Annotated in this window: 51 protein-coding genes, 1 pseudogene and 2 CRISPR repeat arrays (1 of these 54 cut by a window edge); of the genes and pseudogenes, 13 read left to right on the top strand and 39 right to left on the bottom strand. The window is 65.7% G+C overall.

Features of this window, described 5'->3' with window-relative positions:
* Positions 1-120: 120 nt before the first annotated feature.
* Entirely contained in the window at positions 121-768 is a 648-nt protein-coding gene (locus tag ACZ6SA_RS23660; protein WP_465830378.1) for a hypothetical protein, read from the top strand.
* A 2-nt stretch (positions 769-770) separates the two neighbouring features.
* Positions 771-1,619 carry a hypothetical protein gene (locus ACZ6SA_RS23665; protein WP_465830380.1) on the top strand — a complete coding sequence of 283 codons (849 nt, stop codon included), beginning with the start codon at positions 771-773 and terminating at the stop codon, positions 1,617-1,619.
* Here ACZ6SA_RS23665 and ACZ6SA_RS23670 read toward each other — a convergent pair.
* Positions 1,600-2,172 (bottom strand): Pycsar system effector family protein, encoded by a 573-nt coding sequence (locus tag ACZ6SA_RS23670; protein ID WP_465830382.1) that lies wholly within the window; start codon positions 2,170-2,172, stop codon positions 1,600-1,602. The two genes, ACZ6SA_RS23665 and ACZ6SA_RS23670, sit on opposite strands and share 20 nt — an antisense overlap.
* A gap of 273 nt (positions 2,173-2,445) precedes the next feature.
* Positions 2,446-2,778: a CRISPR direct-repeat array (repeat unit 28 nt; unit sequence GTGCTCCCCGCGCACGCGGGGATGGTCC).
* Between the two features lie 367 nt (positions 2,779-3,145).
* On the opposite strand from ACZ6SA_RS23670, the gene ACZ6SA_RS23675 reads away from it, so the two are divergent.
* The 3 genes from ACZ6SA_RS23675 to ACZ6SA_RS23685 are packed head-to-tail and all read left to right on the top strand — an operon-like array spanning position 3,146 to position 6,097.
* Positions 3,146-5,197, top strand: coding sequence for a DUF6571 family protein (locus ACZ6SA_RS23675; RefSeq protein ID WP_465830384.1), 2,052 nt, complete (start codon positions 3,146-3,148; stop codon positions 5,195-5,197).
* Positions 5,198-5,223: 26 nt separating this feature from the next.
* Positions 5,224-5,790 (top strand): hypothetical protein, encoded by a 567-nt coding sequence (locus ACZ6SA_RS23680; RefSeq protein WP_465830386.1) that lies wholly within the window; start codon positions 5,224-5,226, stop codon positions 5,788-5,790.
* 4 nt (positions 5,791-5,794) lie between these two features.
* Entirely contained in the window at positions 5,795-6,097 is a 303-nt protein-coding gene (locus tag ACZ6SA_RS23685) for a hypothetical protein (RefSeq protein WP_465830389.1), read from the top strand.
* 266 nt (positions 6,098-6,363) lie between these two features.
* Positions 6,364-6,757: a CRISPR direct-repeat array (repeat unit 28 nt; unit sequence GTGCTCCCCGCGCACGCGGGGATGGTCC).
* Positions 6,758-6,878: 121 nt separating this feature from the next.
* Here the strand turns inward: ACZ6SA_RS23685 and ACZ6SA_RS23690 are convergent.
* The 12 genes from ACZ6SA_RS23690 to ACZ6SA_RS23745 form a co-directional block, all read right to left on the bottom strand.
* Complete coding sequence (locus ACZ6SA_RS23690; RefSeq protein ID WP_465830391.1) at positions 6,879-8,273, bottom strand: tyrosine-type recombinase/integrase; 1,395 nt, start codon at positions 8,271-8,273, stop codon at positions 6,879-6,881.
* Positions 8,270-8,467, bottom strand: coding sequence for a helix-turn-helix transcriptional regulator (locus ACZ6SA_RS23695; RefSeq protein ID WP_342774809.1), 198 nt, complete (start codon positions 8,465-8,467; stop codon positions 8,270-8,272). The genes ACZ6SA_RS23690 and ACZ6SA_RS23695 overlap by 4 nt, the downstream gene beginning before the upstream one ends.
* Before the next feature lie 201 nt (positions 8,468-8,668).
* The gene (locus tag ACZ6SA_RS23700) at positions 8,669-10,006 is read right to left on the bottom strand and encodes a YfjI family protein (protein WP_465830394.1); all 1,338 of its coding nucleotides are present in this window, start codon (positions 10,004-10,006) and stop codon (positions 8,669-8,671) included.
* The gene (locus tag ACZ6SA_RS23705) at positions 10,003-10,914 is read right to left on the bottom strand and encodes a bifunctional DNA primase/polymerase (protein WP_465830396.1); all 912 of its coding nucleotides are present in this window, start codon (positions 10,912-10,914) and stop codon (positions 10,003-10,005) included. Before ACZ6SA_RS23705 ends, ACZ6SA_RS23700 begins: the two co-directional genes overlap by 4 nt.
* A 103-nt stretch (positions 10,915-11,017) precedes the next feature.
* Entirely contained in the window at positions 11,018-11,245 is a 228-nt protein-coding gene (locus tag ACZ6SA_RS23710) for a hypothetical protein (RefSeq protein ID WP_465830398.1), read from the bottom strand.
* Positions 11,246-11,387: 142 nt separating this feature from the next.
* The gene (locus ACZ6SA_RS23715; protein WP_465830400.1) at positions 11,388-13,580 is read right to left on the bottom strand and encodes a cell division protein FtsK; all 2,193 of its coding nucleotides are present in this window, start codon (positions 13,578-13,580) and stop codon (positions 11,388-11,390) included.
* Positions 13,577-14,635: a DUF2637 domain-containing protein gene (locus ACZ6SA_RS23720; RefSeq protein WP_465830402.1), complete on the bottom strand. Its 1,059-nt coding sequence runs from the start codon at positions 14,633-14,635 to the stop codon at positions 13,577-13,579. Before ACZ6SA_RS23720 ends, ACZ6SA_RS23715 begins: the two co-directional genes overlap by 4 nt.
* Positions 14,632-14,853, bottom strand: a complete 222-nt coding sequence (locus ACZ6SA_RS23725) for a hypothetical protein (protein WP_165959588.1) — start codon at positions 14,851-14,853, stop codon at positions 14,632-14,634. Before ACZ6SA_RS23725 ends, ACZ6SA_RS23720 begins: the two co-directional genes overlap by 4 nt.
* Entirely contained in the window at positions 14,850-15,005 is a 156-nt protein-coding gene (locus tag ACZ6SA_RS23730; RefSeq protein ID WP_465830404.1) for a hypothetical protein, read from the bottom strand. Before ACZ6SA_RS23730 ends, ACZ6SA_RS23725 begins: the two co-directional genes overlap by 4 nt.
* 178 nt (positions 15,006-15,183) lie before the next feature.
* A complete protein-coding gene (locus ACZ6SA_RS23735; protein ID WP_165959586.1) occupies positions 15,184-15,459 on the bottom strand; it encodes a WhiB family transcriptional regulator in 276 nt (91 codons plus the stop codon).
* Positions 15,456-15,671: a hypothetical protein gene (locus tag ACZ6SA_RS23740; RefSeq protein ID WP_465830407.1), complete on the bottom strand. Its 216-nt coding sequence runs from the start codon at positions 15,669-15,671 to the stop codon at positions 15,456-15,458. Before ACZ6SA_RS23740 ends, ACZ6SA_RS23735 begins: the two co-directional genes overlap by 4 nt.
* Before the next feature lie 84 nt (positions 15,672-15,755).
* A complete protein-coding gene (locus tag ACZ6SA_RS23745; RefSeq protein WP_465830409.1) occupies positions 15,756-15,923 on the bottom strand; it encodes a hypothetical protein in 168 nt (55 codons plus the stop codon).
* 514 nt (positions 15,924-16,437) lie between these two features.
* On the opposite strand from ACZ6SA_RS23745, the gene ACZ6SA_RS23750 reads away from it, so the two are divergent.
* A complete protein-coding gene (locus ACZ6SA_RS23750; protein WP_465830411.1) occupies positions 16,438-17,598 on the top strand; it encodes a hypothetical protein in 1,161 nt (386 codons plus the stop codon).
* Between the two features lie 4 nt (positions 17,599-17,602).
* On the opposite strand, the gene ACZ6SA_RS23755 is transcribed toward ACZ6SA_RS23750, so the two are convergent.
* Entirely contained in the window at positions 17,603-18,517 is a 915-nt protein-coding gene (locus ACZ6SA_RS23755) for a phosphotransferase enzyme family protein (protein ID WP_465830413.1), read from the bottom strand.
* Positions 18,518-18,520: 3 nt separating this feature from the next.
* Positions 18,521-19,006, bottom strand: coding sequence for a GntR family transcriptional regulator (locus ACZ6SA_RS23760; protein ID WP_465830415.1), 486 nt, complete (start codon positions 19,004-19,006; stop codon positions 18,521-18,523).
* A 620-nt stretch (positions 19,007-19,626) separates the two neighbouring features.
* On the opposite strand from ACZ6SA_RS23760, the gene ACZ6SA_RS23765 reads away from it, so the two are divergent.
* A complete protein-coding gene (locus ACZ6SA_RS23765) occupies positions 19,627-20,058 on the top strand; it encodes a GntR family transcriptional regulator (protein ID WP_465830417.1) in 432 nt (143 codons plus the stop codon).
* Between the two features lie 1,187 nt (positions 20,059-21,245).
* Here the strand turns inward: ACZ6SA_RS23765 and cas6e are convergent.
* From cas6e to ACZ6SA_RS23815, 10 genes are all read right to left on the bottom strand, one after another.
* The gene (gene cas6e, locus ACZ6SA_RS23770) at positions 21,246-21,929 is read right to left on the bottom strand and encodes a type I-E CRISPR-associated protein Cas6/Cse3/CasE (protein WP_465830419.1); all 684 of its coding nucleotides are present in this window, start codon (positions 21,927-21,929) and stop codon (positions 21,246-21,248) included.
* Complete coding sequence (cas5e, locus tag ACZ6SA_RS23775) at positions 21,920-22,651, bottom strand: type I-E CRISPR-associated protein Cas5/CasD (protein WP_465830421.1); 732 nt, start codon at positions 22,649-22,651, stop codon at positions 21,920-21,922. The genes cas6e and cas5e overlap by 10 nt, the downstream gene beginning before the upstream one ends.
* Entirely contained in the window at positions 22,648-23,778 is a 1,131-nt protein-coding gene (cas7e, locus tag ACZ6SA_RS23780) for a type I-E CRISPR-associated protein Cas7/Cse4/CasC (protein WP_465830423.1), read from the bottom strand. The genes cas5e and cas7e overlap by 4 nt, the downstream gene beginning before the upstream one ends.
* Positions 23,775-24,380, bottom strand: coding sequence for a type I-E CRISPR-associated protein Cse2/CasB (gene casB / locus ACZ6SA_RS23785; protein ID WP_465830425.1), 606 nt, complete (start codon positions 24,378-24,380; stop codon positions 23,775-23,777). The genes cas7e and casB overlap by 4 nt, the downstream gene beginning before the upstream one ends.
* Positions 24,373-26,346 carry a type I-E CRISPR-associated protein Cse1/CasA gene (gene casA, locus ACZ6SA_RS23790; RefSeq protein WP_465830427.1) on the bottom strand — a complete coding sequence of 658 codons (1,974 nt, stop codon included), beginning with the start codon at positions 26,344-26,346 and terminating at the stop codon, positions 24,373-24,375. The genes casB and casA overlap by 8 nt, the downstream gene beginning before the upstream one ends.
* 8 nt (positions 26,347-26,354) lie before the next feature.
* The gene (cas3, locus tag ACZ6SA_RS23795) at positions 26,355-28,718 is read right to left on the bottom strand and encodes a CRISPR-associated helicase Cas3' (RefSeq protein WP_465830429.1); all 2,364 of its coding nucleotides are present in this window, start codon (positions 28,716-28,718) and stop codon (positions 26,355-26,357) included.
* Positions 28,715-28,954, bottom strand: a complete 240-nt coding sequence (locus ACZ6SA_RS23800) for a hypothetical protein (protein ID WP_465830431.1) — start codon at positions 28,952-28,954, stop codon at positions 28,715-28,717. Before ACZ6SA_RS23800 ends, cas3 begins: the two co-directional genes overlap by 4 nt.
* Before the next feature lie 1,112 nt (positions 28,955-30,066).
* Positions 30,067-30,216: a hypothetical protein gene (locus ACZ6SA_RS23805; protein WP_397230316.1), complete on the bottom strand. Its 150-nt coding sequence runs from the start codon at positions 30,214-30,216 to the stop codon at positions 30,067-30,069.
* A complete protein-coding gene (locus ACZ6SA_RS23810; protein WP_465830433.1) occupies positions 30,209-30,496 on the bottom strand; it encodes a hypothetical protein in 288 nt (95 codons plus the stop codon). The genes ACZ6SA_RS23805 and ACZ6SA_RS23810 overlap by 8 nt, the downstream gene beginning before the upstream one ends.
* Before the next feature lie 531 nt (positions 30,497-31,027).
* A complete protein-coding gene (locus ACZ6SA_RS23815) occupies positions 31,028-31,498 on the bottom strand; it encodes a hypothetical protein (RefSeq protein ID WP_465830435.1) in 471 nt (156 codons plus the stop codon).
* Positions 31,499-31,938: 440 nt separating this feature from the next.
* Here ACZ6SA_RS23815 and ACZ6SA_RS23820 point away from each other — a divergent pair, with 440 nt between their 5' ends.
* Positions 31,939-35,127, top strand: a complete 3,189-nt coding sequence (locus ACZ6SA_RS23820) for a DEAD/DEAH box helicase (protein WP_465830437.1) — start codon at positions 31,939-31,941, stop codon at positions 35,125-35,127.
* A gap of 377 nt (positions 35,128-35,504) precedes the next feature.
* Here the strand turns inward: ACZ6SA_RS23820 and ACZ6SA_RS23825 are convergent, their stop codons facing one another.
* On the bottom strand, positions 35,505-35,816 hold the full coding sequence (locus ACZ6SA_RS23825) for a hypothetical protein (RefSeq protein ID WP_465830439.1): 312 nt from the start codon (positions 35,814-35,816) through the stop codon (positions 35,505-35,507).
* A 184-nt stretch (positions 35,817-36,000) separates the two neighbouring features.
* On the opposite strand from ACZ6SA_RS23825, the gene ACZ6SA_RS23830 reads away from it, so the two are divergent.
* On the top strand, positions 36,001-37,425 hold the full coding sequence (locus ACZ6SA_RS23830; RefSeq protein WP_347650949.1) for an IS1380 family transposase: 1,425 nt from the start codon (positions 36,001-36,003) through the stop codon (positions 37,423-37,425).
* Positions 37,426-37,554: 129 nt separating this feature from the next.
* Here the strand turns inward: ACZ6SA_RS23830 and ACZ6SA_RS23835 are convergent, their stop codons facing one another.
* The 4 genes from ACZ6SA_RS23835 to ACZ6SA_RS23850 all read right to left on the bottom strand — a co-directional run bounded on the left by ACZ6SA_RS23835 (position 37,555) and on the right by ACZ6SA_RS23850 (position 40,812).
* Positions 37,555-38,679: a RusA family crossover junction endodeoxyribonuclease gene (locus tag ACZ6SA_RS23835; protein ID WP_465830442.1), complete on the bottom strand. Its 1,125-nt coding sequence runs from the start codon at positions 38,677-38,679 to the stop codon at positions 37,555-37,557.
* A 203-nt stretch (positions 38,680-38,882) separates the two neighbouring features.
* Entirely contained in the window at positions 38,883-39,386 is a 504-nt protein-coding gene (locus ACZ6SA_RS23840; protein ID WP_465830444.1) for a hypothetical protein, read from the bottom strand.
* Entirely contained in the window at positions 39,367-39,906 is a 540-nt protein-coding gene (locus tag ACZ6SA_RS23845) for a hypothetical protein (RefSeq protein WP_465830446.1), read from the bottom strand. The genes ACZ6SA_RS23840 and ACZ6SA_RS23845 overlap by 20 nt, the downstream gene beginning before the upstream one ends.
* Before the next feature lie 378 nt (positions 39,907-40,284).
* The gene (locus ACZ6SA_RS23850) at positions 40,285-40,812 is read right to left on the bottom strand and encodes an anthrone oxygenase family protein (protein ID WP_465830448.1); all 528 of its coding nucleotides are present in this window, start codon (positions 40,810-40,812) and stop codon (positions 40,285-40,287) included.
* A gap of 96 nt (positions 40,813-40,908) precedes the next feature.
* Between ACZ6SA_RS23850 and ACZ6SA_RS23855 the strand changes: the two genes are divergently transcribed.
* Positions 40,909-41,583 carry a TetR/AcrR family transcriptional regulator gene (locus tag ACZ6SA_RS23855; protein WP_465830450.1) on the top strand — a complete coding sequence of 225 codons (675 nt, stop codon included), beginning with the start codon at positions 40,909-40,911 and terminating at the stop codon, positions 41,581-41,583.
* A gap of 200 nt (positions 41,584-41,783) precedes the next feature.
* Here the strand turns inward: ACZ6SA_RS23855 and ACZ6SA_RS23860 are convergent.
* The 6 genes and pseudogenes from ACZ6SA_RS23860 to ACZ6SA_RS23885 all read right to left on the bottom strand — a co-directional run.
* Positions 41,784-42,128: pseudogene (locus ACZ6SA_RS23860) on the bottom strand (transposase); the annotation flags it as partial.
* Positions 42,129-42,254: 126 nt separating this feature from the next.
* Complete coding sequence (locus tag ACZ6SA_RS23865) at positions 42,255-44,012, bottom strand: ABC transporter ATP-binding protein (protein ID WP_465830452.1); 1,758 nt, start codon at positions 44,010-44,012, stop codon at positions 42,255-42,257.
* An 81-nt stretch (positions 44,013-44,093) separates the two neighbouring features.
* On the bottom strand, positions 44,094-45,314 hold the full coding sequence (locus ACZ6SA_RS23870) for a M16 family metallopeptidase (protein WP_465830454.1): 1,221 nt from the start codon (positions 45,312-45,314) through the stop codon (positions 44,094-44,096).
* Positions 45,311-46,579, bottom strand: coding sequence for a M16 family metallopeptidase (locus ACZ6SA_RS23875; protein ID WP_465830456.1), 1,269 nt, complete (start codon positions 46,577-46,579; stop codon positions 45,311-45,313). The genes ACZ6SA_RS23870 and ACZ6SA_RS23875 overlap by 4 nt, the downstream gene beginning before the upstream one ends.
* Before the next feature lies 1 nt (position 46,580).
* A complete protein-coding gene (gene lanKC / locus ACZ6SA_RS23880; protein ID WP_465830458.1) occupies positions 46,581-49,166 on the bottom strand; it encodes a class III lanthionine synthetase LanKC in 2,586 nt (861 codons plus the stop codon).
* Positions 49,167-49,858: 692 nt separating this feature from the next.
* Entirely contained in the window at positions 49,859-50,452 is a 594-nt protein-coding gene (locus tag ACZ6SA_RS23885) for a TetR/AcrR family transcriptional regulator (protein ID WP_347645819.1), read from the bottom strand.
* Between the two features lie 65 nt (positions 50,453-50,517).
* Here ACZ6SA_RS23885 and ACZ6SA_RS23890 point away from each other — a divergent pair, with 65 nt between their 5' ends.
* A complete protein-coding gene (locus ACZ6SA_RS23890) occupies positions 50,518-51,015 on the top strand; it encodes an FBP domain-containing protein (protein ID WP_347645818.1) in 498 nt (165 codons plus the stop codon).
* Positions 51,016-51,224: 209 nt separating this feature from the next.
* The gene (locus ACZ6SA_RS23895; protein WP_465830461.1) at positions 51,225-54,095 is read left to right on the top strand and encodes an AfsR/SARP family transcriptional regulator; all 2,871 of its coding nucleotides are present in this window, start codon (positions 51,225-51,227) and stop codon (positions 54,093-54,095) included.
* Positions 54,096-54,280: 185 nt separating this feature from the next.
* On the opposite strand, the gene ACZ6SA_RS23900 is transcribed toward ACZ6SA_RS23895, so the two are convergent.
* The 3 genes from ACZ6SA_RS23900 to ACZ6SA_RS23910 all read right to left on the bottom strand — a co-directional run bounded on the left by ACZ6SA_RS23900 (position 54,281) and on the right by ACZ6SA_RS23910 (position 57,075).
* The gene (locus tag ACZ6SA_RS23900) at positions 54,281-55,378 is read right to left on the bottom strand and encodes a DUF4352 domain-containing protein (RefSeq protein ID WP_465830463.1); all 1,098 of its coding nucleotides are present in this window, start codon (positions 55,376-55,378) and stop codon (positions 54,281-54,283) included.
* Between the two features lie 310 nt (positions 55,379-55,688).
* Complete coding sequence (locus tag ACZ6SA_RS23905) at positions 55,689-56,471, bottom strand: transposase (RefSeq protein ID WP_465830465.1); 783 nt, start codon at positions 56,469-56,471, stop codon at positions 55,689-55,691.
* Between the two features lie 169 nt (positions 56,472-56,640).
* Complete coding sequence (locus tag ACZ6SA_RS23910) at positions 56,641-57,075, bottom strand: Rrf2 family transcriptional regulator (RefSeq protein WP_347645815.1); 435 nt, start codon at positions 57,073-57,075, stop codon at positions 56,641-56,643.
* A gap of 126 nt (positions 57,076-57,201) precedes the next feature.
* Between ACZ6SA_RS23910 and ACZ6SA_RS23915 the strand changes: the two genes are divergently transcribed.
* Positions 57,202-57,478 carry the beginning of an SDR family NAD(P)-dependent oxidoreductase gene (locus ACZ6SA_RS23915; protein ID WP_465830467.1) on the top strand. It continues 473 nt past the right edge of the window, so 277 of the gene's 750 nt are visible here — the first part of the coding sequence; the start codon lies at positions 57,202-57,204; the stop codon falls past the right edge of the window.

Below are 57,478 nucleotides of genomic sequence, written 5' to 3' on the forward strand. Positions count from 1 at the left end.
TACCGCCCCGACCTCCTGGACGCCTTTCTGGCACACACCGGCCTGATCACGAACCCGAGATCGACATGACACCCCGAACTTTCAATCTCTGTAGAGTCCGCTGCACTCGCAGATGCGGATGTGGCGGCGCTGGTGCGCCGCCGGCTGAAGGACTGGGCCGCCGGCACCTACCTGCAGAGGCTTTCCGCAGCGCTGGCCTACGGATCGGCCATTGGTATCCGGCATGTCAACGAGGCGCTCGCCGCCCTGCACACGGTTGCGGCGGCTGCAGTGCGCCCGGAAATGTGTGACGCTGTCGCCTATTCGGTGGCCGAGGTATACGCCCCGACCACGGCCTCGATCGTGCTGCGACACCTGGCCCGCTGGGCGACCGGGGAACACGTCGGGGAGCGGCTGACCGCTGCTCTGGCATTCGTTCGCCTGGTCACCGCCGAACATGAAGAGGAGACGTCCCCTCCTCTGTGGCGCCATGACCAGAGCGACGATCTCGCGCAGCTCTGGATCAACGCGCTCGGCTGGGGTTCATGCACCACCCGCGCGAACACACGCATTTCCTTCCACACCCCGTCAGCCTGGCGTCTTCTGGCCACGTGGGCAGAGCGGGCGGCTGCCGTGCCCGCGGTCGACGCCGTCGTCAACGAAGTGCTCGTCAGGACCCGGACGAGACTCCGACCCATGTGGACATTCCATCTGCACTTGTGGCGCAGGCAGCGCTCTATAACCAGCGCCCAGTTCGCTCGGTACAACCGGTTCCTCACGGAGGGGTGACGATGACATCCACCAAGCTCATCAAGCTACCCGTGCTCGTACAGCGCTTCACGAAAAGGCCCACAGCCGAGATCAGCCCGTCACAGACATCGACATCCGGTGAGGAAACGGCCGCCACTCCCGAGGATCATCCCTCTTACGTCTTCACCGCGCCGTCCCTGGGCGATGGCTTCAAATTCGTGGTGAACGTCTGGCTTTGGCGGCGATCGGCCACCGGCTCCCTCATCTTTCGCCCCTGGAAAGAACTTAAGGAGGACCAGGATCATTCGATCAAGGACTATGTCCGAGAAACCGTCCGGGACACCCTGCGCCGATACGGCATCTTCGACGCAGCCCGAGCGGAGCAGGCCGCAAGAGACGCCCTGCAGCGCTGGCTCAAGGAACGTCCATCCGACTCCGTAGCCGGCACCTGGCGAGCGACCATCGAAGTCGACGTTCCCGACGAAGTCCGACAGTTGCGCTGCGCGCACGAGAGTGAGCTCTACAGGATCGCGGCTAAAGCGGAGCAGGTCGAACAGCAGGTGACGAGGCTCCGCACCTCGCGAACGCTCTGCGAGCAGTTCCTCGCCGAGACCATGGACCGTGCGACAGCGCGACATGCGGTACGACTCGCCCAGGCGGTCGAAAGTGTGGCGGACATCACCGACAGCATGCACGACGAGCGCGAGGAAAAAGCCAAGAAACTCGTCCAACTCCTCGCCCAAATCGTCGATGCCCAGCGGCACGCGAACGCCTTCGAGCTGGTTATCTCCAGCGAGTCCGCTTTGCGGGCAGCGTTCGAGCGGCTGGGCATAGCTCTCCCACCGCCAGACCCCGACTCTCCGTTCGCGCTCATGGAAGAGCCGCGATGAGCAAAGTGTCGATCAGAACCGCGCTCACCACGGCGGCCATCCCGACCAGGAGGAGCCAGAACCCCCATCGAATGAGGCGATACTTCTGGCCGACAATCTGACTGACCCTGTAGAGCTGATCAGCGATCCGCTCTAGATCCAGCGTGGATGACCTCACCAAAGCGCTGGAGAGCGCCGCGGCGGAATCAAAGCGAAGCACATCCGCGTAATACATGACAGCATCGCTTCGCTCTCTGCGATCCAGGCGCGGGTAGACGGCGCGCGCAAGCACCACGACCGATGCCACAGCAGCGGCTGCTCCCGTCCACCACATCCACTCGATGGCGTTGGACAGCCTGAACGGTGACCAACTGCCTGCCAGCAGGCCACCTGCAACAGCGCCGAGCCCAATACCCACGATGCCCAGCAGAACCTGAGCCTTGGCGTCGGCCCGATTGAGCTCCTCGCGGGTCTCCGCGAGGAGCTGGATGCCGTAAGCGCAAGCGTCATCGACAGCCGCTTTTCGCTGGTCTTGAGTCGTTGGAGAGAGGGCCCGTGCGATCCTGCGGAACATGAGTAACCTCTTGGCTCGGGGAGAAGCATTTCATGGCCGGGAGCACCGCGTAGCGTGTCATACAGGCGATCAAGTACTCACGCTGCGGATAGCACGCATGGGTCTGCTTTCGATCGATACGCTCGCTCCCGAGTTGATGGCCGCCAGCGAAATCCAAGTCTCAGGCCCTGTGCTCCCGCGCCCAAAGCTCTCCAGGAAGGTGGCTAAATGTCCGATTCTGCGGAAGTGCTCGGAAATGGCCTCGGCCCCCGGTGAAACCGCAGGTCGTGGAGAGTGCTCCCCGCGCACGCGGGGATGGTCCCACCCGGTGGAACAACTTCGCCCGGTTGCGGCTGTGCTCCCCGCGCACGCGGGGATGGTCCCCCGTACGCCAGCGACTGCAACGCGAGCCGCAGGTGCTCCCCGCGCACGCGGGGATGGTTCCTGGCGCTGGTGGATGCCCGCCGAGAACGGTGGGTGCTCCCCGCGCACGCGGGGATGGTCCCGGCACCGCACCGTCCGCCAAGCGCGCTGCCGCGTGCTCCCCGCGCACGCGGGGATGGTCCTCCGTTCAGGCGGCCGCTCACGCGGTTCGCGGTGTGCTCCCCGCGCACGCGGGGATGGTCCGTCTCGCCAGTCCTGGCCGTAGGTGAGGGCGCGGTGCTCCCCCCGCGCACATGGGGATGGGCCCGAGCTGGACCGTGTCCTGCGCAAGGTCGTGAAGTGCTCCCCTCGCACGCGGGGGTGGCCCCACACCCTGGTGGGGACGTGTTCGATGGGTGGCGTGATCCCCGCGCACGTGATCCCCGCGCACGTGGGCCTGGTGTAACCCTCTACCTATAGGAGCGAACCCACGGGACGCGCGCTGCGTACATCCTGGCGTCTCAGCAACTCACAGCCGAGAAATGACCATGCTGATGCGTTATGCGCCTCTCGCGAGAAAAATGCAGCCGGGGGACAATGCGATGGTCCTCGTAGGTGCTGGAGACCCGTCATGACGACCCCGCCATCGCCGCTTCCCCAGCCGTCGCCTGAACGCCCGCAACCCGAACAGCCCGCCCATACCGACACGGAACCGGAGCCTCCTTCCTTGACCCCGCCGGCGGTGGCACAGCCACCCGACTGGGGGTATTCGGGGATCGACCCGACGCTGATGCACGACTTCGAGCGTGACCTCGGCCAGGCGGAGAACACGCTCGGCCGCAACGAGCCGCAAATCCGTCGGATGCTGCAGAACCTCGACCTGGACACCTCGCGGTTGAACGCCATGCGGGAGCTGGGCAACTGGATCGGGGCCAAGCGGCCAGAGTTACGGCGCCGCAATGAGACCATCCAGGCCGTGACCACAGAATGGGGCACGGATACGACTGGTGGGCTGCGCCCTTTCGACGAGGCGCTGTACAGCGGGGCTTCCGGCGACCCCGACGTGTACGCCGCCGCGCTCAAGCTGCGCGAGGTCGACCGGAACGGCAAGGTGGACGAGAAGACCATCGCCAATCTGGAGAAGCGGTCCGAGGACGAAGGTTTTGCCACGTCGCTGATGTACGCGTTGGGGCCGGAGCGGTTCCGGCATCTCATGGCGGCGCTGGTGTACCAGAAGGATGCGGGCAAGAAGCGATTACAGGCGGCGCTGGGCAAGGCGCTCGGCGCGGCCAGTTCGCGGCTGAACGCGTCATGGCAGAAGGAAATGCTGTCGAATCTGAGGGTACCGGTGGATCAGCACGGGCTATCGGCGCTGCTTCCTCATGGCACTTTCGAGCGGGACTTCCTGGTGGCCATCGCCAAGACGTTGGACGGTCTGGACCGCAAGTCGTGGAACGATGCCGCTTCAGCCGGCATACCGCAGGATCCGATGGTCGGTGTGATGAAGGCATTGGCCAGGCATCCGAAGGCCGCCCAGGACTTCTTCTCCGGCGATCCCAGCATCATGAAGCGGTACGTTACCGAGCGACCGATGTACGACGGGGGGAACGCTTTCGGCAAGGCGCTGGAGGCCGCGACCATGACGTACCGAGACCGCGACGGCACCGCGCAGAAGCCGTCGCTGGGATTTATTTCGGCGAAGATAGCTTCGGACTTCATTCGCTGGGAAGCTCAGCGCGTCCTTGCGGGCACCGAGGGCCCTTCCTTCGCGACGACCGGCACCACCGCGCGCATCCTTGCCGCGTACATCAACGACGTCAACCGCGTCGCCAAAGGCACCAGCGATGACGATTCCGCTGTGTTCGAGGTTGAGCGCACGCACATGCCCCATGAGGATCGAGTCTGGGGTGCCCAGTTTCAGAAGGAGGATCTGCGCCTCGTCATGAGAGACGCCTTCAAACACGATCCCAAGGCGTTGGCGGCTGTCGCGGCGGCGCAGACCGCTTGGGGAAAGAAGTTGCTCGACCATGGCGCTGCCCGAACTGCCGAGACCGGAGACGCCAGGCGCCTTCTGATCAATGCGGCAGAAGCCGGCGCCGGTTTCGGACTGATCACCGAAGCCAGCGGACTCGCGAAGATCAAGCAGGGCCAGGAATTGGACGCGGCCCAGGAACGGAACATGAAAGTTTTCATGGCTGTCGTCAACACTGGCCTCGGGATTCCGCAAGCAGCGGCTGCGGCTATAACGGCGGCAACGCTGGGCTCATGGACCAGCATGATCGAAGATGCCGCCAAAACCGACAAGAACACAGAAAAGGCCAAGTACGATGCCAACGTGGCGGAGAACAAGGCTCAGTTCTTGCTAGACCAGATCGCCGCGGACGCCATGCTCAGGCACGGGTTGTTCGGCAAGTCCGATCCTCCCGACAAGACGCATCCATGGGCTTCGCTACCAGGCCGAGAGAAGGGTGAGGATCCCCGAGATTCCCGCTTCAACTTCCTGAAAGACGATGGGAACTCTCTCATGACGCGCAAGGAGATGGCACCGCACGACGGCAACAGCCATCCGCGACTCCAGGCATACGAGACATGGCTGGAAGATGCCCTTGCCGGGAAACGATGGGAAAAGATCGATGAAGCATTGACGTCGGGCTTCAACAAAGGACATTCGAGGCACAATTAGCCATGAGGCAACATCTCGCATTACCCGTGACAGCTCTCACCGCTTTACTTCTGGTGACCGCATGCCAGCAGCAGGAGGAACGTCCCGTCAACACGATCCCCGTTCCCTCGGTCGCAGCCTCTCCGTTCATCTGCGACTACATACCGCTGGATGCCGTACGACTGATGACGGGTGTGCAGGATCCCCTCGTGGACGGGAAGTTCGACATGACCGCCGGTGAGGACCTGGGAAGCGAAAAGTGGGGTAGCGGCGGGTGCTTCGTCTACGAGCCGACAGGTGAAAAACCTAAGGTCCTGGATGTCAGCCTGTCCCCCGACGGGACCGAAGAAGAAGTCGCCTACCGGATCCGCAAAGGTGCCGCCCGCCTACCCGAGATCGTTCCCGGCTCGGTCGGGTTCACCTTCCAAGACGGCAGCGCCGGCAACACTCAGGCAGCGGCAGTGCTGGTACACGGCCATGACCGCGTCATTGTGGAACTCGTACGCGGTGTCAGAGGGCGCGACAACGCCGCCGACGTCGTGGCCTTGATGAAACTGATCGCACCGAAGCTGATCCTCGACGCTACCCCCATCCCCGAGAAGGTCGAGAACTGAACCGATGCCCGCGATGGTGAACAACCCGCTGCATGAGGTGCTCCAGCACGCCATTCGCACCATCGGCCCTATGATCGAGCAGATCGACACCGACGTCGACAGGCCCTGCCGAATGTTCCGTACCAGCAAGGTCTGGACCGGCCCCACCGCCAAGCAGTTCGACGCCCAACTCTCTGGGTTCGGCACCCGGGCCCGAACCGCCGGGCAAGCGATCATGGACGAGTTGCGGCAGGCGCTAAGCCGCACGCCGAGCGAGGTCACCGAGGAGGAAGCCGCTTCCATCAAACGAAAGTACGGCCTCGGCTGACGCCAACGTGACCACCCTTCCGTTCGGGAACAACGGCAACGTTAGGTATGCCATGCAGTGTCCAGCCATGGACAACCGAGGTGCTCGACTCAGGTGATCGCCCGGGGTCTGTGCGCGCAGCCGTCGTCGTGCGACACTTCTGCCGCGTCTTCCGTAACTTGACGTGATCTCTTGCTCGCCAAGCTAGCCGAGAGTCCATAATGTCCAATTCAGTGAAAGTGCTCAGAAACAGCTTCGGCGCTCGATAAACCCGCAGGTCGTGGAGAGTGCTCCCCGCGCACGCGGGGATGGTCCCGTCCTCAGTTCAACCATCAGCACCCCGCCCCAGTGCTCCCCGCGCACGCGGGGATGGTCCCGTCCCGGCCCACACGTACCGCTTGCCCTCACCGTGCTCCCCGCGCACGCGGGGATGGTCCCGTCGAGACGATCCTGAACGCCACGCACGACGTGTGCTCCCCGCGCACGCGGGGATGGTCCATCTCCGTCCACACGGCCCGCGCGTTCGTCCCGGTGCTCCCCGCGCACGCGGGGATGGTCCCTCGCGATCGTGCCCGACGGTCAGACCCCGGACGTGCTCCCCGCGCACGCGGGGATGGTCCCAGGTGATGTGCCGCGCGGTATGCCGTCGCGCTGTGCTCCCCGCGCACGCGGGGATGGTCCCCTGTCTCCCACGGAGTCGTTGTATCCGTGCTCCCCGCACACGCTGGGAGTTGTCGAGCGACGCTCCACTGGCCCCTAGCGCTGGAGGCGCCCCCGCCGGTGTCTCCAGCGCTCGGTTGGCCTACCGCAGGGCCTCGGAGATGCGGCGCTTGGCAATCTCGTCTTGGCCGACGATGCACTTGGCGTAGATCCGCAGGAGCACGTCCACGCTGTGCCCCGCCCACTCGGCCACCTGGGGAGCCGGAACGCCTGCGTTGAGCCAGGTGGAGACGCAAGCGTGGCGGAGGTCGTACGGCCGGCCCGCCAGCGGAGATGAGAACTCCTTCGCGGTCAGCGCCGTCTTCCGTGCGGCCTTCCAAGCCCGTCTATAGGTGATGAACGGCAGTTCTCCGCCCCGCACGCCGTTGAAGAGGCGACCGTCTGCATCATTGGCGAACTCGGCGAGATGGACGCGGAGGATGTGACCCAATGGTGGCGGGATCGGCGCGGTCCTCCCATGACCTTGAGCACGGTGTTTGAGTGCACGCTCCTCGCGAGCCACGCCGCTGTCGGTCCATTCGCGCCCTGAGTATGGAGCAGCCTTGAGCAGGTGGAGCTCCCCCCAGGCGTTCTGTTCTCCCGAGTCGTCGCCCTCTGCCAGCGGCGGGAGAGCCACGTTATCGCGGTGCAAGCTGATGGCCTCCTCGGGACGTAGCGCGGCGAAGTACATGAGCGCGAAGAACGCGACGAGACGCGGTCCACTCGGCTGCTGTGACTGCACGGCGGCCAGCAGGGCTTTGGCCTGGGCATGGTTGACGACGCTGCGCCGGTCCACCTCGTACGTGCTGGCCGGCGGTTTCCACTTCAGCGTCTTGAGCGGGTTCTCCGGCAGCACCTTGAGTTCGACGGCGTAGTCCAGCGCGTTGGACAGGAGCATCCGGTGTTTGCGTACGGTGTTCAATGCCGCGCGCTGACCGTTCAGGAGGGATGTGGCCGCGTCCAGCAAGTCACGGGCGAGGCCGGGGTCGTCGGTGAACGCGGAGACGGGTCTGGTGTTGGCCGCGAGCCAGCTAAGCACGACGGCGATCTCCTCGGGTGCGTGCTCTCGTTGCTTGGTGTTGCAGGCCCAGCGGTGCATGGCGGAACGCAGCGCACGATCTTCCGGCTTGCCGCGTGTCGTGCTGTACATGGCCGGAGTGGCGGCGGTGAGGGCGCGGGCGATGTCCTGTCGGTACTTCGGCGCGGCTGCCTTCCACTTCATGTCCACGTACTTGCAGACGAACTCGTACCAGCTCATGTCAGCGCCGTTCCTACGCCCCCAGGAAACCGGCTCCCCGGTGGCGCGGCTGAACGCCTCTCCCCTGCGTGCCGCGGACTGGATCTCCCCCCGGTAGGTGTCGGCCTGCGCGGCGTTGCGGAAGGACTTGCGCCACCCCTTTCCGCCCACCTTCCAGCGCACGTAGTACGTCGTGGTCGTCGTGCCCTTGTAGACCTCGGTCTTGTAGACGCGTACGTCGTAAGTGATGTCGTTGTTCAAGCGGCGTCCTCCAATCCAGCGAGCCAGCGGTCGAGATCCGCGCGGCGGATGCGGAGATCGCCGTTGGGCAGCTTCAGGCAGCGCGGGGCGCGGCCTTTGGCTCGCCAGTCGTAGAAGGTGGAGCGAGAGATCTGGAGTTCGGCGCAGAGATCGGCGAGGGTGAGCATTCCTCGCTGAGTGGTGGCGGTGGCCAAGAGCGGCTCCTTGCGGATCACGGATGGTTGGGTGCGGTACGGGCCCCGTGCTTGGTAGCTGTGGGCCGGATGGTGATCAGGACGAAGAAAGAAGAAAGAACGGGCGTTACGTGCTGCGGCCGGGTGGTGGTGATCGGCTTTGTTCGTGGCCGACGGAAGAAGGGCCGTCCTCCGGTGAGCAGAGCTCTGCTGTTGCGCGGGTCATGAGGGGTTGTTTCTTCTTTCTTCGTCAGCGGTGGTACGGCGGTAGCGGACCGATGGGCGGCCCCCGGTGGGCGTGGTGAAGGTCTCGTACTGGCCGGTGGCCGTTAGGCTGGCCAGCAACTCGTCCAAGGTCTGCTTGGGCACGTTGCGAGAGAACAGGGCGCTGATCTCCGAGCGAGTCAGGCCGGTGTCGGCGGCCTGGTCCAGGGCGCGGCGGATGCGGTCGATCTTCGGGTCACGCATCTGCTTGTCCAGGACGAACACCGCTGAGGCGATGGAGTAGCGGACCAGGGCGGCGGCTGCTCCGAGGTCGGCTGTGGTGATGTGGGCGCGGGCGTCGAGGGCGGCGTACAGGGCGGAGAGGCGCAGGCAGTACGGGGCCGAACGGCGGGTGAACTCGGTCCAGGCGTGGTCTTCGTCGTCGGCGGCGGTGAACTCCTCGTACAGCTCGGCCGACCACAGAGCGCGAGCGGCCTCGTCGAGGGCGATGCGCTTGATCTGGCGGGCAGCCTTGACGGCGTCGTGCAGCCTGCCGCTGAGAGCGGCCAAGAGGTCGGGCGCGACGCCTTCCGGGATCGGCAGGCGCTTGCTGCGCTCGACGTAGATGGGCAGGAAGCGGTTGTAGGAGCCGCCCGCCATGTCCGCCTCGGCCAGGCGCATGCGGAACTCTTTGGGCGTGATGTGGCCGATGATCGCGATGTGCGGGTTCGAGGCCCGGTAGGCGTTGCGGGTCAGCACCGCGAGGGTGCGGCCGTCCCACGCCTGGCGGAGCATCGTGCCGAGGGTGGAGCCCTCGCGCTTGGCGCGGGCCATGACGGTGGAGAACTCCGGCTCGGTCACCGACAGGCGCTTGTCCATCGTGCCGCCGGGATCGTCCGGGCTGTCAGGGTCGCGGATGCGCTCGATCAGCCCTTCGCCGGACGACAGGCCGGTGACGCAGAGGTCGACGTAGCCGATGCCGGCGTGGTGCAGGAAGATTTCGGCGGTGTCGGTGGCCTGGCCTTTGCGGCCAGAGCCGGTGCGGCCGAACAGCAAGGGCCAGATCAGGAGCGGGTGGCGGGTGTTGCCGATCTGGACGTACGGGCCGGGGCCGATGACCGCGCCGCAGGCGGACAGGGCGGAGACCAGGACGCCTACCGGGTCGGCTTCGGTGGACGGGTCGGCGGCCTTCACCAGCTCGCCGGGCAGGCCGTAGAACATGGCCGGGTCGGCGGCCGGTGGCGGGACTGGCAGGCCGATGCTCAGGTCGCCGGACTGATCGCGGTGCAGGCGGTTGATCGTGGCATGGGCGTCGAGGTTCTCCAGGATGGTGTGGGCGTTGAGGGGGTTGGTCATGCGATCCCCCGGCGTGGCTGGCGTGCTCCGGCGGTCAGGCCGGAACGGATGGTGGCGGCGGCCTCTCGGGGGGACAGGCCGGTGGCCTGGGCAGCGGTGTGCAGGGCGTCCTCGGTCAGGCGGTGCGGCAGCAGGCCCGTGGCGATGAGCTGACCGAGGGCGAAGGCGGCGGCGTTCAGAGTGTGGTTGCGAGTGCCCGGCCTGGCGTCGAGGACGTGCTGCAGTTCTTTCTGCAGTGCGGTCAGCGCGTAGCCGGTGGACTGGTTGCCGAGGGCGGCCAGGACGTCGGAGACGTGGACCTGATGAGGGGTGTGCTCGGGTCGGGTAAGGCGTTCTACCAGCCAGGACGGCAGGGGCGCGGGTGCAGTGGTGTGGATGGCGTCGTAGGTGCCCATGCCGTCCGGAAGCTCGACGTAGCTGCCTGGCGCGACAACGTAGCCGCCGTCAGCGCGGGTGTCGATCAACCAGCCGAGGCCTTGTCCCTTGGCGCCGGACGTGTTGCCGAGCGTCACCCCCTCGGGTGCGGTGAAGTACAGGTGGGTGCCGCCACGACGGGTGCGGACCTGGAAGGTCTCCAGCGGTAGCGGCTGGCCAGCCTCCTCGCACAGCAGGGCCAGGACGTCTGCCCCGTCGTTGACGCCAGGCCGGTCGTAGGGCGGCTGCTCCCCCGACTTCGGGACGTCCAGGTCGATGACGACCAGGCGGGACGGGCCGGTGGCGATGCCGATGTTGTACGGGGTGCCGGACCAGAAGCGGCGGATAGTGTTGGCGTCGGTCGTGTGGTGCTCCTTCCACTTCCAGCCCTTGAGCGGCACCTTGTCCCCCGGCGTGAGCGGGAAGACGTGCCAGCCTCGGGCGGCGGCGGCCAGCGCGTACGGCAGCGTCTGGCGGGACGGGCGAGGTGTCATGCTGATGGGTGCTCCTTGAGTCGGCCCTGCGGGGCCGGTGATCGGTTGGCGCATGGGCCCCGGCGTCGTGCTTGGTGGCTGTGCGCCGGGGCCGTTCTCGGGTTCAGCGGTCGTGGTACAGGCGGCGGACGTAGTTCCAGACGTGGCGGCCGAGGCGTAGGCGCAGGCCAGTGGCGTCGCAGCGGCGGCAGTAGCGGGTGCCCCGGCGGTGCGAGATGCGGCCTTTGCCGTCGCACTTCCGGCAGCGACCGAACGGGCTCACGTAGCACTGCGAGGCGTAACAGAGCGTGCCGGTGATCGCGGTGATAGCGGCGAGCAGGGCAGGGTGCACGATGGCCTCCTGAGCCGGTTTCAGGGCGTGGTCGAGGAGGGCCGCTAGCGTGCTAACGGCCTGGCCGGTAAGGGTTTTCGCTGCTAGCGGGGGTGCTAGCGCTAGCAAGGTCAGGTGCTATCGCTAGCAGCCCCCTCACGGGTCAGCCGGAACGCTTCTGGCGGTTACGCTCGGCGATGGCCTCGGTGAGGTCGTCCAGGCGGATGCCGCGCCGGGTGACGGGCTTGCCGTCGATACGGCGGCCGATGTCGCCGACCCGTATGCCGTGTGGCTTGAGTGCGCTGGTGAGCTGTTCGGACTTCCAGCCGGAGTAGACGTCGGGGCGGAGTTCGGCCAGGCGGGTGCACAGGGCCTCGTTCCAGGCCGCGTGCTCCCCGGCGGGCCAGACGTCGGCGAGGTCGGCCAAGAGGTCGAAGACGTCCTCCCGGGCCTGGGTGCCGGGTTCGGGCAGCGTGCCGGCCAGGCCGCGGGACTGCCTGGCACGGACGACGACCTTCTCGGCGTCGCGAGTGTCGAGGTAGTAGGAACGGCGGGCGGCGGGCTTGCCGAGGCCGGCCAGGATGCCCCAACCGGCCTCCACGACCGGCTGGAAAACCGTGGCGCGGTAGCCCTGCTTGTACATGGACGTGCCGAGAATCATGTCGTTCGCGGTCTGGTCGGCGACGCTCATGCAGTAGCGAGTGTTGACGTTTCGGGTGATGCCGGTCGGCAGGCTGTCCTTGTCCGGGATCTGCGTGCCCAGGAGCAGCATCACGCCCAGCGCGCGGCCGAGCTTGATGACCTTCTCGCAGATCTCCCCGGCTTCCTTGCCGTACTGCGGGTGCAGGAACAGCTCCTGGATCTCGTCCACCGCCACGATCAGCGGGTGCAGGCCCGAGCCCTTGAGCGAGGCCAGCTCCGGGGTGACCTTGTTCTCCGGGGCCTTGCCGAGGGCGTTGTAGTGGGCGATGCGCTTGGAGCGGCGTTCGCACTCCTTGTACAGCCAGCCGAACATCGCGGCGCACCGGGCGATCGTCTCGTCGTCGAAGCCGTTGCCGTACTCCGTACAGACCGGCTCCAGAACCTTGAAGTCCCCCACTCCCTTCAGCTCGTAGATGCGCAGCTCGGCGCGCGGGTCGAGGGCGGCAGCCAGGACCGCGAGCCTCAGCCCGAACGTCTTGCCCGAGCCAGGCTGCCCGCCGACCAACCAGTTGCGGAACATCAGCTCGGCGTTCACGGTCTCCATCCGTGGTGTCGTGGCGAACGGGAACGGCTTGAACACGTCCACCTGGCCGTCCCGCAGCAGCGGCCAGGGCGGCTGCTTCATCTGGGACGACGGCTCGTAGCCGACCCAGAGCGCGAGCCGTCCGGGGTGGCCGGCGGCCGGTTCCGGCCAGACCTGATCCAGCGGGAGCCGCATGGCCGAGGCGAGGCGGCCACGGCGGGCCACCACCTCGGCGGCCTCCACGCCGAAGGGCAGATCGACGATGGCCAGGTGGCCAGGGCCGTCCCGGTGGATCTCCTGCGGGAATGTGATCGCGTTCGGGTCCTTGCTCACCGCCTGGGTGATGCCGGAGATGCCGCAGGACAGCAGCGCGCGGCGGACCAGTTCGGCCGTGAGCTTGCGGTAGCGCGGGGCCTCGCTCACGCGGTCGGTGATCGGCTTGTCGGTAGGGCGTCCGGCTCTGGCCAGCAGCGGTACGGCGACGACCAGCGTGCCGAGCCGGACCCAGCCGGGCAGGTCGGCGACCAGGAAGGCCACCAGGCCGACCAGGGTGGCGACGCCCAGAGCCAGCAGGACGGACCAGCGCCAGCGGGACTGGCGTTGGCGCTGCTTGTCGAGCTTGAGCCAGGTCTCGGCGTCGTTGCGATCGGCGGCGTACTGGCGCAGCGCCCAGTTGCCTTCCTCGGCGGTGGCCCAGTGCAGCAGCCGGCCGATGGACTTGAAGACGCCGGGAATCGCGTACCAGAGCGCCTTGGCCAGGTACTTCGGTGCGCGGACGGAGTGATAGCCGAGGACGTACGCGGTGTCGCGGGCCTGCCAGGCGACCATCGCGCGGATGGACTGCCAGGTACGCAGCCAGGCCGGGATGATGGGCGCGCGGCGGCGCGTGGCCACGGTGGTGACCGGTACGGCGTCCTCGTCGGGCGGGTCGACCGGCGGACCGGTGACGTTGCCGTCGACGGCGATGCTCTCGCGGTCGAAGTAATCGTCATCGGGCTCTTCGGCCTGGCGGGCGCGGCGGCGGGAGTCGAGCGGTACGACCTCCGCGTCACCTGGTTTGGCCCACTCGAAGCCTTCGAGTTCGCGGCCGGGCACCGGACGGCGGTCCGGCTCGTGCGGGTCGTGAGTCATGATGAATATGCCTCGTTTGCCGTGACGGTTGCGGGGTGGCGGGGCGCGGCCACTGTTCTTGGCGGAGTGGGGGCCGCGCCCTCTGACGTAGCTGCGGTCGGACCGTGCGGACGGTCCGCGGTCGGCCCGGCGGTCGTGGTCCGGTCGGGCGGTGCCTCCGTCCGCAGGCGGGCCAGGAGTGCCCCGGCGCGGTCGGTGGAGACTGACCGGCCGGTCTGCCGGATGGCGTCGCGGAGCCGGTCACGGGTGAGCGGGACATCGCGTGCCTCGTGGTCGGCGACGATCCGCCAGCCGAGCGGCATCAGGTCCGTCACGTCGGCGCGGGGCCGTCGTGCGGCCTTCTTCGGCGCTCGGTGCTTGGGCTTCGGCGGCAGTGCCGGGCGCTCGGGTGCCAGTTGGATGTGCTGTGGTGCCAGCTCGCCGAGGCGGTAAAGCGCGCGTTCTCGGCGGGTGGCCTTGTAGCGCCACAGCCTGCCGTACCGGTCTTGCAGGTCCGTACGGGCGAGGATGCGGTCACGCTCGCGGCCGAGGGCGTTCGGGTACGAGCGAATCTCCCACAGCACCATCCGGCGCCACAGCGCGAACGTGGACGGGAAGGCCAGGAGCCACCGGGAGAGCCGGATGGACTCCATGCGGTCTGGCCGGGCCAGGTCGGCGCGCTTGCGGATGGCGTACGCGCCCACCTCCACCGCCACCACCCACAGGCCGGGCAGCATCGCGTGAGCGATGATCCCGAACAGGGTGTCCTCACCGGCCACGTTCAGGTAGACCGTGGCGGCTGTCAGCGACCAGGGCACCACCCGCAGCAGGCGAAGGCGCATGCCGAGCCGGGCAAGGACGATGTCCAGCGCCGAGAAGACGGCGATGCCGAGGTCTATGCCGAGTGGAACGATCCAGGCGAACCACCCGAAGGACGGCTCGGCGGCCTCGGCCACCGTGGCGAAGCTGATGACGAAGCCGAGCAGGCCGAGCACGGCCACGGCGGCGGCGGTGACCGAGACGGCGGTCTGCTCGCCTTCGGTCAGCGGGCGGGGCCCGTAGACGGCTGCGGTCATCGGCCCCACCGTCCCCAGCAGCGCGGGCAGTTGGGCCTGTCGCACCAGTTCGCCGGGTGGCGGGACCAGATGCGCAGCACCTTGTCTGGCGAGCCCGCGGCGATGACGGCGTAGCGCGTCACCTGACGGAGGCGGTAGCGCTCCTGGGCGATGCGTACCAGGTCGCAGGCGAGGAATCCGGCGGCGAACACCACCAGGTAGAGCAGTACGTTGATCATGCGGTTCTCCTGGGCGGGATGCGAACTTCGTGGTCGAGGTCGGCGGCGAACACGGTGCGGCGGCACTGTGCGCAGTAGAACTGGACGGGGCCGCCGTCGAGCCGCGTCGTACAGCGCGGGCAGCGGGCGGCCGACGGAGTGGCGTTCTTCATGTGACCTCCCTTCAGGTTCCGGACTGGGAGCGGACGAGGATGCGGCACATGCGGCAGTTGGACAGGCAGCGAGTGCCGTGATCAGGGCAGATCTCGACCTGGTGGCGAACGCCGCAGCCACGGCACCGGTACGCGCTACGCGAACGCCTGCCGCAGTCGGCGCACTGGAAGCGAGCCATCACGCGGCCACCTCCCGCAGCGCGCGTAGCTCGTCGCTGGTCAGGCCCGCCCAGATGCCGGCCTCAGGCGACACGGCCAGGGCGTAGACCAGGCACGCGGAGCGGGCCGGGCAGGCACCGCACACCGCCTTGGCCTTCGCCTCGCGTGCCTCTCGCTCGTCGTCCGGCTCGGGCTCGAAGGCGTCGGGGCCGGTGAAGAGCTGGGCGTTGTCGCTCTCGCAGGCCGGGCCCGCGTTGAGCACGTCATCGCGGAGGTCGTACAGGAACTCGTTCATCGGCGCACCGCCGACAGGGTGACGAGCGCCTCGGCGACGGCGAGCTGGTGGCAGCTCGGGCAGATGGGCGGGGTGGGAGCCTCCTCCTCTGGGGCGATCTCCTCGGCTCCACCGCAGACGAGGCAGAGCCACTGGACGGACGTCCAGGTCACCGGGCGCGTGGGCAGGTCGAGGTCGTAGCTGGGCTGTGTGTTGCCGGACCCGTGGGTCATGATGGAAGAACCCTTCTAGGGATGCCGGGGCGCGGATCAGGTTTGGCGACATGGGCCGCGCCCCGGCTTGTTCTGTCTGGTGGGTCAGCCGAGACCGTTGCTGAACGTGGTCAGGGCTTGGGCGATCGTCTGGATGCCGTCCACGGCGGCGTTCACCGCCACCGCGGCCTTGTGCGGCTGAGTGACCACGAAGAAGGCCGCGAGGATCATCAGCACCGTGGGCAGGAAGCGTCGGGGTCGGAGAGCAGGCATTGGTGGTGATCCCTTCTGGTCGTCATCGGGCCTGTCTCTCCTGGTGGGCCGGGCTCTCTCGCGAGAACCTGTCCTGTACAGGTATAGAACAGGCTTGGCTGCTCCGTCAAGCTCCTTTCGGGAGCCGCCGTGTTCGTGGCACTAGAAAACCGCGCAGGTCAGGGGGTATGGCAGCGTTCAAAAGACGGTGCAATTGAGCGGTTGGGGGTGCACGACGGCCAGGAGGGGGTGCAAACTGTGGGCGACATCTTGATCACTGAGGGTTGCCGACCCCTTGCGCGCCGGGAGTGCCATGAAGCTCCGAGAGCCGAATCACCAGCTCGCAGCGGTCATGACGCGAGCCGCGTGTTCCAACAAGGCCCTCGCCCGGCGAGTGCAGGATGTGGCGAGCAGCCATGGCGCGGACGTTCGCTGTGATCACGTATCGGTGAAACGTTGGCTCGACGGAATGCACCCCCGCGGAATGACTCCGCACTTCATCGCCGAGGCCCTAAGCCGCAAGCTGGGTGAACGGGTGAGCGTGCGGGACATCGGCATGTTGTACGCCGAGGCGACGCCGTTCGGGCCCAGCTCCCGCAAGCAGCAGCAGGCCGACTGCCTGGCCGGCGGCGTGACGGCCCTCGTGTCAGGCGACCTTTCGGCGAACCCTCAGGTGGTCGAGAGCGACGTCTCCACGGACTCCTGGAACGACTCCATGGTCACGTGGCTGGTGAACCCCGTACCGATCCCGAGACTCGCGACCCAGGGACGGCCGGTCACCGCCTCCAACGTCGACGCCATCCGCGAGACGACGGCCATGTTCGCGAAGCTCGACTACCGGTTCGGTGGCGGCCACGCCCGATCCACCGTCGTGCAGTACATCGCCATGGAGGTCGAACCGCTCCTCAAGCACGTTCGCCCGGACACGGCACTCGGCAAGCGGTTTCTCTCCGAGACGGCGGCCATGCTGCGGCTCGCGGCCTGGATGGCGTACGACACCGGCCTGCACGGTCTCGCCCAGCGGTACATGACGAAGGCGCTGCGCCTGGCGCGCGAGGCCGACAACCGGATGCTCGGCGGACGCATCCTGGCCGGCATGAGCCACCAGGCCAACTACCTGGGGCACTACGGCATGGCGGTCAACCTCGCCCGAGCCGCGACGATGGGAGCCCAGGGCGCGGCCACGCCTACGGCGATGGCTCTGTTCAACGCCATGGAGGCGCGGGCGTTGGCCTCCCAAGGCGACGAGGCCGCGTGCAGCCGGGCGCTGGGCGAGGCCGAGCGCTGGTTCGAGCGGCGGACTCCCGAGGACGATCCGGTGTGGCTGCGGTACTTCGACGAAGCCGAGCTGGCGGCCGAGTTCGCGCACTGCTTCCGCGACCTCGGTCATCATCACCGGGCTGCGAGCAGGGTTCTGGAGAGCGTGGAGCTCTCCGAGAGCCTGTATGTCCGGAGCCTGTCCTTCGTTAGGACCATCCTCGCCACGAGCCACGTGGCCGGCGGCGAGCTGGAGCACGGGCTCGCCGTGGCGCGCGAGGTCGTGACGACCGTGGCCGACTTGCGATCAGCCAGGACGCGGCGTTACGTACGGGACTTCGTCAAGCAGCTCGCGCGCTTCGGGAACGATCCAAGGGTGCGCGAGTTTCAGACGTTCACGGAGACGCGGCTCGCCCGCGCACGGTCGGAGGCTCGGTAACCGATCAGAACGGCTGCCAGGCGCGCGGCAGGACATCGTGCCGCAGCGATGCCACGCGCCGGTCGAACTCGGCGCGGACCTCGCGGCCGTGGTCGACGTTCTGCATGAGCCAGGTGGTCATGGTGACCTCCCGGATGCGGCGGATGGTGTGGAAGCCGGGCCACGCTGCGATGTCGAAGCCGTAGGCGTCCACCGCCTGTGCGTACTCCTCCGGCACCATCCACCCGAAGCCGCGGAACGGGAGGCCGAAGCCTGTGCAGAGATCCCACTCGCGTGGTCCCCAGGCGAACGCCTCGAAGTCCAGCATGATCACCTGGCCGTCCGGGCGGCGGAGGAGGTTGTTCTTGTGTCCGTCGCCGTGGATGTGGCCGGAGGGCAGGGCGAAGTCGAGCGTGCTGTACTCGGCGTACAGATCCTTGACCCGCTGCCGCAGGAACGCGATGTCCTCCTCCGCGATGGTCGTGGCACTGTCGAGACGATCCTCCACGCGGGCCAGCGGGTCGAACAGCGGCAGCAGCAGATCCATCGGCTTGACCACGTCGTGCAGTTTCCTGAGCATCGCCGCCGCGTCGATGAAGCCCGGCGCCGACCCCTCGCTGGCCTCGTACCGCCAGAACGTCACCACCCGCCCGTCGTACACCGTCGCCTGCGGACAGTCGGGGAACAGCCGCACGCTCGGGAAGCCGGCCTCCTCCAGCCACCTGGCGACCCCCACCTCCTTCTGCACATCGGGCAGGAGATCCGCGCTCCGGGCGATCCTCACCACCACCGGAGCCGAGGCGAGCCGGTACAGGGCGTTCTCCCCGATCCTGATCGGCAGCGCCCCGCGGCTGTCCAACCCGGCGTGCTCGCAGGCCGCGACGAACGCTCTTTGCGCGTCCTGCTGGGAGAAGCTCTGCGCGGTGGGGGACTTGGACATGGGTCAGCCTTTCCTGCTCGTGTTGCTCGGTGGCGAACTGGTGGCCACGAAACGGCCCTTGCTGGGGATGACGACGATCAGGCCCTCCTGCTGAAGCACTTCCAGGGCCTTGCGTACCGTGATGCGCGCCGTACCGAACCTTTCGGCGAGGACAGGTTCACCAGGCAGCCGCACATCCGGGGGGAACTCGCCGGCCTTGATGGCGGCGCGGAGCTGGCCGGCCACCTCCTCGTAGCGGGTGGCCGGCTTCGCGTCTTCTGCGGCCTGCCCCTGCACTCTGCGGCCACGGCCCACCTGGCTGACGACCAGGCCCTCGCGTTCCAGCTCTGCGAGCGCCTGCCGTACGGTGCCGCGAGCGACGCCGTACGTCTGCATGAGGGCAGTCTCGGACGGGATCATCCCGCCTGGTGGGTACTCGCCGGCGGCAATGCGCTGGCGGAGGTCGTCCGCCAGGGTGGCGTAGGCGGGCTGATCTTTGCCGTGAGTCATGAGGCTCCCTTGCCGAGCAACAACGAACTCAAGGCTAGAGAGATGAGCGCTCGTGAGCGGTAATGCGCGCTCATTCGGCGGACGGCGGACTCTGGCCCTCGGTCCACCGCCGGTTCGGACTCGGTGGCGGTGAGGCCGCCGCTCATGCGCGTCGCGGAACTGCCCGCTCCGCCCGCGACGCGATGCCATCAGCGTGCCTGGCCATTGATCAACAGAAGCCAGAGCTTCTCGGCCCTGCCTCGCTGCCAAGGGCCGGCGTAGGCGACGGCCTTGGGAGCGCTGCGTCGTATGCGCCGGAACCCGTACATGCCGCCGACGCCAAGGAACTCGTACGAGGTTTCGAGGCAGGCGCAGGTGTGGAAAATGACCCGGCGGCGCTCCGCCGTGCACGTCGAGCGGGTCTCGTCCTGCCAGGAGAGGACCACCTCTGGAGGGCCGGTCGTGTTCTGAGGGTGCGTGGTGAACCCCGGACATGGCCACTCCTCACCTTCCGGACTTGTCGGTTGTGCCATTAACCTGACCTCCCGCCTCGCGGTGTGGCAACGTTCCTGCACGTAAATGCTTATGAGCATATGCCTACCAGAGCACATGGGGAAGTGAGGTTGTGATGATGATCTGTTGTGATCGACTTCGGTTCCGATCGTCCGGTGCACCGCCAGCTCGCCGACATCATCCGCGCGGACATCGCCGCGGGCCGGCTGAAGCCCGGTCAGCCCCTCCCCTCAGAGACCCGGCTGATGCAGGAGTACGAACTGGGGCGGGTCGCTGTGCGGCAGGCGCTCGGAGTGCTGCGGAGCGAGGGACTGATCGTCACCGTGAAGCGTGAAGGCTCCTACGTCCGGCCGCAAGTGCCCGTCGAGCGGGTGGCCGTCGAACGGTCAGCGGAAGTTGCCGCTCGGATGCCCTCGCCGGAGGAGCGGAAGGAACTGGACATCCCCGAGGGGGTTCCGGTGTTCGTTATCAAGCAGTCGCGCAAGCGAAACCGTGTCCTGCCAGCTGACCGGACGATTCTCGTATGGGCAGGCGACGAGCAGCTTTCTCCGCCGAACTGACAACGGGTGCCCCGCGGCGCACTCCGGCGACATCGCTTCCTGTTGGAGGACTCGGAGACCATCCCCGCATGCACGGGGAGCACTCTCACCGACCTGCACAGCTAAGCGCCTTCGTTGCCAACCACGACCCGCCTGTCCGCGAACGAACGGCCTGACCAGTTGAAACCCGCCGCTCACGCGCCGCTGCCGACCCACAAGGTCACCCGTGCCAGCGCGCACACCCGATTCCCCGGACAAGCCGCGACCCGAGCACGGCGGTTCTCCCATATCCGAAACAGCCCCTCCCACCTGCGGGATACTTCTTCGTGGAGGAGTTGAGCTCAAACGATCATCGGAGACAGGCCGTGGATGCAGGCTGAGGCGGGCCTGGATCTTCCCCGCCTACCGCGTCCCAGGCCTTGGCGCTGCCTGCCATGCGGACGATGCAGATGCGAGAAACCCGGCCGGAATGACGGCACGCCACCACTGCAATTTGGGACGGCCTATAACTTAATATCTGGAACGTTCTCCCGGCCTATCATCGGTGTGACCTTTATCACACTCGGCCGAGACTCGCCGCTAAGTACCTGCTACATTCCCCGAGGCCAGAGACTGTCCGATAGATAGGTCTCGTTGCTGATTATCGCCCGGCGGGGGCGCTGTCATTCGCTAAGTAGCTATCAATAAAACTGTGTAGCCACATAGAATGGAGAGTTTTCCGTAACACGCGCTCTGCGCCCATCGAACACGTGCTCAAGCTAGGCTCCCTCTCATAGCGATGCCCTGGCCCTGGATCACGACAAGATTGCGGCCTCGACGAGATCCAGGGCCATCGAACATCCCCGAAGAAGGAGACGATCATCCATGAGCCTACCTCCTGCGTCGAGCCCTGTGTGGTCGACCCTAACCCTGGCTTCGCTCGCCGTCGCGCTCGCTTGGAGCGGTATGCATGCCATTGAAATCACGCAGATCATGACACCGATTGCTGCAGGTGCGTTCTGCGCAGATGTGCGTACTGCAACGCGGAGAATCGATACCTCCAAGAAGTTTAGGTCCGTGAAGAAGCGGCGAAACTAAACCGAGGCGTTCTAGCTCCTCGTTACGGTTTCGCGGCTCAGCAAGTACCGACGATGGAGATTGACTTCCACTAGCCAGAGTGAGGCTCATCAGAATGTTCAGCTCTGGTGGGCCTCGCCTTGAGGTCACTGCTAATGATCCTGACACTTTGCGCGAGGCGGAGCAAGGCTGAGCAAGCCGCAGCCATAAGCCTTGCCACGCCCGATCCCGTTGATCACCGCGGTGTTGAAGGCGTCCGGGTCAGTGACGACCAAATGCCCGTCGTAACAGACGGGATCAATGGTGATGCGTCGTGCCTCTCGCTTCTTCCCTACCAGCCTCGGAGCCAGGTTTGGGGTCACGTCAGGGGCCCCTTGACGGCTGGCAGGAATGACGAAACCATGCTGTTCGCCCTTGCCGACAAGCCATTCGATCTGCTGGACAGGCTGCCTGAGCGGAACACGTTTCCGCTGCTCGACGCCATTCTCAACACGCACGCAACGGGTCGGGTTGGCCATCAACCTGAACGAGAACTTCCGACCTGGCGCGATCGCGTCGAGCACGGGCCGCAGCGAGCGGACCTCCGCCGGCCTCAGAAGCAACCCTTCGGGGAGACGGCTCCAGTCGGGGGCCGTCTGACTCTGAACGTACTGCACGAGTCCACCACCCGCGACTGTGTCGATCCGCCAGAGAACACCATGCTCTCTGCGATAGGCAGCGGTCGGCGGCAGTTCAGGGTAGGCGGACATGACCGTTCGATGCATGTCATGAACGTCAGCGACGTCGCGCAGGAAGACACGAGATCGCTGATTGACGGTGAGCTTGGTCAGAAACACAACTTCTCTCCCGTGGTGATCATGTTGTCCGTCAGCGGAACCTCTCCGGTCCGTACGGTGCGGGGTACGAAACGCCGGTTACCATCGGCGAAGCTGAGCGGCTGGTCGTGACGTACCTCCGCCCCGAGCTCACTGGGCGGGCATTCCACGACGGTGCGCAGGCCGGACCGGCTCGTTCGGCCTTTCATCCGGGTGCGTGTCTGGGCCGAACTCTCCAACCATCCGTACGCGGCCAGCACCTCCTCAGCCTTCTGAGCTGTAGGCCCTTCTCCCCAGGCAAGAAGCGGCCGGGCCGGGACGTACGCTTTGCGGCCGAAGGACAGCCGCCAGCGCGGCCGCACCACTGCTGTGGCCACTCTGGTCAGCAGGCGCACGTCACCCTCCAACACCACCAGGAAGAGCGCATCGGCCAGGTAGTAACGCTCGCTGACGACGGTGCGGTGTCCCGAGCCCTGGGTGGTCGGGACGTTCTGCGTGACGTGGTAATCACGTTCTATGACGCCCTCACGGTCCACGCGCACAGCCAGGCGGAGCCGGGCCAGCTCAGCGAGGGCGGCGTCATCGCTGCGATCGATTCCCAACGCCGCCCCTAGTAGACCAAGGACTCCTGACTTCGTCGGCTCGGTCATGGTGTCGCGGATGATCCCGCGCGATCTGATGCCCCATGACTGCATCGGCGCGTCGAAGCACAGGGGCAGCGACACAGGGCCGTCGGACATCATCCGCCGTACTCCCCGGCGCCGGCGAGCACACCCTTGGTGAAGGCATCCAGACTGCCGACGACCTGCACGCCCTCGACGGCCGGGATCTCTCCGGACACGGATGCTGCTACGGCAGTGCGGATATGTTCACCACCGTAGAAGCCCTGGAGCTTGCCGAGGTGTTCGACGAGGCGCCTGGTCGAACCTTCCATGATGTCGTCCTCGACGACTGGCTTGAGGAAGGCGTTGGCGAGGTTCCACGCTCCACGCTCACGCACCACGCCCAGCAGCGTGTCCGGCATGGTGCGGGCTGCCATGGAGTTCTGCTTGCCGCTGGGCACCGCACTGACGAACGACAAGAGCCAGGCTCGGACGGTGCGTTGAACGAGGTCGATGTCGCCATGAAGGTTGTCCGCCAGTTGGGTCAGATCGACATTGGCGTAGCGGTAGTAGCAGGCGGAGTTGAAGTCGACCGTGCCGAGCATGTCCGCCCCGGACTCGGCATCCGGCTTAAGGTCGTCCACGGAGGTGTAGAAGTCGAACTCGGTGGCGACGACATGCGTCGAGATAGCGTGGGCTACCTGTGAAGCAGCGTCAACGTTCAGGTCCTTATTGTCCGCGATCATCCGGCCGAACAGGGCGATGTCAGCGGCTCGACCAGCGTCGAGAATTCGGCGAGCCTCAGCCAGAGCGGCCCTGTCCGGCTTGATCTTCGCCTGTTGGGCTTCCGTCTTTGCGGCGGCGAACGTCTGCAACGAGTCCCAGCGATCCTGGCAGTACCTCGTCAGGTGATCGATCGATTCGCGGCCGACGTACAGCAGGTACTGCGTTAGCCCACGTCCTGGGTCGAGCCCGAAACCGAGTTGCTGCAAGGCGGCCATCGCGACGACTCGCGCCTGGTCACGGTCGCGCTGCTCTTCGACGAGGCTGTCCACCACGCTGTCGAGCAGCCTCTTGGTGCGAACACCTACCTCGGACCTGTCCAACCCGTGCTCGACGAACAGTTGCCGGGCGGCGCGCTTGAGACTCTGGCTGGAGATCCGTCCTCGGACATGACCACCGAACGTAGCCGTCTTGGGTTGACCGACGTCGTCACGGTTGAGGTTGCTGACGGGGAAGGACTGGAGCAGGTGCAGCTCAATGATCATTGCATTGTCTCCGGGGAGTCGGTGGAGGGCTCGTCCTGTCCCTCGGTCGTCGTTGCCGAAGCCGGCATGTGAAACTCCTGGGCCCACTTGAGGCGCACTCTGCTCGCCTTGTCGCCGCGGTGATCCCGGCCGAGCAGGATGGTCAGATCGTCAAGCAGCCGCCCATAGTGGACGGGTACATCGTGCGCGGACAGCAACCGGACCGTCTGACGCAGGTGGTGGGGCATGGACCGCTGGTCCTTGGCCAGCAGGAGGGACAGACGCCGACCGACTGCAGGACTTTCCACCTTTCGGTGGAGCTTGCCGAGCGATGCGCCCAGCGAGCGCGGTCCGTCACCACCTCGCCAGTTCAACGGGTGCAGAGCAAACAGACCACCTACGAGCAGCCAGGTGTCGACTTCCTTGCTGTCCTGGGGTGGATCCTGCTGGAAGACGATCTCGTAAGCCTGATACTGCCTGCCCGCAACGAAACTGTTGCGCAGCCTTGCGAGCACCCGACGTGCATCGGATGCCCTCCGCGGATCATTCGAGCGCAGTGCGCCTTCCAGACCGTGGAGGTACTTGATGTACGTATCCCGCCGTATTGCCAAGGGATCAGGCATCTGGGTCCTCCGGTCCAACGACGTAGGCCGCGATCTGGGCGTGAAATAGGCGTTCCGCCTTGCGCAGGCGAGCAACGAAGAGGGCGTAGTGTTTCCCGAGCGTGATCATCGCGCGTCCCTCCGCCGGTGACCCGGCGACCCATCGATCCGCCGCGGCAGTGGCGAGTTCGATGACGCGCCGACTCCATGCTCGCGTAGCGGGTGCCTCCGAACGACCGGCCTTACGAGCCCTGCCCACATCGATCAGAAAGGCTCCAAACGGCCGGGACAGGCGTGGCCAGTAACCGTGGCCGATGTCCGACACCGGATCGGCCCGGAACTCGCGGTGATACTCGGCCTGGAACGAACGCAATGCGGAGCCTGCCTCGTCCGCGAGGGTGATCGCGCAGCCGACCAACGCGCCTAGACTCTCGTCACGTGCTCGGAGGAGCGGTACGGGTGCTGGAACCTCCTCCTCCAGCCACGTCTCGACGACCGTCGCCTTGGAGTCGAGGTGCTGCCCGAAGACACGTAGGGTGTAGACGGCGTCATCGGAGATGTAGCCGCTTCCGACCAGTTCCGCTATCTGGTCGAGAGCGGCAGGCCGCTGCCGGTTCTTGCCCTCTTCCCAGAGATCGGTCAGGAGAAGCTCGACGCTGTGGCGCCAGATGCCGCGCAAGGGATGCAGTCTCACGGGCAGCATGGGAGCGTCGCGTTTGAACCGGCCCTTGGCGTCAGTGGGCCGCCGATAGGCCGCCATCAGTTCCTCGTCCGGCAGGTGCGCGTCGAGCCGTGTTCCTGGCGTGATGACCACGCCATCCACCATCGTGCTTGTGTCCTGCTTGGCTGCGGACAGCAAGACCCGCCTCGACGGCCATGTCAGCAGGTCGGTCCAGCCTCGCACGGTGCGCTTGTCCGGTCTCGGCGAAGGCCCAGTCTGTTCTTCCCAAACCGGCTGGTCGTCCGGAGTGGTCATGCTCGGCTTCTCGTAATCTGGCAGGTAGACCAGGGCGTTGAGCAGGAGGGTCTCCTTGAGGTTCGCGCCCTCCACCAGAACGACTCCGAACCAGTTGCAGGGAGCACGCTCCGACGACTTGTCCTTCTCGTAGGGGGTTTTCATCCCGCCCGGATCGAAGGCATGGAGAGTCACCAGCCACCGGGCCGCCTCCTGTGGCGTCAGCACGATCTTGTCGCCGGACGTTGTGTGGTCGAAAAGCGTCACGTTATTGCCGACCGCGCGGTAGGGAACGAGCTTGGCCGCGGTTGCCGGCGTCAGGGACCTCAGCTCTGCGCACTGCATGAACGGCACCTGCGGGTGAAACAGATCGAACCGATCCCGATGGCGTTCCAGGTACTTCCGAAGCGGATCCGCGGGGATTCGCTCCGTCGCCCACAGGTCTCGCCAGGCCGTCTCATTAGACGGTCCGTATGCACGATGAAAGACGGCGAGAAGGAGCCTGTAAAGTGCTGCCGTCATCGTGGGAGCCTCGGCCGCAATGCGACGAACCGTGTGCGCTGCCACAATGACGTCTTCAAGCCCCATGACTGTGGCCTTGCCGTCGAGGTCTACCACCGGAATCCAAGGTTGGGTGAGCAGATCGAACGATGGCGCCTTATCCGGTGGAGACTCCTCCGCGACGTCTTCCACGTATATGCCAAGACGATCGTGATAACACAGCACGTGCCCACCGGCTACGCATCTGCCGTCGACTAGCAGCATCGCCCTGTGCTCGTACAGCCACGTGGAAACCTGGAAGAGCGCCGGTACGGGGGTCGCGGCAATGGCCCGTACGACCTCTGTGGGCATCTCAGCCGACGCAGTCAGCGAGACGGAAGCGTCGAGCAGCGTTCGGACCACGTCCTCGTCGGGCGAGTCGGGCGCGGTCAAGTCGACCGGCTCGCCGCCGACGACCGGAACGGCCCGACCATCTTCAGAGACTTGGAACAGCACGACGTCGATGGAAGCAACGTCATCGGAGTTCTCCACTGCGTGCATCACCTGCTTCGCGTTCGGCCTGCATGCTTGCTGTGCCTGGTCAGCTCTCCGAGATGAGTGACCGCGTTCGGATGCGGCAGATACATCAGCCGAGCATTGCGCTCAGCCACCTTCTGCGCCCGAGCAAGCTTCTCCGCCGCGATCTGCCAGGACTCCTCCCAGCCGTCTGGGCAGGCGATCGCCTCGGCTGGACCGTAAACCGCATCGACGAGTGTTGAAAGCTCATCCGGCACGTTTAGGGAGGTCCTGTCCCTCAGGAGCGCCCAAGTCCGCATGAGCGTCATCGGCGCGTAGACCCTTTCGACGTACGGCGGAAAACGAGGCCCTGTCTCCGTGTCGGTCACCCCTGTGATGGCCAGAACAAGCTCGCCACGGGCAGCCGTCCTGTCGTGGCGGTGCAGTCGGCCAGCTCGTTGGATGACCCAGTCGATGGGGGCCAGGTCGGTGAGCATCGCGTCGAAGGAAAGGTCTAGCCCTTGCTCCAGGACCTGTGTACTGACGGCGATCGCTCGAGGCGGCCGTACTCCACCCTTGCCGAAGGCGGATTTCAGTTCCTCTTCGACAGCACGACGCGGGCCGGCGGCCAACTGGCCATTGATCATGTAGAGCCTGGGTCGCACCTCCGCTGGCAGGTCGGCAACTCTTTCTTCGAGAGCCGTGTAGGTGGCCACGGCCCTGCGGACAAGGTTGTGCATGACGACAGCACAGCCACCATCCGCCACCTGGCCCAATGCCCAATCAACAACGCCTTCGTCGTGAACCCGGGTCAAGTGAAGCGGACGGTTGGCGTTGAGGTCGGACACTCCGGCCGGCTCGACCACCGGCTTGCCGACACCAGCGACTGTGACCCGTGGGTAGCCGGTGAACGGCGCCAGCTTCGGCGCCTCTCGCGGCAGGCATCGCAACAGGCCGGACTGCCAGGCCGCAACCAATTCCTCCCGCCGAGCGGAAGGCAACGTGGCGGACAGCATCACCACTGAGGTTCCCAAACGCCCGAGCCAAGCGAGCAGCCGGTCGAGCAGCGTCGACATGTAGGTGTCGTACGCGTGGACTTCGTCGATGACGACAACCTTGTTGGTCAACGCAGCTAGTCGTACGAAGACGTGGCCGGAGCGAATGACCGCCTTCAAGGCTTGATCGATCGTTCCAACGCCCACCGGGGTGAGCAGGCTCTTCTTCCGCGTGAACCACTCCTGCGCCTGGATATCGGAGTCGTCTCCGTCGTCCCGTCCCACATCGGTGGGCTCGGCACTGCGCTCATTGAGGTGGTCTACTGCGGCGGAGTGAACCAGCCGAACGCTCACCTCTTGGCCCTGGCCGAGTCGGTGTAGCAGGTCCTCCAGCTCAGTCAGCATCTGATTGCTGGTCGCCTGGGTCGGCATGCCAACGTACGTGCCTAGGAGGCCAAGGCCACGCATCAGAGCCGCAGCGGCTTGAACTCCAGCCTTGGACTTACCTTCTCCTGTAGGAGCCTCCACGATCACTAAAGTCGCTTGATCACGGCCCGCCACTACACGCTCGACGACAGCCTGCACTGGCCGTGGCCGCTCGTGGGGAAACAGCTCGATGAACGAGGTAGGCGGTTCCCAAGGGCGTAGCTCCAACCGTTCCACGGCCGCAGATGCGAGCTCGGCCGCTCTCTTGCTGTAATGCAGAAGATTCGGTAGCTCGGCGTGAGGGAAGTTCCTGATGTCAGACGCGATCCAGTCACTGACCGTGGTCAGAGCGGCAAGTCCCACAGCGGCGGCGCTGCTCAAGTGCACGTCCTGCCAAGCGTCCTCTCCGAGAACTTCAAGACCGCGCACCGTGATGATCTCGCTCACGAGCTCATCACGCCAACGTTCCCAGGTCGGGCCACCATGGTTGTTCACCTCTCGCTGTGCCTGTCCCAGCGCAGTGCCGTCGGGGAAGTACCCGTGGTGCCCACCTAGCGCGACAGCGATCCCCTCGGCTGTGGCGAAGGGCGCTCCCCAACGGAGGAGAAGATCCTTCATGTGCATGGCCGTCACCAAGCCATGAGGGGTGTCGATGCGTCGGCCGAGTCCTGCCCTCTTCTGAACCCGTCTCAGGTCCGCAGCCGCCAGTTCATCGAACCTCGCCAAAGCAAAGTCGATCTTGAGGGCCTGAAATGTAGGACTCTGTTTGCCGAGGTCATGGAGACCGCACAGCGTCGCGATCCAGCTATCGACTTTCCCAAGCGGCTCGAAGGCGGCATGTAGTTCGTCCCGACACCTCGGCCCGATGAGCCTGCCTAGCAGCAACTCGGCTACGGAAGCCGTGTCGATAATGTGGCAGACGAGAGAGCGTGCCTGGTTCTTGTCTGCTTTCCCCCAGGCAGACCAGATGACCGATTCGGTAGTCATCGTACGATCCGATCGAGCAGGTCAACGGCTTTGAGGAAGTTGGCTTGGGCGACCACCAACGCGGCGGCCAGCGGCACGAGAGAACTACCTGCGCCTTCGGCGAAGCTGTCGACGACCAACCATGTTGGCGCTCCGGAGAAGAGGGCTGCGAGCGCTGCGACGAACAGGATGTTCATCATGCGTAGCTGCTGTATCCGCTGTTCGTCAGGCCGGGCGGTCTTCGCTAACCTGGACATGCTTCCTCCTGCGACTCTGATGGGCATGGGAGCACGGGTGGCCTCCGGCGCAACGGAGGCCACCCGCATATTTCAGGTCTTGCCACGCCAGGTACGGCATGGCCCGCGTAATAGAGCATCCCCGCACAATGCGGGGAATTAGGGACATCGCGACCTATGAGGGCACATCTCCGAAGTGAGGGAGAAACGTCGCCAGGTCCGTATCAGTCACCCTACACACCGACACTGTTACCGGCGGACCGATCGGCAAAAGAATCTTTGCCCTGAAGCTCTGCCGGCGACTGCAACTTATAAGTTGCTGTGCAGCTTCCAAAGAGCCACCGATCAAGCGAGCCGAGACAACGCTACGCAGAGGCGCAGCCCGACCCACAAGGCGCGTGTGCCAAATACGTGCGCAACCGTCACCCATCAACGCTCGGATACCCCTTTGGAGCTGGGAGAACGTTCTCTAAGCTCATCTGACTCCTAAAGCGGGTGCCGCAGGTTCGAATCCTGCCGGGGGCACTCACCTAGATCGGCATTTCAGGCCCCTGACCTGCGGTTTCACAGCCGCAGGTCTTTTGATTTGCACCCTTGATAGGCAGCCACCGGTGCCCGCATGCAACCGTAAGACCATGATCAGGGGACATGCGCGGGATGATCTTGATGGCGTTTCCCCAGGTCGGACCACATTTTAGGCCGCCACGTTCGCCGGTACCCGCTTCCGGCCGCACGGCACGGGGGAACACAGCCAGCCTGATCATGCCGAATACGTGCGTAACCTTCGTTTGAAGTTCACATCACCGGGCCAGTACGCGGGCCGCGCCGGCGACAACGGTGGTCGCTGGCACCCAGCCGGCCGCGATCAGCCGTAAAAGAGCCACTGCGTCGCTCCCCCTGGGTTGAACGCCGACTGCTGGTCCGCATCGACAATGGGAAGCAGCAGATCAAAAGCATGGATTACGGCACTTTAGTGCGGAGACTCGCCCAGCTTCAGCGGAGGCGACACCGAGTAGACGACACTGCCGATGGCCAACAGGGCAACGGGACAGGTGGGCTGCCCGCCACAGCTTGTAGCCGACACCAACCGTGACGTCCCGCAGAAGCCTCACACCCGACCGAGCAGCGGCCGATCACGCTGCTGACAGCTGACGTCGTTCCTTGGCGTACAGGACGGCACGGGCCTCATCGTGCTGGCCCTCGGCAATGCAGGAGACGGCGAGCTGTTCATACGGCTGCGGGTGGAACTCCTCGCCGGACAGCCAGCGCACACGCTCACGCACGGAACACCGCGGCTCCAGCACCGTGTACGTCAGCCCGTCTACAGCCCACGCGCGTCGCGTGCGGCGCCACCGGGATTAGCAAGCACCGCCCCTCAAAGGCCAAATCGAGCGTGATCTGGCTCTCGACGAAACGGACCTCACTGTAGGCCGACACGCCGCCACACACCACGTCCGAGCCGACCTCGTTACGGGTGAAGCGCAGCGCAACGGCGCCCGGCTTGTCGAGTATGACGCCGCCGAGCAGGACCTGGACGGAGGTACGGCTGTTGCGGATGCGCACCTCACCGCAGGTTCGCAGGTAGCGCAGCCGCAGTGGCCCTTGGAGACCTCTCGACCAGAAGACAGACGTCGCGGCCGTTGTCCAGATGCGCGCCCTCCAGGAGAAGGCCACCGCCGATCGTGGCGCCGACGAGAGTGATCCGATCGGCGGCCACGGTCACGCCCGAAGCATCGAGAGAGCCGATGGACGCGTGGTCGAGTGTCAGGCAAGGCCCATCCTCATTACGCAAGTCCGCGCCCGCCAGTCGCAGGCTCCATCCAGCCGAGCGCCGACCAAGCGGATCTCACCCGTGGCCGCGAACCCTTCCATACACCAGACGCCGCCGTTCACAGCCATCCCGCCACCACTCGACGCCGCACCGGCGCGACACTTGTTGGCGTCGGGAGAGACCTCAGACAGGACATTTCCGATGACCTCCTCAATCAGCCCTGCGGGGTCGCTGACCGGCTGCGAGCCGACGGCGGCATGCGCCTGATGAACGTTCACATAGGTGTCAGCCTCAGGCTGAACGGCGCCAGACTGGACCGCCGCCTAACGCACCAGCGATGCGGCCCTGTCAATGAACCTGTCGACAGCCTGCCGAACCTCGCCCATGCGCTTATCCAGTTCCTCGAGGGTTACCAGCGTGTGGATGTCAGCAGCGAGTTCCATCGCCGCGCTGGCGAGCCGTAGAGCCTCATCATCGTCCGTGAGCAGGCGTACCAGGCAAAGCGCTTGCCACGCAGCTGCTCGACTCTGGTTCTGAATCGCCTTGGCCTCCGCGTACGCCTCCGGGCTCGCGTCTGCCCGTCTCTTGGCTCCCCAACGTGCCCCCTGCTTTACACGAAGATCTAGAACAGCGCCGGCAAAGACGCTATAAGCTTTCATGCGCTCCTGACGGAGCCGCTCTGTCCGCGTGAAGCTCTCGGTACGGGCGACCGTCCATCTCTGGAAGAGGAAGGTCGTGAGTGAACCTAGAAGGGTTCCTGCGATAGCGATGAGTGCAGCGAATATAACCTGCATAACTTCAGTTGAGCACTACTGCGCTCGATGACAAACTCGGCCCTACCCCGAGGCGGGGACACCTTGAGTGCCGGATGATGGAGATCCGGACACAAGGAGGTCCACGTGGCGATGAAGTCGTACCCGCCGGAGTTCAAGGCCGACGCCCTCGCGTTGTATCTGTCCGGCCCGGGACGGACGCTGGCCTCGGCGGCTGAGCACTTGGGGATGTGCAGGCTGAGGCGGGCTGGGGTAGCTGGGCCGTCCTACGCCGAACTTAGCTTGACGCCCATTTGAGCCCTAACGCGGAATATGTCCCCAAATGCAACCTCAACCTGCATTGATCATTTAGCTGGAAAAGTCCCCCAAGTCGTGCTCATGCACGTGCGGGCTTATCATCTGGGTCAACAAGTGGTGCTCCTGAGGGGGATGCGCCCGTTGGTGCGTCTCGCGGGAGACACATGGAACATGACGTTGACGTCGAGGGGCTATCGATCGAGTTGCCTTCTCGATGGTCCGATTCGATCAAAGTTGACAAGAACATCGCACGCCAGCTCCTTTGTCCACCACGCAAGGCCCGTCTTGTCAATGAGAACCAGTCAGTATGGGCGGCCGCAGAGGACCAGCGCTGGCCTGTCATCAAAAGCCCCGCCCCGGAATACGTGCACCTCGTCCGGAAAAAGGAGCGGTTCGCCTGGGGCGGCCCCTCCGCGGCGCACGCTCCGGCCGGAGTAAGGGCATCTCTCGAGGGAGCCTTTCGTCTGCCCGGCCTCGACGCGCAGAGCCCGCGAGGGTTGCGTGCACCCCAGACCGGCGCTCTCCTGGCCGTCTTCGCCCACTGGACCACCGGAAGCCAGCATCCGGCAACGGTCGTGATGCCCACCGGCACGGGCAAGACTGACACGATGGTGGCGATCTACGCAGCCGCGCGCCCGGAGCGCCTGCTGGTCCTCGTACCCTCCGACGTGCTGCGCGGTCAGACCGCGAGCAAGTTCGAGACCCTTGGCATCCTACCTGAACTGGGCATCGTCACCGGCCCGTTCGAACGCCCTGTGGTAGGCCGCGTGGAGCACCACTTCGAGTCGGGCGACAGCGCCCGCTCCTTCGCGCAGGCGTGCAACGTGGTGGTCACTACCCCCGCCGCCCTTTCGGGCTTCCCCGAGGACGTCCGGACCATCTTCCTGGCCGAGTTCAGCCACCTGTTCATCGACGAGGCACACCACGTGGCGGCCAGAACCTGGAGCGAGATCCGCGACGCCTTCGACGGCCGGCCCGTCGTCCAGTTCACCGCCACCCCCTTCCGGTCGGACGGGCGCCCCCTTGGCGGACGAGTTGTTTACGCCTTCCCGCTGCGCGAAGCGCAGGCTCAGGGATATTTCGCCGGCATCGACTACATCTCCGTGCTGAGCTTCGACGCCCCGGACAGGGACATCGCCGAACGCGCCCTGTCGTGCCTGCGCACCGACCTCGACAACGGCCGCGATCACCTCCTCATGGCGCGGACCAGCTCGATCAATCGGGCCAACGAGCTGCTGAACCTGTACGAAGAGCTCGCGCCGGACCTCAACCCCATGGTCATCCACAGCAAGCTCAGTGGCAGAAAGGCCAAGGCCGCCCTCGACGCGCTCGATCAACGCCACTCCCGTTTGATCATCTGCGTGGGGATGCTGGGGGAGGGTTTCGACCTGCCGCAGCTCAAGGTGGCGGCACTCCACGACACGCACAAAAGCCTCGGCATCACGCTGCAGTTCATCGGCCGTTTCGCCCGCGTGTCCTCAGCGACGGTGGGCAACGCGACCGTGGTGTCCTCGCGATCCGACGCACCGTTCGACGAGCAGCTTCGTCAGCTTTATGCGGAGGATGCCGATTGGAATCTCATCGTCCGCGACCTGTCCCAGCAGGCCGTCGGCGAACAGGAGGACGTCAGCGACTTCGAGGCCGCCTTCGGCTCCGGGCCGGAAGAGGTGTCCATCAAGTCGGTGCTGCCGAAGATGAGCGCGGTGGCGTACAGGACTGGCTGCCAGGACTGGACCCCGACGAACGTCTACCAGGTCTTCCCCGAGGAGAATCTGCTCACCTACCCCATCGCCGTCAACAGACGAGATCGGGTGCTCTGGTTCGTGACCCAGGAGCAGGCTCCCGTCCAGTGGGGCCAGCTTCCCGCTGTGGAGGAAGTCGTCCACCACCTTTACGTCATGTATTGGGACGAGGCCCACGGCCTGCTGTACATCAACAGCACCAACAACGACAGCCTCCACGAGGACCTGGCCACGGCCGTGTGCGGGCAGACCGCGGACCGCATCACCGGCAAGCGGATCTACCGCGTCATGGGCGGCATTGACCGGCTCGTGCCCACGAACGTCGGCGTCCTGGACGTCAGGAACCGTAACCGGCGCTTCTCCATGCACGTCGGAGCCGACGTCGCGGAGGGCTTCGCCGATGCCGAGAAGCACACCAAGGCTCAGACCAATATCTTCGCGACAGGGTTCGCCGCTGGCGTCCGCACCAGCGTCGGAGCCTCGCTCAAGGGCCGGATCTGGAGCCGCCGAACCGCCGAGTCGCTCAAGCACTGGGTCGACTGGTGCGATGAGATGGGGCTCAAGCTGCTCGACGACAGCATCAACATCGCCCATGTCATGGACAACTTCATCCAGCCCGAGGACCTCGAGGACTGGCCGGAGCTGACCGTCCTGGCTGTGGAGTGGCCGCTGGCCCTCCTGGCCCGTAATGAGGACTCCGTCCAGCTCTCCTACGGCGGCGTCTCCTATTCCTTCCTGGAAGCCGAGCTAGAGGTGACACCCCACATCCCAGACGAAGCCGTCCACTTCATCATCCGCACGCCTGCTTGGCAGGTGCCCTACGCCATCTTCATCGAAGACGGCCTGATGCGGGTCAGAGCCGCGGGCGACGGTGAAGTGACGATCTCCACGTCCCGCCGTGACCTCTCCGCCACCGAGTTCTTCGCACGCCGCGACAATGTGCTCCAGGTCCTCTTCGAGAACGACACCCTTGTCTGCGCGCCCGCCCGCCTCCTGCATCCCGTACGCGACATCCCACCCTTCGATTCCGCCCGGCTTCAAGTACCGGACTGGACGGGCATCGACATCACCAAGGAGTCGCAGGGACGCACCCGCGACGCCGACTCCATCCAAGCACGGATGATCCAAGTGGTCCTGGCGCGTGGCCCCTGGGACGTGGTCGTCGATGACGACGGCTCCGGCGAGGTCGCCGACATCGTCGCTCTCCGCGAGACGGAGCGCGAGCTGCACATCCTGCTCGTGCACTGCAAGTACTCATCGGAGCCGCAGGCAGGCGCACGGGTAGAAGATCTCTACGAAGTGTGCGGCCAGGCCAACAAGTCAGCCGCCTATCGCCGCGACATGACCGCCATGCTGAACACCCTGATCAACCGCGCCCGGAACAGGCAGAGGAAATACGGTCATAGCGGCATCGAGGCCGGCACCTCCGAAAGACTCGTCCGCTTGCGGGACGCAGCCAGGACTCGTAAGCCGCACCTCACCATCGCCATCGCGCAGCCAGGCATGAGCCAGACCAGAGCCAGCCGTAAGCAGATGGAACTCCTGGCCAGTACCGAGGTCTATCTCCGCGAGATCGCGAATGCCGGTTTCGAGGTGTATTGCAACGCATAGATGAAGAACGGGCGACGGACTAACGGGATCGATGCGGGACTTCACCGCCGGGCACACCCGCGGTGGGAAGCAGTGCCGGATTTCCTGGCGGCGCACCCGGCCAGGCGGTACCGCTTCCGAAACGACTGGAGCTCTCCTAAAGCGGGTGCCGCAGGTTCGAACCCTGCCGGGGGCACTAGATCCAATCAGCGGCAGAGCGCCCTTGACCAGCGGAAACGCGAGTCAAGGGCTTCTTCATGTGTCTGGCCGTCTCTGATCGTCTCCGGCTGATCCTTCCCAATGCCTTCCCAACAACGCAGCATGATTCTGGATGCGAGGCGTCTTGATGACGTGCGAGGCAGAGCTCATTGCCGCATGGCCGCGCCCATCAGCAGGAGCTACCAGCGGCGCATATCCCAGTCCGTCACGTCGTCGGCAGCAGCGATCCGTTTGTCCACGTAGCTGGCCGCCTGGTCCCACCAACTGCTGTACGACACAGGGCCGAGCGCAAGACGAAGGACACCTTCAGGCGGGTCCTGCGGCGTCCGTGGAAGTCCAATCACCTGGTAGGCGGCGACGCTGTTCGCGTTGAGCGACCTCAACCGGTGCAGGGCTTCCGCCAGCCACGGTTCAGGTTTTTCACCGGGAGGCTGAGGCGCCAGCAGATGCGGCTCGATGTGCGGCCTCAGCACCTCATGCGCGATCGGCAACGCCGTCAGCGCGATGTTGTCGAGGTCCTTGCCCTGTTCCGGCGGAACAACTAGCCTCGGCGATTCACGGCTGCTGGTGAGAGTTCAGACCGGATGATCGGTTGAACAGCAAAGAGTGCTCCTGATCTGGAAGATTACGGATTGTCGAGATCAACAACCTTCCAGAGCGAGGAGCACTCTTCGCGTGCAGACTATCCCGAAGTGGATGCAAGGGCTGGCGGTCACGGTCGGCGGTCACGGCGTGGTCTCTCACGTCGGTACGGCGGGGCTGCGGATGCTGGCGTTCAAGTCCGGCCTGACCAGCGAGCTGTCGGCGGCGTTGCGGGTACGGGGCCGGCAGGTGGTGCATGACCGGGGCCAGGTGCTGTCCGATCTGAGTGTGATGATCGCTGATGGCGGGACAGCGATCCGGCACATCCGTACCCTGCGCGATCAGGGCGAGTTATTCGGGCCGGTGGCCTCGGCGTCGACGGCATGGCGGGCGTTGGAGGAGGTGACCGCCCGGCAGCTCGACAAGATCGCCGCTGCTCGTGCGAAGGCCCGGCGGCGAGTGTGGGAGTTGATCGCTGCCCGGCACGGTGGCGTGCCGGCCTCGCGGACCTGCTACGGCGACCTCGGCGACTGGGTCGTGATCCGGCTGGATGCCACGATCCAGGTCTGTCACAGCGACAAAGAGGCGGCGGCGGGGACGTTCAAGGGCAGCTACGGGCTGTTCCCGCTGACCGCGTGGTGCGACAACACCGGCGAGTGCCTGGCCATCAAGCTGCGTCCGGGCAACGCGGGCGCCAACACCATCACCGATCACCTCGAGGTGCTGGCCGCCGCGATCGCACAGATCCCGCCGAAGCATCGCCGGCGGATCCTCATCACCTGCGACGGGGCCGGCGCCACGATCGAGCTGCTGCAGTTCATCACCACGCTGAACACGCGCAGCCGCCGGGCCCACTACTCGGTCGGCTTCGACCTCGACCAGCGGGCCCGCGCCGCGATAGCCGCGCTGCCCGCCGACGCGTGGTCGTGCGTGCTGGACGACACAGGCCAGGCCCGCCCTCTGGACAAGGCGGGCACCGCCGAACTCACCGGCCTGCTACGGCACTCGACCGGCGGTGACAAGCTGGCCACCTGGCCGGCGGGCATGCGCATCCTGGTCCGCCGGGAGAAACCCGCCCCGGGCGCCAAGCTGACCGACTTCGAGAAAGCGCGCGGCTGGCGCTACCAGCTGATCGCCACCAACACCCCCGCCACCGCCCTGCCGCTGCAGCAGGGCGAGGCGCGCCACCGCGTCCACGCCCGGGTGGAGGACTTCATCCGGTGCGGCAAGAACACCGGACTGGCCGCCCTGCCGTCCTGGTCGCTGGCCATCAACCAGGCCTGGATCATCGCCGCCGCGATCGGCTGCGACCTGCTGTCCTGGTTCCGCCTGCTGTGCTGCGAGGCCGAGCTGGCCATCGCCGAACCGCCGACGCTGCGCTACACACTGCTGCACACCAGCGCCCGCCTGGTCCGTGGCCAACGGCGACGCACCATCAAGATCCCCTGCACCTGGCCCTGGGCCCACCACCTGCGACGCGCCATCGCATCCGTCCTGGCGCTGCCCGCTCCTACCTGAGCACCAGCCCCGCCCCTGACACCCGACCGGCAAGACACCACCGGCCCGTGGACCCGGCACCACCAGCGTGACCGCCGACCCACCCCGCTGCCCAGAAACCCAATTGAAGATCCACAAATCATCCAGCCGTCACGCTGGGCGAAGCCACCCAAACCCGTGAATCATCGAGGCTAGGAAGGTTATCTTTACGGGAACAGTGAGGAAGCGGAACATCGGATATCGCGTCCTGAAATTCTCCGTGCGGTCACGGAGAGCCAGCTTGAACGTCTCACCTTCGCGGCTGGTACGCGGCAGCCCTGGCAACTTCAACGTCAACGGGTGCGCCAAGAGCTGCTGGCGGCTCATCGTTCGGCTATCGCGAAGAAGGTCGCTGAATTGACTGCGATACGGCTCGGGACTGTGCGGCGGTATTGACTGAGAGATGCCGTCGAAGTACATGCATAACCCGCTGAACAAGCCCGAATGGATCTGCGCGAGAACAGCTCTCTGAAACCGCATCAGCCAGTAGAACCGCCCCGACTGTTCGATGTACTCCCATAACTCGGCGTCATTATCATGACGTCCGCGATCATCCCAGTCGTCGTAGTCGTCAGGGAGGTCCGGCGCTTCAAACGGGCTGGACTCATCATCCTCGTCATCGGTGAACCGGAGCCGGTTGGCCATCGTCAGGTCGGCGACGACATCGCGGCCCGGCCGCGTGACAAGTCTCGTCCGCCCGGCGCGCCCACCACCGGCGTGTGAAGCGCCGGCTGACCGCCTGGACGGCACGGTCGTAGACACCAACTCACCTACCTCTCCGAGCCGGGGCGCGACAGCGGCCCACGGATCGGGAAGGTCTGACGGCCCCGTCAGCTCAGCCCGCGACTCCTCACGGTTCCACGCCTGATCCAGATGCACGTACAGGTATTTGACCTGCCGGTCGTCCCGGTAGAGCACGCTACGCCGGCGGGGAAGAACGGGGGAGTTGGCGCGGCCGAGAAGATCAAGAACGTTCTTGGCGAGACGGTGAATCGCCGGCGGATTCTTACGCGTGGTCTCGAAATGCAGGTCCAGCGCAACCGGCCCCGTGAAGGGTCGCCGCTTGGCAGCGACCATGTGGTCGACAACCTGCTGCTGGAAGGCAGCAGCTGAGCGGTGACCTCTGGCCCCCTTCTGCTCCGGCTCACCTTCGATCGTCATGTACAGAGTTCGGAGCAAGCGGATCTGTCGCTGGAGTAACCAGAAGTCGTCCGGCACATTCCACGTTTCTCTCACTTCCACCTCCCTGCCTTTCCATAGGAGCACAAACGGCGCGAGGACGTAACCCCAATACGTTCTTCATGCTGCCGGCCACACCGCCAGGCAAGCCCTCTCCACTTAAAGTGCCATTGCAGAGGCGTCCTTACATACAAATCGGTTCACTATCGTGCACGATAGGTGCCTCGATCACGCCGCCAATAGTCACGCACACAACAAGATTATCCCTTAGCCTCGGGGCTGATGAATGCGTGTTCAGCAACGACGGAGTTAAGCCATGCGAAGGCGTCCTGCGCTGTCTTCACATGCGCTCGCAAATCTTCGCCAGGACCCAACGTTTTGTGGCCAATGTGGGCGACTTTATTGCGCGCGACGAATAGGTTCTCGACAGCCTTATATAAGGTTGAGTTCTCTTTCTGCAGCGAACGTCCACAAATCGCGTCCATGACTATATGGAATCTCAGAACTACAGGAAGGTGTACCTGCTGGTGATGTTTGGTAATTACATCGACCAGACCAAGCTGTGATGGCTGAGCTACCTTGGCGATCGTTTCTTTAACCTTCACCTCACAAGCTAGCGCCGCTAGGAGAACCCCCATGCGCAGGTCGGGGTGAATCGCACCTGTGGCCCAGTACTCCGCGTCGGCGAGCAGCGCCTCGGCCAGAGGTGGTTCAGTTTCATCCACGGCTGTCAGGAGGGCAGCATCATGGTTGGCGAGCGTCACCGCTCGCAGCTCTGCACTCGCGCGCACGCCCGATGGTAGCAAAGCCTAGCGGGATGTGCTCCCCGTTACTATCGAAGAGAGCGGCCCGCATGTTTTCGAGTTTGATACTGCTCGGCCCCAATAGGCTTTGACCACTCAATATTCGGATCCAACGGATGTACTGCGTGACCAGTTCGCTGGCCACCTGCGCGCCAGTTCTGTACAACTCTTCCGCGCGTTTTCTCGTTTCCTCTAGGAGATCCCGTTCTCCCGCAGAGAACTGATCCGCCTTCAAATCACTCGGAATCTCAACGTAGACGGGTAAGTATTTGAAGGCCGTTTTGATCCTATGACCATTGAGATCTTCGACGTACCCGCCCAACACGCCGAACTGGTGATCGCCCATGTTGACGGGACCGTCAGGCAGAGTGACAGTGCAGGTGTACCCCTGGAACTCGATCGAACTGCCCAACCCGACCAGGGACTCCTCGACCCAGAGATCTTCCACTGAAAACAGGAAGAGCGCAGTAACGAGTGACATAGTCCTGATCATGCCAGTTTCTCGGCAGCACGTCTCGGATTCTGCATGGCAGCAACCACGACCCGGTAGGGCCGGATGGCTCCAGTGCGCGTAGGGCATTTGCACCAGGGTCACTGAGCCAACCTTCGTTGCCCGTCAAGCTAACGATCAGCCGGACTGATGAGACGATAGCGGTCCGTGGAGGAGTTCACTTAAGTGATCGGGCTCCCTGAAGCATCTACCTACTCGGCGAGTGCGGAGGTTGTCACTTCAGGAATCTTGGCAGAGCCCTTAGAGTGATACCCCCGAATAATGAGCGGAAGGATCATTTTCCGGGCGCGGGTAATGAGGACGATGGCCAACGCCAATAAGGCAGCGATGCGTCAACGTGCCTCAGGCTCACTGGGAGACTCGCGCGGGCTGTCGGGCCGGATCTGCGCCGTGGAGCGTCTCGCTGCCCTGACGGTCGACGGCCTGGGCGATCAGAACTGCGGCGAAGGCCAGCACCGCCATCGCGGTCCGCACCGTGTGCAGCGTCCACCAGCGTTGGCGGATGTCCGCCCAGTCGGCTGGCGGCTGATCAGCGTTCCAGGAGGTAGCGAGCTGGTTGAGCGGCTCCAGTTGGGTAATGGTGAGCACGATCGTGGCCGCCAGCAGCAGCAGGCTGGCGACGCTGAGCCCGAAGGCGAGCCAACCACGCTGGTAGGACATGACGCACGTTGTCAGGAGTAGCGCGACGCAGGTGAGCAGGATCACCGGCATGGCGCGGCCGTAATCACTATTGAGCGCCTGCCAGTACCGCACGTAGGCGGGTCCGGGCAGCGAGCGCAGCGACGGAGCGAGGACGGTGAAGACGACACCTCCGGCAAACAAGCCGAGCAATAACGCGGCCGCCGTCCGAATGATCACCAGTGGCAAGGGGGGCATGCTCGCCTACTTCCGGTGTTGAGTCTCACGATTTGGCTAGATAGGAACCTTTTCATTTGAACGTAATCTAGTCAATTGTCTGGCACCATGGTCCCGATGAACGACAAGCCAAAGCGTCGATACGTCAGCCACCTGCGGCGCGAGAACGCCGAGGTGACCCGGCTGCGGATCGCCGAGGCCGCCCGGGCACTCATGCTCGAGCGCGGCTATGCCGCCACGACTATGGCCGACGTGGCGCAGGCCGCAGGCGTCGTCGTACAGACGCTGTATTCGTCGTGCCCAGGGGGCAAGCCAGGTCTGGCTAAGCTCGTCTACGACGTCAGCTTGGCCGGCGATGGGCAACCCATCCCGCAGAGCGCACGACCGCAAGTGCAAGCGATCATCACTGAGCCTGATCCGGTGCAGAAACTGGCCAGGTTCGCGGAAATGGCTATGACGATCTTCCAACGGATCGGACCGGTGCATCGCGTTCTTCGTGCCGCCGCAGCGGCCACGCCCACCGATGCCGGATTGACTGATCTGCTGGCAAGCGCCGAGCAGCAACGATTGGCCGGCAGCCTGGGACCGGCCGAGCACCTGGCGGCGGTCGGCGCGCTGCGCACTGGGCTGAGCATCGAGCGGGCCGCCGATCAGATCTATGTCTTGACGTCGATCGAACTGTTCGAGCGATTCACCGAGATTTGCGGTTGGAGCGTGCGCGACTGCCAGGACTGGCTGGCTCGGACACTGGCCGAAATTCTTCTCGACCCCGCTCAGCGCGGACACCGCTAAGTGATCAAGACTGGGCAATCTTCCCGTGGCCGGCGAGCCGACGCTCACCTCTGCTGGCCTGCCTCATTTCGCCAGCCGCGAGACTCCCGACCGAAGCTCCCAGCTGCTGTCATCCAGAATTAAGCACCCGCACCGCAGAGAGCTCCCCTAAAGCGGGTGCCGCAGACATCCGATCTGCCTAAGTTGTCAAGCCGTAGCTTTCATCGCGGTGGGAAGGCGACGTGCTCGTTGTAGGTCATGCCTTCTTGCAGACGGTGGTGAAGGCAGCCGAGCAGGCGGTTGAAGGTGTTGCGGAGCGCGCTGGAGTGGCGATCTCCCTCGGTGCGTCGCCGGTCGTAGTGGGCTCTGGGGCCTGGTACTCGTAGGGAGGCGAAGGCCCAGACGTAGCCGGCGGCGGCCAGGCGCTGGTTCTTCACCTTGCGATGATGAACGACCAGGTTCTTGCCCGAGGCACGGGTGATCGGGGCTGCGCCGGCGTAGGCCTTCAGCGCGCGGGCGTCGGCGAAGCGGGCGCGGTCGTCGCCGAGCTCGGCGAGCACGCGGGCGCAGGTGATAGTAGGTCACCTCCCCGCCGCAGGTCTGGTAGATCGGGAAGACCCGAAGTCCCTCCTGCGCGATCACTGCCGGCTCGCCCGGCTGGATCTTCTTGTTGAGCGAAGTGTTGGGTGCGCCTACAGCGCCTGGTCGCCGGTTTCCGCCGACGCCGGTCGACTGTGGCGGGCGGGAAGGGTGGTCGCCATCCTTCTGTACGCGCCGTCGTACCTCATCAGATTCTCGTGCCGACCCGCTTCCAGGATGCGGCCCTCATGCATGACGAGGATCAGGTCCGCATCGCGGACCGTGGCCAGGCGGTGGGCGATGACGAAGCATGTCCTCCCCCGGAGGAAGGGCTCCAAGGCGTCGTGCACCCGCATCTCCGTGACCGTGTCCAGGTGGGATGTCGCCTCGTCGAGGATGACGACGCCGGGATCCGTGAGCAGCAACCTGGCGAGCGACAAGCGCTGACGTTCTCCTCCCGACAGCCTGGCGCCGCCGGCTCCGACGACCGTGTCGAGGGCGTGGGGCAGGGATTCGATCAGCGGCCAGATCTGCGCGGTTCGGCAGGCCTGCGCCAGCTGGTCGTCTGTCGCATCCGGACGCGCCATCAGCAGGTTGGCGCGGATCGTGTCATTGAAGAGGTGACTCTCCTGAGAGACCACTCCGACGGCGGCCCGCAGGTCGCCGAGCCGAAGGTTACGCAGGTCCACTCCGTTGATCGCGATGCTTCCCGTGGTGGGATCCCAGGCTCGGCTGATCAGCCGGGCCAGCGTGCTCTTGCCCGAGCCGGTGGACCCGACGATTCCCACCGTTGTGCCCGAGGGGATGCTGATGTCGAGATTCCGGAGTGTCCGGCGTTCCTCTCCTGTGAGGTCCCCGGCCAGGGATCTCAGGACGGTCGTGTCCGCGGACGGATAGTCGAACGAGAGACCGGAGATGGTCACGGACATCCCGCGGGCGTGCCTCCCGGGCAGGGGGACGGCATCGCTCTTCTCCCTCACCAAGGGCGGGAAGTCCAGGACTTCCTGGACCCGCGAGAAGCTCACCCAGCCGGTCACGAGGTCGGCCTTGACGCTCGGCAGGATCGTGAGATGTCCGTACAGGCGTGCCAGAAGGGTCAGGAGCGTGACCATGGTGCCCAGGCTCATGTCCTCCTTGATGACCCAATATCCCGCAGCGATGTTGACAGCAGCTGTCGCGGTGGTCATGAGGATGTTCAGTGAAGAGCTCAGCGCCGCAGAAAGGGTGGCTTTCCTGACGGCGAGGGAGCGATTGCGATGTGCCTGGTCGAGAAAGAGTCCGATCTCGTGGCGGGTGTCGCCATACAGATGGACGAGGTCGATGCCCCCGGGGGTGCATCGCTCCGTCACCAGCGAGTTCAGGTCCGCTTTCGCCTCCAGTTGCCGGCGGCTCACGGTCTCGAGGACGCGCCCCATCCACGCGGACAACGCGTATGCCGCGGGAGCGAGGACGACGACACCGAGAGCCATGCGCCATTCCAGCAGAAGGATGGCGCAGAAGGAGACCACGATCATGACCGTCGCGTTGGCGACCAGCGGCATGGACACCGTGACGATCCGCTGCACACCGGCCACGTCTCCGTCCAGACGGGACACGATCGCCCCGGTCCTGGCCGCCTTAAAGAAGCCCGGCGCCTGCCTCAGCAGGTGCGCGTACATATCCGTCCGGAGATCGAGGATCATGTCCTCGCCGAGACGTGTGGCGAACCGGCGTTCGATCACGAGAGCGGCCGCCAGCGCGACTCCCGACACGGCCAGGGCTCCTCCGAAGAGCCACACCGCGTCGAGGTCGCGGCGCGCTATCCCCTCGTCGATGATCTGCTGGCCGAGAAAAGCGGGGACCACGGTCAGGACGGATTGGACAAGGATCAATATGGCGTGCACCGCGATCCGGCCGCGATACGGGCGAAAGAACGCGACGCGCCGGCGGCGGCGCCTCGATCGCGAGGTCATCTATGCCTTGAGGTCATGCTTGTCACCGACGAGGACAGCGGTGGCGGCGTCAGGCCGGAGGAACTCCCTCGCGAAGTCGCGCACGTCCGCGGGGGTCACCTTGGACACCTCGGCGAAGTGCCTTCGGGGCCACTCCGGTGGCAGCCCGTTGCGCGCGAGTTGGAAGACGAGTTCGGTGAAACCGGCCTGCCCCGCCGTCTCCAGCCGCATCCCGCCCAGGAGGTGTCGCTTTGCGTGATCGAGTTCGTCCGGGGAGGGGCCGGTGCGGGCGAGTTGCGCCAGATCATCCCTGATGATGTCCAAGGCCGCGCCGGCCACCGAGGGCCGGACGTTGGTGGCGATGGCGAGAGCGGGGCCGAGAGGGTCGGCGGTCAGGGTTGACTTGACCCAGTACGCATACCCCTTTTCCTGACGTAGCCGGTGTGTCAGCCGCGAGGAGAAGTACCCGCCTATGACCAGATTGGCGAGGGCCGCCGCGGGGAACCGTGGATCGCCGCGACTCACGCTGGGCAGCCCGACGATCAGGGCGGTCTGAGCCGCTCCCGCGCTGTGGACCACACGTGTCGTTCCCCGGGCAGGAGGCTCGGCCGCGCCCGGCGGTCGCACCTGTTTCCTCGGCAGGCCGGAGAAGGCCAGGTCGGCGACCTCGAGCATCTCATCCAGCGGCCGCGGGCTGGAGACCACCAGGACGGCTCCGCCGGCCAGGACATGGTCGCGCTGGAAAAGCCGTACGTCCTCTCCCGTCACCTTGCACACGGCGTCCACCTCTGGAGACAGCACGGCCAGCGGGTGATCCCCGTACATCTGGGCGAGCAGTTCCTGCCATGCGACACGACCGGGCACGCCGTTGCCGAGCTGGAGGCCTCGGGCCAGCTCCTGGCCGGCCCGTCGTACGGCTTCCTCGTCGCAGCGGGGATCCGCCAACGTCTCGCTCATGGCCGTCAGGCCGATGTCGAGATCGTCTGGGAGCCCTACTCCCTCGATGGTCAGCGCGTCGCTGGCGCAGGCCCCGGAGAGATGGAACCTCGTTCGCTCGAGAAGGTCGTCGTCGAACATCGCGGCCGAGGCGATGGAGCCGGCGGCCAGGTCCGAACCCCACACGGGGATGGACAGGTGTAGCAATGCCAGCGGGAACCGATCCCGGTGCACGGCGGTGACGGTCAAGCCATTGTCCAGCTCCACGGTTCTTGACCGGGGGTGGACGATCTCGTCCGTTGTCAATGCTGCCCCTCGTTGACGAGTTCGATCGACAGCTCCGGCTGGCTCAGGAGAAGCGTCGCCGCCTCGGCCAGGTCGCCGGCTGTCAGTGATCGCTGGATGTCGCTTGCCGCCAGCGCGGTGGTCGCGTCATCGTGCAGGAACTCCGCACGGGCGAGCCGCCGGGACCGCGTGAGCGGGGAGTCCAGCGCCTGATGCAGGATGATCCGCTCGTGCGTGCGCAACGTCTCCAGCGTGCCGGCGGGCACCCCACCGGCGGCGACGTTCTCCAGCTCCTGCTGTAGCAGCTCCGCCACCCGGCAGGCGTGGATGCCGGGACCGATGCCGTAAGCGGCGAGCATCGGAGGAGAAAGGCAGTACGACTCCTGACCGTACATGCCGAGTGAGATCTGGAGGCGGGTGTCGACGTCTGGGCTCGATCTCCAGCGGTTGTTCGCACTCAGTTGCAGCACGGCCGCGAGCACCTGGAACGCGCCGTCGAGGTCTGGGCCGGTGCGGGTGGCGGCCCTTCGCGCCACGGCGCAGGCGGGCAGGGGTACGGACGGCTCGAAGAGACGGTGATGCCCACAGGCGTTCGGGTCGATCTCGATCGGCCGCGCTGTCGGCTCTGTCCCCGGGGGAATCTCGCCGAAAAGGCGTTCGATCGTGTCGGGAAGGTGGTCGTCCAGCTCTCCCGAAAGGGTGAGAATGGCGTTTGCGGGCGTGTAATGCTCGGCGAAGAATCTCTCGGCTTGCCGCAGCGTCAGCGCGTCGATGTCCTCGAGAAGTCCTGCCGGTTCGTACGCGGCGGCCATGTCGTCGAACAGCAGAGGGGCGAGCCATCTCCAGGGCAGGTGCCGGAAGGGGTGGCTCTGGCCGGTCCGCACTTCCTCTTTGACGACGTCGCGCTCCGTCCGGAAGGAATCCTGCGAGACCGTGAACCCCTTCATACGGTCGGCTTCCATGGTGAGGATCTGCCGGACGCTGTGGGCGGGGATTTCCTGGTAGTACTCCGTGAAGTCGAGGTGGGTCTGCCCGTTCACGCGCCCGCCCAGCCCCAGGACGGTGTTGAAGTGCGACAGCGGGCCGAAGTTCGCGGATCCCTGGAACATCAGGTGCTCCACCAGGTGGGCGAGACCGTTCTGGTCGGGCCCGTCCCACGCGGCGCCGACACCGTACACCATGGTGATCGCTGCGGCGCCGAGCCTATCGTGCCGGTCGAGGACGACCCGTAGTCCGTTCGGGAGGACGATGCGCTCGACATGGGCCGCTTCGGTGATCGCCTTCATGTCACTTCCCCCTGGCGATCAGGTAGTCGGGGAGGAAATTGCGGTTTCCACCTCCGTCCAGCAGTCGTGTGATGAAGAGCAGCGCTCCGGCGGATCCGGTGAAGAGGTCGGAGCTGACCGTCCGCAGATTCTCGCCGGGCATGTGAAGCAGCCCGTCGTACTCGACGCGGTACAGCGTCAGTACGCCGGCGGCCTTCTCGGCGGCTCCGTGCCAGAGGCTTTTCTCCTCCGGCAGGAATTCGGCGCAGTCGAGAAGATACATGCCGAGCCCGGCCAGGCCCGATGCGAGGGTGGGCCAGAGCACCCACCGGTTCGCACAACCGTGGGCCAGCGCTCTCGCCTGATCGAGCATCTCCTGGTCGTCCAGGGCCACCCCGTATCGTAGACACGCGGTCCCGAGGCCGGCTGAGCCGGACTCCCAGTAGGGTCCCATCCGGGGGGAACCGGTGCTCGCGGGGTCCATCAGTGCCTGGAGGCCGTCGTCGTCCCGGATCGACACGGTGTGAGGAAGGACCTTCGCCAACCCTTCCCGTCCGATCTCCGCGTGACGCTGATCGCCGTCGACGATGCTCAGGTAGAGCAGGAAGAGCGCGATACCCGGGGCGCCACCGGTGAATCCGGGAATCACATTGTCGACCGTCTGGCTCCGCAGCCCGCGTTCGGCCAGCTCCGCCATCTGCCGGGCATGGTCGAGGTAGCGCTCATCTCCGGTGCGCTCATAGAAGTGCAGACAGGTGAGCCCGGTTCCGGCCGCTCCGGAGCCGAGGCTCACGTCGCCGCCCACCTCCGTGGAACGGCTTCGTACGAGCTCCATCAGCTCCTTCGCGTCGCCGAGGCGCTCGAGGTCGAGGAAGGTCCAGGCGATGCCGGCCGTCCCGGTGTAGAGCCCCGAAGAGAGGACCTGTGCTTCGAGGTCCTGCCGGCCGAGCCAGTCAGCGAGCTCACCCCCCGGCTCCGCGGGCAGCGCTCGGAGGATGCCCGCCGCACCGTAGGCGACGCAGTACCGATTGGTCTCGAACACCTGCTTGGCCGCGGGGGAGACCGGTATGTTCGCTCTCTCCGGGTAGCGCAGGGACTTGAGGATGCCGTCCTGAAGCCGGTCCCGGAACTCACGCAGGTCGAGCTGCTGGGCCCTGCTGGAGCCGTCCCTGTCGTCGATCGAGAGCTTGGGCTCCAGCAGTGAGACACGAAGTCGTTCGATCTTGGCCGGGTCGGGGCGGTCACGTCCGGCGACGATGTCGATCAAGGGCTTGACCTGCGCGTGAATGCCCAGGCGCAGCGCGGCGGAGCCGATCAGCCGCTCGTACGTGCTCTCCGACCAGGTGACGAGCTGGCTCGTGCTGATGATCCGGGACAGAAGTGCGGCTGCCAGCCCGTAGTAGTCGTCCGCGACATTGGCCGGATCGCCCTTCTGGTCGTCCTTGCTGGCGAATCCCGGCGTCCTCATCGCGGAAGAAGGCCGGCCGATCTGCGTGGCACCCTCGAGGTCGATGAACCGGACAGAGTCGAGTTCCTCGTCGACGACGATGATGTTGCTCGGCGACACGTCCCCGACGACATAACCGAGGCTGTGAATGCGCTCCATCGCCTCCAAGGCGGCTCGCCACAGCCGCGCGCTCCGGAGGAGAAAGTCGCCTCTGTGCTGCTCGACGTCGCGCAGGAAGTGTGGCGGTTGGTGCCATCGGCCGAGAGTGGAGAGCGGGCGCCCCGTGACAAATTCCTGCACGAGAAAGAAGTTCTCCCACTCGTGGAACGAGTCGATGTAGCGCGGCGTCACCTTGCTGCCGTCCAGCTCCTGCAGAATGTGCGCCTCTCTGCGCAGCTGCTCGACGGCATCGCCGATCCCGTCGATCCAGTTCGTGCCCGGACGCGCCTCCTTGATGACGACGCGTTCGCCTGTGAGCGTGTCGTCGGCGAGATAGGCACCGCCTCGTGATGTCTGCGCCATCGCGTGAGTGACCCTGTATCGCCCCGCCCGCAGGTGGATCTCCTGCGGTGGAGCATCCAAGGAGTCGTCCTGCCCGAACGGATCGCTCACCCACGGAGGCGCGACGTAGTACGGATTGCGCTCGTCGACGTAGTCGGCACCGTCCGGCGTTCGGATCACTGCCACCTCGACGCCGCCGACGCCGGTCTTCTTGGTGGACTTGATGCCGCCGTAACGGTAGTAGAGACATCTGCTGTCGCGATATCGACGGTCGGACAGGACGTACGGCCCTCTGAATTCCTGGAGCTCCGGATGGAGGTCTTTGAGCACCTGCTTGAAATGTGCCTCGTCGACGGGGTAGATCGTGATGAACTTTCCTGCGCCGCCACGCGGCCACATTTTGCCGTTCATGAGGCCGAGAATGGTCGGATCCAGGGCGAACTTGAACGCGACGTCGTGGTCCCCGCAGTAGCGGCTCACTCTCCTCAGGACGTCTTCGGCGTGTGGCGGGATGCTGGAGACGTGGATCTTCCAGCCCTGCTCGACCGTTCTGGTGCGCGGCCCGTAACACGAATACCAGGAATTTTCCCTGAAAATGGTCCAGCTGTCTCCGAGAATATCGGAGACGATGTCCCGGTAGTCCGGGGAGATGGTGAACATGTTCGGGGAGGAAAACTCTGGTGGAGGGGCGACCTGACGATTCATCTGCACTCTCCTGTGACGGAAAACTGGATATGTCGACGTGAAGAGAAGAGACCTATGAACGGCCTTCGCGTTCGGGAGCGGGAAGCACGCGACTCCCGCAACACCCGAACGCGAAGGCCGTCACACGCCTACGGTCGTCCCGTCACGCGCGGCGGGCTCGACGGCGGATGATCATCGTGAAGGGACGATGTCATGTCCGTGCCGGCGAAAGGAGCGGCGTGCTACAGGGCCAGCGTTGTGACGTTGGCGCCGTACCGCTGGCCGTCGTCGCCCTCCGCTGCGAAGTACGACCGGTCACAACATGCGGCAGAGCTTCCGCCGCTGGTGCAACTGCCCAATCGCGTCTCGATACCGCTGATGTGATCCTGGAGCGACGCGTTCTTGATGCCAGCCTCCGGCTCGATTCCCAACCTCTGCAGGGCGAGTACCTGTGTTCCCACGGTTTTCCTCTCGTCATGGCCCGTGGCGTGCCGGCGCCGTATGACCGGCGCCGGCCGACGGGCGGTGTCGTTGTGGAGCTGCGATGGATACTTGCTCGCCCAGCTATATGCCGGATATACACGCCATTTATCCCGCGCGCTGAAGAGTCACGCGAAACCTCCGCTGCACCGCCCGCGCCGCACTCCTACATCCGGGCCGGTGAGCGCTTACGGTCGGGGGCGGCTGTCAGGCGGGGTGGCGGAGCGGGCTCGCAGGGCGAGGTCGAGGGTGTCGAGCGTCCAGGCCCAGGAGGCGTCGGTGTCGCGCGGGGTGTGGCTGAAGGAGCCGGCCGCTTCCAAACTGACGTATCCGTGGATGGCGCCGCCGAGGAAGCGTACGGCGTCGGTCTGGCAGGGTTCGGGCAGGTCGTAGCCGCGCAGCAGAGCGCGCAGCATCTCGGTGTGGCGAGGGCCGGCGCTGCCGGCGGCGGTTTCGGGATCGAGTTCGTGACGGGAGGCGGCGTAGCGGCCGGGGTGGGTTCGGGCGTAGTCGCGGTAGACGCCGGCCAAGGCGGTCAGGGCGTCCTTGCCGGCGCGGCCGGCGATCGCGGCGGCGGTCTGGTCGGCCATCTCCTGCAGGGCCAGCAGCGCCACCCGTACCTTCAGCTCGCGGGCGTTGCGGATGTGGGCGTACAGGCTGGGCTCCTTCACGCCGAGGCGGCGCGCCACCGCCGAGCCGGTCACGTGGTCGAAGCCGAGCTCATCGGCCACCTCGGCCGCCGCGCGGGTGAGCCGTTCGGCGGTGATGCCCGCGCGTGCCATGACGACCTCCACTAAGCAAATTAATGTTTTGCCTAATTATATTAGGATGGCATAGCGTGCGGGACATGAGACCGATGGCAGAGAGCGATATCCGCAGTTCGTTCGTGAACTGTTCCAAAGGCGAGGCCAAGCGGCTGGGCCTGCCGGCGGGTCTCGCCGAGCAACCATGGCAGGACCTCGACTTCCTCGGCTGGCGCGATCCCGGGGCACCCGACCGCGGCTACGTGGTGGCCGAGCGCGAGGACGGCCACCTGGTGGGGATCGCGTTGCGGGCGGTCCAGGGGACGGCGCGGGGCTTCGCCTCGCGCAGCATGTGCTCGTTGTGCCTGACCATCCGCCCCGGGGGCGGGGTGGCACTGATGAGCGCGCGGCGCACCGGGGAGGCGGGGCGACTGGGCAACACCGTGGGCCAGTATTTCTGCTCCGACCTGGCCTGTTCCCTCTATACACGAGGCAGGAAGCAGACGGCGGGGGGCGACTTCGGGGAGACCCTGACGGTGCAGGAGCGGGTGGCTCGCACGCGGGACAACCTGGCCGCCTTCATCGCGAAGGTGGTCGCGTAGGCCAGGCGGCCGCCGTCAGCGGTCCCTTCCGGCTCCCGTGCGAGGGCGGCGAGGAGACTTCGTTCTGCCCGGAATGTCACGGGTCACGAGGCATGTTCGGCGCCGACCAGCATGGCCAGGTGGGCGGCGTCGCCGAGCAGGGTCCCCCTGCGCTTCCCCTGTAGCCTGGGGCCTGACTTGCAGTATCTGCACATTTGCAGGAGGTGGGCGTGCGGTTCAAGGTGCTGGGTCCCATCGAAGTCGAGACTGAAACCCGCTTCATTGACCTTGGGCCGCCGAAGCAGGTGCTGGCAGCTGCGGTGTTGCTGTGCCGAGTGGGCCAGGTGGTCACAGATGACCTGTTGGTGGACGTGCTGTGGAGGGATGAGCCGCCACCGAACGCACTGGGCAATCTGCGCCTGTACATCATGCGACTGCGCAAAGGCCTCGGGAAGAGTGTCATCGAGCGCAGCGGCAACGGATATCGGTTGTGCTGTGAGCCCGGCCAACTGGACAGCCAGGAATTCTTGACGCTTGTCGACCAGGCGAGGAAGGAACGACGACCAACCGAGGCAGCCGACCGGTACAGAAAGGCGCTTGCCCTGTGGCGGGGCCCGGCCTTCGGGCAGCATGCTGAACATGCGGTGCTGGCATCGACCGCGCGGTGGTTGAATGAGCAAAGACTCACCGCCATCGACGAGTGGATGCAGGTACGTATTGATTTAGGGGAGCATGTCGCACTACTCCCCGAACTGAGCCATCTGGTCGCGCAATACCCGCTGCGTGAAAGCTTTCACGGCCACAGGATGCTCGCCCTGTACCGGTCCGGGCGGCGGGCCGAAGCTCTTGACGCCTACCAGGCAGTGCGAGAGACGATTGCGGACGAGCTCGGTGCGGACCCCTCCCAGCAGCTGAAGGAGCTCCATCAGGCCATCCTCACCGACGATCCGTCCCTGGCACCTGCGACGGAACTCCGCGCGGAAGCAGATCGAGTGGTGCCTCACCAGTTACCAGCCGACCTACCCAGCTTCACCGGCCGTGCAGGTGATCTCATACGGCTGTGCAACCGGCTCACGCAAGAGACCGGGACGATGGTGATCACTGTGCTCAGGGGCGGTGGCGGAGTCGGCAAGACCTCGCTCGCCGTACGCGCCGGTCATCAGGTCGCCGAACATTTTCCCGACGGAACACTCTACGTGAGCCTGCAGGGGTTCACTCCCGACAGCAAACCGCTCGAACCGATCCAAGCCCTGGGGTCGATGGTGCGCTCCCTCGGTGTGGACACCGAGAAAGTACCCACGGACCTGCATGAAGCAGCGGCCCTGTTTCGGTCGCTGACGTTCGGCAAAAGACTACTGATCCTGCTGGACAACGCTTACGACAGCGCGCAGGTCCGGCCGCTGCTGCCGGGCAGTCCCACGTGCGCCGTCCTCATCACCACCCGGCGGACCCTGTCCTCCCTAGATGGGACAGACGGCCATTCGCTGAACGTCCTACCCTGCGACGAGGCGTTGGAGCTGCTGACTCGGCTGCTCGGCGACGAACGGATGGACGGCCAGGAGGAAGAAGCCGCCCGGATCGCAGCGTTGTGCGGATATCTTCCGCTGGCGCTCAGCATCGCCGCAGCCCGGCTGAACGCGCGCACGGAATGGCCCCTGGAGAAGATCGCCGACCGGCTCGCCGTGGAGGACAGGCGGCTCACCGAACTGCAACTGGAAGATCGGGCCGTCCGAGCCAGTATCGCCGTCAGCCACCAGGACCTGAATCATCTTCACAGCAGAGCATTCCGGCAATGCGCCCTGCCCGACGGCCCCGACCTGCCAGTGGACGCCGCAGCAGCGTTGCTGGATATGCCCGAGCCCGACGCCGAGGACCTCCTTGATGATCTCGTCAGCCTGGGGCTGGTCGAAAGTCCCTCTCCGGGCCGATATCGCTATCACGACCTCGTCCGCCTGTCCGCCCAGGAACAAACCGCCGAACTGGACTCCCAAGAGGACCGGGACAAAGCCCTCCACCGTGTGCTGGCCTTCTACACCACCAGTACGGTGGCCGCGGTCGGCATGGTGTCCCCGAACTGGGTCATGCCCGGCTCCCTCCTCCCAGCCGAGCACCCCGGCCGGGCCCACCGAGACCCGGCTGCCGCGCGAAAGTGGCTGCACGAGCACGCTACGCACATGATCGGTGCCGTCGCGCACGGGGCCAGACGCCCTCGCTCGTTGCCCCTGGCCGCAGACCAGCTCTACCTCCTCAAGTGGATGGCCTATTCCGGAGCAGGCACGACCGGTATCGTGTCGACCGCTCACGCCGTGATCGAGAGTGCCGTCCGCACGGGAGACACCCGCAGCGAGGCACTCGCACGTCGGATCCTCGGCGGCGTGTACTCCGATCGGCCGCCTCTCGCCGAAGCCGAACCTCACTTGAAGCGGGCAGCCGAGCTCTCCCGCGTTATCGGCGATCAGCAGTTGCTTGCTGACACGCGCTACGGTCAGGGGCGACTTCACCTCCGCCAAGGGCACCTGACGGACGCAGTCGCGGCACTGACCGAGGCTGCGGAGCTCTGCAAGCATCTCGACCGGCCATACGGCGAAGCCGTAGCTCTTTCCATCCTGGCCCAGACCTATGTCAGAAACGGCCAACATGACCGCGCGCTGGACGCCATCGAAGATGCCTATGCTGCGAGTCACCGTAGCGGTTCCTCCTCCGCGCTCGGGCTTGCCGCCCATATGCGCGGCACCCTTCTGAGCGAGATGAACCGCCCCTACGAGGCCATCGAATCTCTCAACGAGGCGCTGCGGGTCTTCGCTGCGGAAGGTGCGCAGTACAACGAGAGCGACGTACTGATCGATCTCGCCAAGACGTACCGCCAGGTGAACCAGCACAATGCAGCCATCGACACCGCGACGCGGTGCGTGGCGCTCGGCCGTAATACCGGCAACGAACTCGTCATCGGACGTGCCCACGCCGCCATCGGGCAGTCTCTCAATGCGCAGGGCCGGCGAGAAGAAGGGCACGCACACTTGAGAGATGGCCTGGCAATCCTCGAACGGCTGGGCGCGCCAGAAGCAGACCACATTCTCACGCTTCTCGCCACGGCGGAATGAAGAGCCCGGTCCCGCGCTGTACTCTCGGGCCCGTTGAGGCGCCCGGATGCCAGGCGCACTCCTGTTTGTCGGCCAACATCGCGATCCTGCCCACGTCTCTCAGGGCGTCCCGTCAACCTGTGGTCGCCCTGAGAGCTCCAGTACCGAGACCGGACGAGGTCGTGCGCCGGCATGGCACCCGTACCTCAGGAGGCCTTCCACGTCACGGGCTCGGCTCCCTCGGCGGTGGAGGAGAAGGTGACGGTGACGGGCTTGTCGCCCTGGTCGACGAGGTACACGCCGCACTGCTGGACGCTCTTGCCGGGCTGCACCATGCCGTAGGGCGCGGAGGATGGGCAGCCCTCGGGGCCGTTGCTGCCGATCGCGATGAGGGTGAGCTTGCGCAGGGTCTGGCCGCTCTCGGTACGCAGGAAAACCGCGCTGTCCATGCCCGGGTACAGCTTGGACGTGCCGTTGTTGCGGTACGCGAGCGTGACGAAGTACACCGTGGCGGCCTTCTGCCTGGCGCTCAGCTTGTACTCGGCGAGCGCGCCTGCGCCGGCCTTGCGCACGCTCTTCAGCTTGACGGTCAGCGGCACGTCCTTGTCGTTCGTGTCCTTCCACGTCACCTTGGCCGGCTCTCCCGCGGCCAGCACGCCACCGCCGATCTCGCCGCCCTCCACCTTCCACGTCCTGGTGGCGGACTCGTCGCTGTAGGAGACGGTGGCGGGCTTGGCGTCCTCGGGCAGCATCACGACCCGGCACTCGGTCGCCGCCTGGCCGGCCGTCAAGGTTCTCGGGGCTTTCGTGCCGATGCACGCCTCCAGCGGGCCGGTGCCGGGCGAGGCCAGGGGGTTGCCGCTGAAGAACGAGACGGCTTTGCCGGCGGTGCCGTCGGCGAGCGCCAGGCGGAAGTTCCTGACGGCCATGGCGGGCTCGACCGTACCGGAACCGGTGTTGGTGATCGACACGGTGAGATAGTGCGGCACCATGCCGCGCATGTCGTCGTCGAGCCGTACCCCGTCGAGGTCGTCCTCCGAGCCACGCGTGAGCAGGGTCGGGTTGAGCGTCAGCTTGTGCACCTTCTTGGCGCGGTCGGTGTAGTTCACTCGCCGCGGTGCGGTGTCGAGCGTCAGCGGGGTACCGGGCGACGCGGGCTTGTCCGCCGCCTGCGTCTTGTCCGCCGCCTTCGGCTTCTCGCCGCTGGCGCTCTCGCTGGTGCCGGCGCCTCCACAACCGGCCAGGAGCAGTGCGAGAACACCCGCCCCGGCGATGGTGCTGATCCGTCGGCTGACGCGCTGCACTACGAACCCCCGTCGTTCCTGACTCCCGTTGCGAAGGACCACCCTAAACGTGACCTGCACCGCTCCTCCGGTCGGTGCCGACACCGCGGCATGACCAGCCACCTCGACACCCAATCACCGCACGGCAACCGCTGCCTGACCAGCTCCACCTGCTGGCGAGGGAACCTGTAGGCGTACCGCTCCCCGCTGTCCACGACAACCGGCAGAGCCGCGACCCCACAAGCGCGCGCGGGCACCACGCCGCGGCGCGGGACGCGGGTCGTTCGACAGGGCGAATCATGCTTGACCGAGACTGTGCTCTGGCCTTCGATCACGCGGATTCGCAGATGCAGAGTTGAAGCGGCGTATCCACGGCAAAGGGTCGCCCGGACCAGTCGCCGAGGCGCTCGACGAGCCGAAGGCCGCCGAGGGAGACGAGCAGCGGCAGTTCCTGCGGGAAGTTGCTCCTGATGTCGAGCGGTGCGACGACGAAGTCGGGCTCGGAGTCAGCCGAGAGGTACCACGTCCCGCGTGTTACTTGCGCGGGCGCGTCGTAGATCTCAGCGACATCGACGCTGACGTTGCCACGGTCAGGATCCATGAACGACTCGCGGGTGCGCCGCACGCCGTCGGCTTCGGCAAGCAGGCGCACGCTCGGGTTGAACACATCGAAGACGAACCGTCCTCCAGGCGCCAGATGTCTTCGAACCGACCGGAAGCAGCTCACCAGATCCTGCTGATCCAAGCGTGTGCGCCGACGGCGTGTCCGCCGGTGGCTGCGTAGCAGGATACGGGCCTGGTAGTGCCGGTGGTTGCGGTAGCCGCGTCCGGTGCGCTTGATGTGCCCGACCGCGGTGTTCGCGGCCTCGGTGTTCGCGGCCTCGGTACGGGCGTTGGTGACCCGGGTTTCGACGAAGGTCTCGGTCTCGTCCCACCAGTCGTCGATGGTCTCCCACTGTCGCCAGGCCTCGGGCAGGTCAGCGGCCACGGCGGTGATGCCGAACAGACCCCGGCCGGCTGTCGGGGGTGTCGAGGTCGGCATCCCGAGACTCTCGAGTGGCACCTCGACGAGGTGTTCGTGCGCACGTAGGCCGAACACCCGAGGAACAGCCATCCCTGGATGATGTGCCCTGGGGACTGGTGGAGAGTCTCCGGCATGCGCCGAGTTCGATGGAGGGATCCTGCCTTCCGGCATGTCTGCCGGCACGCCTCAAGAAGCCCTCGATCGTGCCTGCGATCTCTAGCTCAGTCGCTGACCCCGAAGGACTTACGGGCAGGACCACTCAGCGAGGTGCTGCGAGGACATCCCGGAGTACATCCTCCAGCGTGACGCGGGCCAGCTCGCGCCGGAGGGTCTCCTCGATGCCGTCGTAGATGCGCTGCATCGCCGGCTGGATGCCGTAACCCACCACGCATCCCGGGTCCGGGGCGGCGCGGTGCAGCGCGAACAGCGGGCCGGGTTCCACCGCCTCGTACACGTCGAGCAGCGTCATCGACTCCAGGTCGCGCGCCAGCGACCAGCCCGCACCCACCCCGCGCCGGGACTCCACGAGCCCCGCCCTGCGCAGGTCGCCGAGCAGCCGCCGGATCACCACGGGATTGGTGCTCGCGCTGGTCGCGATCTGCTCGGAGGTGGCGACCTCATGGCCCTGGCGCTGGTAAAGGCCGACCCAGGCCAGCGCGTGGGCGGCGATGGTCAACCTGCTGTTGGCGCTCATGAACTCGTTCCCCTCGATCGCAACCTCGATCTTACGGCTCCTGTCGTAACAACTAAGGTTGCAACAAGCTGTCGTAACCATTATGGTTGCGACAGTTGGAAGATGGTCAACCGTGAGGTGAGAAGAATGAACAAGCCGCTGACGGGCAAGGTCGCCTTGGTCACCGGAGGGTCCCGCGGGCTGGGAGCCGCGACCGTACGACTGCTTGCCGAGCAGGGCGCCGACGTCGCGTTCACCTATGTCAACTCCGAGAAGCTGGCGCAGGCCGTCGTCGACGAGGTACGCGACAGGGGAGCGAAGGTCGCCGCGTTCAAGTCCGACCAGGCGGACACGAGCCAGGCGCCGGCGCTGATCGACGACGTGGTGGCGCACTTCGGTGGCCTGGACATCCTCGTCAACAACG

The organism is Nonomuraea sp. NPDC049378 (assembly GCF_055586745.1).

Excerpts from the sequence above, each read along its gene's own strand:
- ACZ6SA_RS23675 (WP_465830384.1), top strand. The coding sequence starts at position 3,146 with ATGACGACCCCGCCATCGCCGCTTCCCCAGCCGTCGCCTGAACGCCCG.
- ACZ6SA_RS23740 (WP_465830407.1), bottom strand. The coding sequence starts at position 15,671 with ATGACCCACGGGTCCGGCAACACACAGCCCAGCTACGACCTCGACCTG.
- ACZ6SA_RS23720 (WP_465830402.1), bottom strand. The coding sequence starts at position 14,635 with ATGACCGCAGCCGTCTACGGGCCCCGCCCGCTGACCGAAGGCGAGCAG.
- ACZ6SA_RS23670 (WP_465830382.1), bottom strand. The coding sequence starts at position 2,172 with ATGTTCCGCAGGATCGCACGGGCCCTCTCTCCAACGACTCAAGACCAG.
- ACZ6SA_RS23845 (WP_465830446.1), bottom strand. The coding sequence starts at position 39,906 with ATGTCACTCGTTACTGCGCTCTTCCTGTTTTCAGTGGAAGATCTCTGG.
- ACZ6SA_RS23890 (WP_347645818.1), top strand. The coding sequence starts at position 50,518 with ATGAGACCGATGGCAGAGAGCGATATCCGCAGTTCGTTCGTGAACTGT.
- ACZ6SA_RS23815 (WP_465830435.1), bottom strand. The coding sequence starts at position 31,498 with ATGCAGGTTATATTCGCTGCACTCATCGCTATCGCAGGAACCCTTCTA.
- ACZ6SA_RS23885 (WP_347645819.1), bottom strand. The coding sequence starts at position 50,452 with ATGGCACGCGCGGGCATCACCGCCGAACGGCTCACCCGCGCGGCGGCC.
- cas3 (WP_465830429.1), bottom strand. The coding sequence starts at position 28,718 with ATGACTACCGAATCGGTCATCTGGTCTGCCTGGGGGAAAGCAGACAAG.
- ACZ6SA_RS23715 (WP_465830400.1), bottom strand. The coding sequence starts at position 13,580 with ATGACTCACGACCCGCACGAGCCGGACCGCCGTCCGGTGCCCGGCCGC.
- ACZ6SA_RS23850 (WP_465830448.1), bottom strand. The coding sequence starts at position 40,812 with ATGCCCCCCTTGCCACTGGTGATCATTCGGACGGCGGCCGCGTTATTG.
- casB (WP_465830425.1), bottom strand. The coding sequence starts at position 24,380 with ATGCCTGATCCCTTGGCAATACGGCGGGATACGTACATCAAGTACCTC.
- cas5e (WP_465830421.1), bottom strand. The coding sequence starts at position 22,651 with ATGATGTCCGACGGCCCTGTGTCGCTGCCCCTGTGCTTCGACGCGCCG.
- ACZ6SA_RS23705 (WP_465830396.1), bottom strand. The coding sequence starts at position 10,914 with ATGACACCTCGCCCGTCCCGCCAGACGCTGCCGTACGCGCTGGCCGCC.
- ACZ6SA_RS23685 (WP_465830389.1), top strand. The coding sequence starts at position 5,795 with ATGCCCGCGATGGTGAACAACCCGCTGCATGAGGTGCTCCAGCACGCC.
- ACZ6SA_RS23800 (WP_465830431.1), bottom strand. The coding sequence starts at position 28,954 with ATGTCCAGGTTAGCGAAGACCGCCCGGCCTGACGAACAGCGGATACAG.
- cas7e (WP_465830423.1), bottom strand. The coding sequence starts at position 23,778 with ATGATCATTGAGCTGCACCTGCTCCAGTCCTTCCCCGTCAGCAACCTC.
- lanKC (WP_465830458.1), bottom strand. The coding sequence starts at position 49,166 with ATGTTCACCATCTCCCCGGACTACCGGGACATCGTCTCCGATATTCTC.
- ACZ6SA_RS23905 (WP_465830465.1), bottom strand. The coding sequence starts at position 56,471 with ATGGCTGTTCCTCGGGTGTTCGGCCTACGTGCGCACGAACACCTCGTC.
- ACZ6SA_RS23755 (WP_465830413.1), bottom strand. The coding sequence starts at position 18,517 with ATGTCCAAGTCCCCCACCGCGCAGAGCTTCTCCCAGCAGGACGCGCAA.
- ACZ6SA_RS23735 (WP_165959586.1), bottom strand. The coding sequence starts at position 15,459 with ATGAACGAGTTCCTGTACGACCTCCGCGATGACGTGCTCAACGCGGGC.
- ACZ6SA_RS23875 (WP_465830456.1), bottom strand. The coding sequence starts at position 46,579 with ATGAAGGCGATCACCGAAGCGGCCCATGTCGAGCGCATCGTCCTCCCG.
- ACZ6SA_RS23745 (WP_465830409.1), bottom strand. The coding sequence starts at position 15,923 with ATGCCTGCTCTCCGACCCCGACGCTTCCTGCCCACGGTGCTGATGATC.
- ACZ6SA_RS23855 (WP_465830450.1), top strand. The coding sequence starts at position 40,909 with ATGAACGACAAGCCAAAGCGTCGATACGTCAGCCACCTGCGGCGCGAG.
- ACZ6SA_RS23700 (WP_465830394.1), bottom strand. The coding sequence starts at position 10,006 with ATGACCAACCCCCTCAACGCCCACACCATCCTGGAGAACCTCGACGCC.
- ACZ6SA_RS23820 (WP_465830437.1), top strand. The coding sequence starts at position 31,939 with ATGGAACATGACGTTGACGTCGAGGGGCTATCGATCGAGTTGCCTTCT.
- ACZ6SA_RS23725 (WP_165959588.1), bottom strand. The coding sequence starts at position 14,853 with ATGATCAACGTACTGCTCTACCTGGTGGTGTTCGCCGCCGGATTCCTC.
- ACZ6SA_RS23910 (WP_347645815.1), bottom strand. The coding sequence starts at position 57,075 with ATGAGCGCCAACAGCAGGTTGACCATCGCCGCCCACGCGCTGGCCTGG.
- ACZ6SA_RS23730 (WP_465830404.1), bottom strand. The coding sequence starts at position 15,005 with ATGAAGAACGCCACTCCGTCGGCCGCCCGCTGCCCGCGCTGTACGACG.
- ACZ6SA_RS23665 (WP_465830380.1), top strand. The coding sequence starts at position 771 with ATGACATCCACCAAGCTCATCAAGCTACCCGTGCTCGTACAGCGCTTC.
- ACZ6SA_RS23760 (WP_465830415.1), bottom strand. The coding sequence starts at position 19,006 with ATGACTCACGGCAAAGATCAGCCCGCCTACGCCACCCTGGCGGACGAC.